The 56,635-nt window shown below is 71.9% G+C and carries 53 protein-coding genes (1 of these 53 cut by a window edge); 37 read left to right on the forward strand and 16 right to left on the reverse strand.

From position 1 onward, the window contains the following. Nucleotides 1–76 precede the first annotated feature (76 nt). From tsf to RQG84_RS13665, 10 genes are all read left to right on the forward strand, one after another. Nucleotides 77–892, forward strand: coding sequence for a translation elongation factor Ts (gene tsf, locus RQG84_RS13620; RefSeq protein ID WP_257727756.1), 816 nt, complete (start codon nucleotides 77–79; stop codon nucleotides 890–892). Between the two features lie 109 nt (nucleotides 893–1,001). Then, nucleotides 1,002–1,781 (forward strand): UMP kinase, encoded by a 780-nt coding sequence (gene pyrH, locus RQG84_RS13625; protein WP_200914549.1) that lies wholly within the window; start codon nucleotides 1,002–1,004, stop codon nucleotides 1,779–1,781. Beyond that, nucleotides 1,781–2,335, forward strand: a complete 555-nt coding sequence (gene frr / locus RQG84_RS13630; RefSeq protein ID WP_200914550.1) for a ribosome recycling factor — start codon at nucleotides 1,781–1,783, stop codon at nucleotides 2,333–2,335. The genes pyrH and frr overlap by 1 nt, the downstream gene beginning before the upstream one ends. Next, nucleotides 2,325–3,206 (forward strand): phosphatidate cytidylyltransferase, encoded by an 882-nt coding sequence (locus RQG84_RS13635; RefSeq protein ID WP_257727755.1) that lies wholly within the window; start codon nucleotides 2,325–2,327, stop codon nucleotides 3,204–3,206. Before frr ends, RQG84_RS13635 begins: the two co-directional genes overlap by 11 nt. A 70-nt stretch (nucleotides 3,207–3,276) precedes the next feature. Further along, nucleotides 3,277–6,639, forward strand: a complete 3,363-nt coding sequence (locus RQG84_RS13640; RefSeq protein ID WP_311210437.1) for a transglutaminase family protein — start codon at nucleotides 3,277–3,279, stop codon at nucleotides 6,637–6,639. Then, a complete protein-coding gene (locus RQG84_RS13645) occupies nucleotides 6,636–9,104 on the forward strand; it encodes a circularly permuted type 2 ATP-grasp protein (RefSeq protein WP_311210438.1) in 2,469 nt (822 codons plus the stop codon). The genes RQG84_RS13640 and RQG84_RS13645 overlap by 4 nt, the downstream gene beginning before the upstream one ends. Beyond that, on the forward strand, nucleotides 9,101–9,973 hold the full coding sequence (locus tag RQG84_RS13650) for a transglutaminase family protein (RefSeq protein ID WP_311210439.1): 873 nt from the start codon (nucleotides 9,101–9,103) through the stop codon (nucleotides 9,971–9,973). Before RQG84_RS13645 ends, RQG84_RS13650 begins: the two co-directional genes overlap by 4 nt. Nucleotides 9,974–10,026: 53 nt before the next feature. Further along, entirely contained in the window at nucleotides 10,027–11,025 is a 999-nt protein-coding gene (locus RQG84_RS13655; protein ID WP_311210440.1) for a putative zinc-binding metallopeptidase, read from the forward strand. Nucleotides 11,026–11,101: 76 nt separating this feature from the next. Next, a complete protein-coding gene (gene rlmN, locus RQG84_RS13660) occupies nucleotides 11,102–12,217 on the forward strand; it encodes a 23S rRNA (adenine(2503)-C(2))-methyltransferase RlmN (protein ID WP_396135331.1) in 1,116 nt (371 codons plus the stop codon). Beyond that, complete coding sequence (locus RQG84_RS13665; protein ID WP_311210442.1) at nucleotides 12,214–12,987, forward strand: HAD family hydrolase; 774 nt, start codon at nucleotides 12,214–12,216, stop codon at nucleotides 12,985–12,987. The genes rlmN and RQG84_RS13665 overlap by 4 nt, the downstream gene beginning before the upstream one ends. 10 nt (nucleotides 12,988–12,997) lie before the next feature. Here the strand turns inward: RQG84_RS13665 and RQG84_RS13670 are convergent, their stop codons facing one another. Then, a complete protein-coding gene (locus RQG84_RS13670) occupies nucleotides 12,998–14,698 on the reverse strand; it encodes a TIGR03767 family metallophosphoesterase (RefSeq protein ID WP_311210443.1) in 1,701 nt (566 codons plus the stop codon). A 104-nt stretch (nucleotides 14,699–14,802) separates the two neighbouring features. On the opposite strand from RQG84_RS13670, the gene RQG84_RS13675 reads away from it, so the two are divergent. After that, nucleotides 14,803–15,537 carry an enoyl-CoA hydratase gene (locus RQG84_RS13675; protein ID WP_055967374.1) on the forward strand — a complete coding sequence of 245 codons (735 nt, stop codon included), beginning with the start codon at nucleotides 14,803–14,805 and terminating at the stop codon, nucleotides 15,535–15,537. Further along, nucleotides 15,537–15,977, forward strand: a complete 441-nt coding sequence (locus RQG84_RS13680) for an AMP-binding protein (protein WP_055967377.1) — start codon at nucleotides 15,537–15,539, stop codon at nucleotides 15,975–15,977. Before RQG84_RS13675 ends, RQG84_RS13680 begins: the two co-directional genes overlap by 1 nt. A gap of 700 nt (nucleotides 15,978–16,677) precedes the next feature. Here the strand turns inward: RQG84_RS13680 and RQG84_RS13685 are convergent. The 3 genes from RQG84_RS13685 to RQG84_RS13695 are packed head-to-tail and all read right to left on the reverse strand — an operon-like array spanning nucleotide 16,678 to nucleotide 19,534. Continuing rightward, nucleotides 16,678–17,658 carry an SDR family NAD(P)-dependent oxidoreductase gene (locus RQG84_RS13685; RefSeq protein ID WP_311210444.1) on the reverse strand — a complete coding sequence of 327 codons (981 nt, stop codon included), beginning with the start codon at nucleotides 17,656–17,658 and terminating at the stop codon, nucleotides 16,678–16,680. 56 nt (nucleotides 17,659–17,714) lie between these two features. After that, nucleotides 17,715–18,365: a response regulator transcription factor gene (locus RQG84_RS13690; protein WP_311210445.1), complete on the reverse strand. Its 651-nt coding sequence runs from the start codon at nucleotides 18,363–18,365 to the stop codon at nucleotides 17,715–17,717. Then, a complete protein-coding gene (locus tag RQG84_RS13695; RefSeq protein ID WP_311210446.1) occupies nucleotides 18,362–19,534 on the reverse strand; it encodes a histidine kinase in 1,173 nt (390 codons plus the stop codon). The genes RQG84_RS13690 and RQG84_RS13695 overlap by 4 nt, the downstream gene beginning before the upstream one ends. A 130-nt stretch (nucleotides 19,535–19,664) precedes the next feature. Between RQG84_RS13695 and RQG84_RS13700 the strand changes: the two genes are divergently transcribed. The 5 genes from RQG84_RS13700 (at nucleotide 19,665) to ispG (ending at nucleotide 25,181) form a co-directional block, all read left to right on the forward strand. Beyond that, nucleotides 19,665–20,591, forward strand: a complete 927-nt coding sequence (locus RQG84_RS13700; RefSeq protein ID WP_055967386.1) for an ATP-binding cassette domain-containing protein — start codon at nucleotides 19,665–19,667, stop codon at nucleotides 20,589–20,591. After that, nucleotides 20,588–21,388, forward strand: coding sequence for an ABC transporter permease subunit (locus RQG84_RS13705; protein WP_055967388.1), 801 nt, complete (start codon nucleotides 20,588–20,590; stop codon nucleotides 21,386–21,388). The genes RQG84_RS13700 and RQG84_RS13705 overlap by 4 nt, the downstream gene beginning before the upstream one ends. A 66-nt stretch (nucleotides 21,389–21,454) precedes the next feature. Next, a complete protein-coding gene (gene dxr, locus RQG84_RS13710; RefSeq protein WP_311210447.1) occupies nucleotides 21,455–22,702 on the forward strand; it encodes a 1-deoxy-D-xylulose-5-phosphate reductoisomerase in 1,248 nt (415 codons plus the stop codon). Beyond that, on the forward strand, nucleotides 22,699–24,027 hold the full coding sequence (locus RQG84_RS13715; RefSeq protein WP_311210448.1) for a site-2 protease family protein: 1,329 nt from the start codon (nucleotides 22,699–22,701) through the stop codon (nucleotides 24,025–24,027). Before dxr ends, RQG84_RS13715 begins: the two co-directional genes overlap by 4 nt. A gap of 2 nt (nucleotides 24,028–24,029) precedes the next feature. Continuing rightward, the gene (gene ispG / locus RQG84_RS13720) at nucleotides 24,030–25,181 is read left to right on the forward strand and encodes a flavodoxin-dependent (E)-4-hydroxy-3-methylbut-2-enyl-diphosphate synthase (RefSeq protein WP_055968544.1); all 1,152 of its coding nucleotides are present in this window, start codon (nucleotides 24,030–24,032) and stop codon (nucleotides 25,179–25,181) included. A gap of 17 nt (nucleotides 25,182–25,198) precedes the next feature. Here the strand turns inward: ispG and RQG84_RS13725 are convergent, their stop codons facing one another. Continuing rightward, nucleotides 25,199–25,687 carry a universal stress protein gene (locus tag RQG84_RS13725; RefSeq protein WP_257727738.1) on the reverse strand — a complete coding sequence of 163 codons (489 nt, stop codon included), beginning with the start codon at nucleotides 25,685–25,687 and terminating at the stop codon, nucleotides 25,199–25,201. A gap of 88 nt (nucleotides 25,688–25,775) precedes the next feature. On the opposite strand from RQG84_RS13725, the gene RQG84_RS13730 reads away from it, so the two are divergent. After that, entirely contained in the window at nucleotides 25,776–26,663 is an 888-nt protein-coding gene (locus tag RQG84_RS13730; protein ID WP_311210449.1) for a GNAT family N-acetyltransferase, read from the forward strand. Nucleotides 26,664–26,674: 11 nt separating this feature from the next. Here the strand turns inward: RQG84_RS13730 and RQG84_RS13735 are convergent, their stop codons facing one another. Next, on the reverse strand, nucleotides 26,675–26,965 hold the full coding sequence (locus tag RQG84_RS13735; RefSeq protein ID WP_311210450.1) for a putative quinol monooxygenase: 291 nt from the start codon (nucleotides 26,963–26,965) through the stop codon (nucleotides 26,675–26,677). Nucleotides 26,966–27,040: 75 nt separating this feature from the next. Here RQG84_RS13735 and RQG84_RS13740 point away from each other — a divergent pair, with 75 nt between their 5' ends. Both RQG84_RS13740 and RQG84_RS13745 read left to right on the forward strand, forming a co-directional pair. Continuing rightward, nucleotides 27,041–27,403, forward strand: coding sequence for a hypothetical protein (locus tag RQG84_RS13740; RefSeq protein ID WP_056576918.1), 363 nt, complete (start codon nucleotides 27,041–27,043; stop codon nucleotides 27,401–27,403). Nucleotides 27,404–27,481: 78 nt separating this feature from the next. After that, nucleotides 27,482–29,227, forward strand: a complete 1,746-nt coding sequence (locus RQG84_RS13745) for a proline--tRNA ligase (protein ID WP_311210577.1) — start codon at nucleotides 27,482–27,484, stop codon at nucleotides 29,225–29,227. A gap of 47 nt (nucleotides 29,228–29,274) precedes the next feature. On the opposite strand, the gene RQG84_RS13750 is transcribed toward RQG84_RS13745, so the two are convergent. Together RQG84_RS13750 and RQG84_RS13755 are read right to left on the reverse strand one after the other, a co-directional pair. Continuing rightward, the gene (locus RQG84_RS13750) at nucleotides 29,275–29,682 is read right to left on the reverse strand and encodes a DUF4439 domain-containing protein (protein WP_311210451.1); all 408 of its coding nucleotides are present in this window, start codon (nucleotides 29,680–29,682) and stop codon (nucleotides 29,275–29,277) included. Nucleotides 29,683–29,692: 10 nt separating this feature from the next. Beyond that, nucleotides 29,693–30,148: a hypothetical protein gene (locus tag RQG84_RS13755; protein WP_311210452.1), complete on the reverse strand. Its 456-nt coding sequence runs from the start codon at nucleotides 30,146–30,148 to the stop codon at nucleotides 29,693–29,695. Between the two features lie 106 nt (nucleotides 30,149–30,254). On the opposite strand from RQG84_RS13755, the gene rimP reads away from it, so the two are divergent. From rimP to RQG84_RS13800, 9 genes are all read left to right on the forward strand, one after another. Continuing rightward, entirely contained in the window at nucleotides 30,255–30,812 is a 558-nt protein-coding gene (rimP, locus tag RQG84_RS13760; RefSeq protein WP_311210453.1) for a ribosome maturation factor RimP, read from the forward strand. Then, complete coding sequence (gene nusA, locus RQG84_RS13765; protein WP_311210454.1) at nucleotides 30,812–31,987, forward strand: transcription termination factor NusA; 1,176 nt, start codon at nucleotides 30,812–30,814, stop codon at nucleotides 31,985–31,987. Before rimP ends, nusA begins: the two co-directional genes overlap by 1 nt. Then, complete coding sequence (locus RQG84_RS13770; RefSeq protein ID WP_257727730.1) at nucleotides 31,984–32,277, forward strand: YlxR family protein; 294 nt, start codon at nucleotides 31,984–31,986, stop codon at nucleotides 32,275–32,277. The genes nusA and RQG84_RS13770 overlap by 4 nt, the downstream gene beginning before the upstream one ends. Before the next feature lie 145 nt (nucleotides 32,278–32,422). Beyond that, complete coding sequence (infB, locus tag RQG84_RS13775; RefSeq protein ID WP_311210455.1) at nucleotides 32,423–35,182, forward strand: translation initiation factor IF-2; 2,760 nt, start codon at nucleotides 32,423–32,425, stop codon at nucleotides 35,180–35,182. Nucleotides 35,183–35,266: 84 nt separating this feature from the next. Continuing rightward, nucleotides 35,267–35,728: a 30S ribosome-binding factor RbfA gene (gene rbfA, locus RQG84_RS13780; RefSeq protein ID WP_055967423.1), complete on the forward strand. Its 462-nt coding sequence runs from the start codon at nucleotides 35,267–35,269 to the stop codon at nucleotides 35,726–35,728. Then, a complete protein-coding gene (gene truB, locus RQG84_RS13785) occupies nucleotides 35,725–36,609 on the forward strand; it encodes a tRNA pseudouridine(55) synthase TruB (RefSeq protein ID WP_311210456.1) in 885 nt (294 codons plus the stop codon). Before rbfA ends, truB begins: the two co-directional genes overlap by 4 nt. Nucleotides 36,610–36,659: 50 nt before the next feature. Next, nucleotides 36,660–37,892, forward strand: coding sequence for a phosphatidylserine/phosphatidylglycerophosphate/cardiolipin synthase family protein (locus RQG84_RS13790; protein WP_055967429.1), 1,233 nt, complete (start codon nucleotides 36,660–36,662; stop codon nucleotides 37,890–37,892). A gap of 110 nt (nucleotides 37,893–38,002) precedes the next feature. Next, the gene (locus RQG84_RS13795; RefSeq protein ID WP_311210457.1) at nucleotides 38,003–38,470 is read left to right on the forward strand and encodes a hypothetical protein; all 468 of its coding nucleotides are present in this window, start codon (nucleotides 38,003–38,005) and stop codon (nucleotides 38,468–38,470) included. Continuing rightward, entirely contained in the window at nucleotides 38,470–39,324 is an 855-nt protein-coding gene (locus tag RQG84_RS13800) for a serine/threonine-protein kinase (protein ID WP_311210458.1), read from the forward strand. The genes RQG84_RS13795 and RQG84_RS13800 overlap by 1 nt, the downstream gene beginning before the upstream one ends. Nucleotides 39,325–40,094: 770 nt before the next feature. Here RQG84_RS13800 and RQG84_RS13805 read toward each other — a convergent pair. From RQG84_RS13805 to RQG84_RS13815, 3 genes are read right to left on the reverse strand one after another with little or no spacing between them, the layout of a single operon-like run. Then, the gene (locus RQG84_RS13805; protein ID WP_055968550.1) at nucleotides 40,095–40,754 is read right to left on the reverse strand and encodes a response regulator transcription factor; all 660 of its coding nucleotides are present in this window, start codon (nucleotides 40,752–40,754) and stop codon (nucleotides 40,095–40,097) included. Next, complete coding sequence (locus RQG84_RS13810) at nucleotides 40,751–42,193, reverse strand: HAMP domain-containing sensor histidine kinase (protein WP_311210459.1); 1,443 nt, start codon at nucleotides 42,191–42,193, stop codon at nucleotides 40,751–40,753. The genes RQG84_RS13805 and RQG84_RS13810 overlap by 4 nt, the downstream gene beginning before the upstream one ends. A gap of 39 nt (nucleotides 42,194–42,232) precedes the next feature. Beyond that, a complete protein-coding gene (locus RQG84_RS13815) occupies nucleotides 42,233–42,532 on the reverse strand; it encodes a hypothetical protein (RefSeq protein ID WP_311210460.1) in 300 nt (99 codons plus the stop codon). A 113-nt stretch (nucleotides 42,533–42,645) separates the two neighbouring features. Here RQG84_RS13815 and RQG84_RS13820 point away from each other — a divergent pair, with 113 nt between their 5' ends. The 6 genes from RQG84_RS13820 to RQG84_RS13845 all read left to right on the forward strand — a co-directional run bounded on the left by RQG84_RS13820 (nucleotide 42,646) and on the right by RQG84_RS13845 (nucleotide 50,398). Continuing rightward, nucleotides 42,646–43,620, forward strand: a complete 975-nt coding sequence (locus tag RQG84_RS13820) for a bifunctional riboflavin kinase/FAD synthetase (RefSeq protein ID WP_311210461.1) — start codon at nucleotides 42,646–42,648, stop codon at nucleotides 43,618–43,620. A gap of 126 nt (nucleotides 43,621–43,746) precedes the next feature. Beyond that, on the forward strand, nucleotides 43,747–44,037 hold the full coding sequence (rpsO, locus tag RQG84_RS13825) for a 30S ribosomal protein S15 (protein WP_055967444.1): 291 nt from the start codon (nucleotides 43,747–43,749) through the stop codon (nucleotides 44,035–44,037). Between the two features lie 266 nt (nucleotides 44,038–44,303). Further along, nucleotides 44,304–46,556, forward strand: a complete 2,253-nt coding sequence (locus RQG84_RS13830) for a polyribonucleotide nucleotidyltransferase (RefSeq protein WP_311210462.1) — start codon at nucleotides 44,304–44,306, stop codon at nucleotides 46,554–46,556. Between the two features lie 114 nt (nucleotides 46,557–46,670). Continuing rightward, the gene (gene kynU / locus RQG84_RS13835) at nucleotides 46,671–47,882 is read left to right on the forward strand and encodes a kynureninase (RefSeq protein WP_311210463.1); all 1,212 of its coding nucleotides are present in this window, start codon (nucleotides 46,671–46,673) and stop codon (nucleotides 47,880–47,882) included. A 9-nt stretch (nucleotides 47,883–47,891) separates the two neighbouring features. Beyond that, complete coding sequence (gene dapB / locus RQG84_RS13840) at nucleotides 47,892–48,635, forward strand: 4-hydroxy-tetrahydrodipicolinate reductase (protein ID WP_311210464.1); 744 nt, start codon at nucleotides 47,892–47,894, stop codon at nucleotides 48,633–48,635. A 56-nt stretch (nucleotides 48,636–48,691) separates the two neighbouring features. Continuing rightward, on the forward strand, nucleotides 48,692–50,398 hold the full coding sequence (locus tag RQG84_RS13845; protein WP_311210465.1) for a glycosyltransferase family A protein: 1,707 nt from the start codon (nucleotides 48,692–48,694) through the stop codon (nucleotides 50,396–50,398). 7 nt (nucleotides 50,399–50,405) lie between these two features. Here RQG84_RS13845 and RQG84_RS13850 read toward each other — a convergent pair whose 3' ends face one another. Genes RQG84_RS13850 through RQG84_RS13865 form a run of 4 tightly spaced genes read right to left on the reverse strand, consistent with a single transcriptional unit; the run spans nucleotide 50,406 to nucleotide 52,418 of the window. Then, complete coding sequence (locus tag RQG84_RS13850; RefSeq protein WP_311210466.1) at nucleotides 50,406–50,705, reverse strand: AzlD domain-containing protein; 300 nt, start codon at nucleotides 50,703–50,705, stop codon at nucleotides 50,406–50,408. Beyond that, nucleotides 50,702–51,409 (reverse strand): AzlC family ABC transporter permease, encoded by a 708-nt coding sequence (locus tag RQG84_RS13855; RefSeq protein ID WP_311210467.1) that lies wholly within the window; start codon nucleotides 51,407–51,409, stop codon nucleotides 50,702–50,704. Before RQG84_RS13855 ends, RQG84_RS13850 begins: the two co-directional genes overlap by 4 nt. Then, nucleotides 51,406–51,924, reverse strand: a complete 519-nt coding sequence (locus tag RQG84_RS13860) for a GNAT family N-acetyltransferase (RefSeq protein ID WP_311210468.1) — start codon at nucleotides 51,922–51,924, stop codon at nucleotides 51,406–51,408. The genes RQG84_RS13855 and RQG84_RS13860 overlap by 4 nt, the downstream gene beginning before the upstream one ends. Continuing rightward, on the reverse strand, nucleotides 51,918–52,418 hold the full coding sequence (locus RQG84_RS13865) for a hypothetical protein (protein ID WP_311210469.1): 501 nt from the start codon (nucleotides 52,416–52,418) through the stop codon (nucleotides 51,918–51,920). The genes RQG84_RS13860 and RQG84_RS13865 overlap by 7 nt, the downstream gene beginning before the upstream one ends. A 51-nt stretch (nucleotides 52,419–52,469) precedes the next feature. Between RQG84_RS13865 and RQG84_RS13870 the strand changes: the two genes are divergently transcribed. Beyond that, nucleotides 52,470–53,282 (forward strand): thymidylate synthase, encoded by an 813-nt coding sequence (locus RQG84_RS13870; protein WP_311210470.1) that lies wholly within the window; start codon nucleotides 52,470–52,472, stop codon nucleotides 53,280–53,282. Between the two features lie 8 nt (nucleotides 53,283–53,290). Then, nucleotides 53,291–53,794, forward strand: a complete 504-nt coding sequence (locus RQG84_RS13875; RefSeq protein WP_056576951.1) for a dihydrofolate reductase — start codon at nucleotides 53,291–53,293, stop codon at nucleotides 53,792–53,794. Nucleotides 53,795–53,819: 25 nt separating this feature from the next. On the opposite strand, the gene RQG84_RS13880 is transcribed toward RQG84_RS13875, so the two are convergent. Next, nucleotides 53,820–56,635, reverse strand: the 3' portion of a protein-coding gene (locus tag RQG84_RS13880; RefSeq protein ID WP_311210471.1) for an EAL domain-containing protein. Its footprint extends 160 nt past the window's final position; the window shows 2,816 of its 2,976 coding nt (coding positions 161–2,976); the start codon falls outside the window, past its right edge; the stop codon is at nucleotides 53,820–53,822.

Below are 56,635 nucleotides of genomic sequence, written 5' to 3' on the forward strand. Positions count from 1 at the left end.
CCCCCCCCCCCCCCCCCCCCCCCCCCCCCCCACCCCACCACCTGCCACCACCACGATCAGGGAAGAGACCACGCACATGGCCATTGCTGCCGCAGACGTGAAGAAGCTCCGCGACGCCACGGGCGCCGGGATGATGGACGCCAAGAAGGCCCTCACCGAGGCCGACGGCGACTTCGACAAGGCCGTCGAGATCCTGCGGATCTCCGGTGCGGCCAAGGCCGCCAAGCGTGGCGCCGAGCGTGAGGCCTCGTCCGGCCTCGTCGCCAACACCGGCACCGCCATCGTCGAGCTCAACTCCGAGACCGACTTCGTCGCCAAGAACGAGCAGTTCATCGAGCTCGCCGAGCGTCTGGCCACCGCGGCCGACGCCAGCAAGCCCGAGAGCGCCGAGGCCTTCGCCAAGACGACCCTCGACGACGGCAAGACCGTCGAGGAGACCGTCAGCGCCCTCGCCGCCGTCATCGGCGAGAAGATCGAGCTCGGCCGCGTGGCCGCGTTCGACGGCCAGGTCGCCGTCTACCTCCACCGTCGTGCCAGCGACCTCCCGCCGGCCGTCGGCGTGCTCGTCGAGTACACGGGCGACGACCTCGACGCCGCCCGCGGCGCCGCCATGCAGATCGCGGCCATGCGCCCGCGCTACCTCACCCGTGAGGACGTGCCGGCCGACATCGTCGCCAAGGAGCGCGAGATCGCCGAGGCCACGGCCCGCGAGGAGGGCAAGCCCGAGCAGGCGATCGAGAAGATCACCGAGGGTCGCGTCAACGGCTTCTTCAAGGACGTCGTGCTGCTCGACCAGCCGTCCGTCACCGACAACAAGAAGACGGTCAAGGCCGTGCTCGACGCCGCCGGCGTGAGCATCACGCGCTTCGCGCACATCGAGATCGGCGCCTGAGCGCAGGAGTCGACCCACGCACGACCACAGGAAGGACCGGAGCATCGTGAGCATCCATCAGACGAACGGTGACCCGGCCGACCCCCGTGGCGTGCACGGCAGCACGGAGCTGTCGACGGCGGACGCCGGGACCCCAGGTCCCGGCGTCCGTCGCGTGCTGCTGAAGCTGTCCGGCGAGGTCTTCGGTGGCGGAAGCATCGGCATCGACCCCGACGTCGTCAACGCCATCGCCCGCCAGGTCGCCGAGGCCGTCCGCGAGGGCGCCCAGGTGGCGATCGTCGTCGGCGGAGGCAACTTCTTCCGCGGCGCCGAGCTCAGCCAGCGCGGCATGGAGCGGTCCCGCGCCGACTACATCGGCATGCTCGGCACCGTCATGAACAGCCTCGCCCTGCAGGACTTCATCGAGAAGCAGGGCATCGACACCCGGGTGCAGTCGGCCATCACCATGGGGCAGGTCGCCGAGCCGTACATCCCCCGGCGCGCCATCCGGCACCTCGAGAAGGGCCGCGTCGTGATCTTCGGCGCCGGTGCGGGCATGCCCTACTTCAGCACCGACACCGTCTCGGCCCAGCGTGCGCTCGAGATCAAGGCCGACGCGGTGCTCATGAGCAAGAGCGGCGTCGACGGGGTCTACTCCGCCGACCCGCGCACCGACGCATCGGCGCGACGCTTCGAGGAGATCACCTTCGCCGAGGCCCTGCGCCTCGGCCTCAAGGTGGTCGACGCGGCCGCGTTCGCGCTGTGCATGGAGAACGACCTGCCCATGATCGTGTTCGGCATGGAGGGCGAGGGCAACATCGCCCGCGTCCTGCGTGGTGAGAGGATCGGGACGCTGGTCCACGGTGGGACCGGACCACTCAACGGGACGACTACAGGAGACGCATCGTGATCGACCAGACCCTGCGCGAGGCCGGCAGCAAGATGGACAAGGCCGTCGAGCACACCCGCGAGGAGTTCGCCGCGATCCGCACCGGTCGTGCGCACCCGGCGATGTTCGCCCAGATCACGGCCGAGTACTACGGCACCCCCACGCCGTTGCAGCAGCTGGCGGGCTTCCAGGTGCCGGAGCCTCGCACGGTCATCATCAGCCCCTACGACCAGGGCGCGAAGAGTGCGATCGAGAAGGCCATCCGCGAGTCCGACCTCGGCGTCAACCCGTCCGACGACGGCAAGGTGCTGCGCGTGACCCTGCCCGAGCTCACCGAGGAGCGGCGCAAGGAGTACATCAAGCTCGCGCGCTCCAAGGCCGAGGAGGGACGGGTGGCCGTGCGCGGTGTCCGCCGGAGCGCCAAGCAGGCCATGGACAAGGCCGAGAAGGACTCCGAGATCAGCCAGGACGACAACACCGGCGCCGAGAAGCGGCTCGACGGGCTGACCAAGCAGCACGTGGACCAGATCGACGAGATGCTCAAGAACAAGGAAGCCGAGCTCCTTGAGGTCTGAGGAGCCCGCCCCCACGGACGGACCCCTGAACGAGACCGACCCCGCGGTGGCGCAGAAGAAGAGCCGCGCAGGGCGCAACCTGCCGGCGGCGATCGCCGTCGGGGCCGCGCTCGGCGGCACGGTCGTGGCGTCGCTGTTCCTCTTCAAGGACCTGTTCGTCGCCGTCGTCGTGCTCGCGCTCGGCGTCGGTCTGTGGGAGCTGGCCAGGGCCCTCGGCAAGGCCGGGATCACCGTCCCGTTCCTGCCCGTGCTCACCGGCGGCACCCTCATGCTGCTCGGTGCCTACTACGGCGGCATGGAGACCGCGGCCGTCGCGATGGCCCTCACCGTCATCGGCACCCTCGTGTGGCGGCTCTCCGACGGCGCCGACGGCTTCGTGCGCGACGCGAGTGCCGGTCTGTTCTGCCTGTCCTACCTGCACCTCATGGGCGTCTTCGTCATGCTCATGCTCGTCGAGGACGACGGACCCTGGCGCATCGTCGCGTTCATCGTGGCCACGGTCGCCTCCGACATCGGCGGCTACATCGCCGGCGTCCTGTTCGGCAAGCACCCCATGGCACCGACCATCAGCCCGAAGAAGTCCTGGGAGGGCTTCACCGGCTCGCTCGTCTTCGGCATCGGTGCGGGCATCGGCACCGTGGTGCTCGGACTGGACGGCGACTGGTGGGTGGGAGTCCTGCTCGGCGTCGCCGGCGTCGTCATGGCCACGCTGGGCGACCTCTCGGAGTCCCTCGTCAAGCGCGACCTCGGCATCAAGGACATGGGCGACCTGCTCCCCGGCCACGGCGGGCTCATGGATCGGCTGGACTCCCTGATCGCCGTCGCCCCCGTCGCGTGGCTGATCCTGCACTACTTGGTCACGCCTGCCTGACCGCCGCCCGGCCGGACAGCCCGGTCGGTGCCGTCACGGCCGTGAAACAGGCATGAGGCAGGCTTGCGCCATGTCGATCAAGGTCTCGCTCCGCCACCGCACGACCTACCGGTTCGACCGCCCCGTCGCCCTGGGCCCGCACGTCGTGCGGCTGCGTCCCGCGCCGCACAGCCGCACGCCCATCGACGCCTACGCGATGAAGGTCTCGCCGGCCGAGCACTTCGTCAACTGGCAGCAGGACCCCTTCGGCAACTGGCAGGCGCGGCTCGTGTTCCCCGAGAAGGTCACCGAGCTCGACATCGACGTCTCGCTCGTCGCCGACCTCATGGTGATCAACCCCTTCGACTTCTTCGTCGAGGAGTACGCCGAGACGTTCCCGTTCACCTACGAGCCGCAGCTGGCGGCCGACCTCGCCCCCTACCTGCGCCCGGTCGGGGAGCGCGAGGCCGACGCCGGTCCCGGACCGGTCGTCTCCCAGTGGCGCGACACCCTCCCTGACCTTCCCGACGACGGCGTGCCAGTCGTGCAGTTCCTCGCCGGGCTCAACGACGCCGTCCACCGCGACGTCGCCTACACCGTGCGCATGGAGCCGGGGGTGCAGACGCCCGACGAGACGCTCACGCGGGCGATCGGCTCGTGCCGTGACAGCGCCTGGCTCCTCGTGTCGCTGCTGCGCCAGTACGGGCTCGCTGCGCGGTTCGTCTCGGGCTACCTCGTGCAGCTGGCCCCGGACCCGCTGGTCGCGGCGCAGGCCCTCGACGGGCCGGCGGGTGCCACCGAGGACTTCACCGACCTGCACGCGTGGGCCGAGGTCTTCGTGCCGGGCGCCGGCTGGGTCGGCCTGGACCCGACGTCGGCGCTGTTCGCGGGGGAGGGCCACATCCCGCTCTCGGCCACGCCCCACCCGTCGTCGGCCGCCCCCATCACGGGTGCGCTGGAGCCGGCGGAGGTGGAGTTCTCGTTCGTCAACGAGGTGACCCGCGTCCACGAGGACCCCCGGGTCACGCTCCCGTACACCGACGCCCAGTGGCAGCGCGTCGACGCGGTGGGGGCCGACGTCGACGCCCGGCTCGACGCCGGCGAGGTGGGCCTCACGATGGGGGGCGAGCCCACCTTCGTGAGCGTCGACGACATGACCTCGGCGCAGTGGAACACCGACGCCGACGGTGACGAGAAGCGCGTCCTCGCCACCGAGCTCGCCGAGCGTCTGCGCCAGGTGTACGCCGCCGGTGGGCTCGTGCACCGCGGGCAGGGCAAGTGGTACCCGGGCGAGCCTCTGCCGCGCTGGCAGATCTCGATGCAGTGGCGCACCGACGGTGAGCCGTTGTGGAGCGCGCCGGACCTGCTGTGCGACCCGTGGGCCGAGAACGAGGCCGTCGAGCACGGCACGGCCGAGCGGCTGGCGCACGAGGTCGCGCGCTCGCTCGGGCTCCCGGCCGAGCAGGTGCTGCCGGCGTGGGAGGACCCGTTCGCCGTGCTCGCGCACGACGTGTCGCGTCCCGACGGACCCCGCCCTGACTCCGTCGGTCCCGACGGGGCGGAGCAGGTCCCCGACGTGGGCCTCGTGGCCGAGCTCGACGCCGCCGTGGAGCGTCCGACCGGCTGGGTGCTGCCGCTGGCCACGGGGGAGACGTGGCGCAGCCCTGCGTGGCGCTTCCGGCGTGGTCGGCTCGTGCTGCTGCCCGGCGACTCCGCCGTCGGCCTGCGCCTGCCGCTGGACTCGATCACGTGGACCGACCCCGAGGCGTCGGGCGATCCGTCCTACCTCGAGGCCGGACCGACCCTCGTGCCCGGCGTGCCCGACGTCGAGGTCGTCGATCCCGACGAGCAGCCCACCACGGCGCTCGCCTTCGAGGTCCGTCCCGGCAGCGAGGACGGGGCCGAGGTCCTGCACGTCTTCCTGCCACCTACCGAGCGGCTGGAGGACTACGCCGACCTGCTGCACGTGGTCGAGGCCGCCGCCGTCGCCGTCGGGACACCGATCGTGGTCGAGGGCTACGGCCCGCCGCCGGATCCTCGCCTGACCCAGCTGAGCGTCACCCCCGACCCGGGTGTCATCGAGGTCAACGTGCAGCCCACTCGTTCGTGGGCGGAGCTGAGCGCGCTGACCGACACGCTGTACGACGCCGCCCGGCGCACCCGCCTCGCGACGGAGAAGTTCGACCTCGACGGCCAGCACACCGGCACCGGCGGCGGCAACCACATCACGCTCGGCGGCACGACCCCGGCGCACTCGCCCCTCCTGCGTCGTCCCGACCTCCTCGTGAGCCTGCTGACCCACTGGCAGCGACACCCCTCGCTGTCCTACCTGTTCTCGGGGCGGTTCATTGGTCCGACGAGCCAGGCGCCGCGCTTCGACGAGGGTCGTCCCGAGGCGGTCTACGAGATGGAGATCGCGATCTCCGAGGTGCACCGCCTGGCCGCCGAGGCGGCGGAGAAGGACGAGCCCGTGCGCCCGTGGCTGGTCGACCGCGCCCTGCGGCACCTGCTCACCGACCTCACCGGCAACACCCACCGCGCAGAGTTCTGCATCGACAAGCTGTACAGCCCCGACTCGTCGCGCGGCCGGCTGGGACTGCTCGAGCTGCGCGGCTTCGAGATGCCTCCGCACCCGCAGATGGCGCTCGTGCAGGCCCTGCTCGTGCGAGCCCTCGTGGCGCGGTTCTGGGAGTCGCCCAGCACCGATCCGCTCGTGCGGTGGGGCTCGGCCCTGCACGAGGACTTCCTGCTGCCCCAGGGAGCGATCCGCGACGTCGACGCCGTGGTGGGCGACCTGCAGGCCCACGGGATCGCGTTCGAGCGGTCCTGGCTCGACCCCTTCGTGGAGTTCCGCTTCCCGCGGATCGGCCTCACCCAGGTGGCCACGCCCGCCGGCCCGGTCGAGCTGGAGCTGCGCAGCGCCATCGAGCCGTGGCACGTGCTGGGCGAGGAGGCCACGGGCGGAGGGACGTCGCGGTACGTGGACTCCTCCCTGGAGCGGCTGCAGGTGACGGTTCGCGGCATCTCGCGGTCGAGCCACCTCGTCACGTGCCAGGGTGTTCCCGTGCCCCTCACCCCGACCGGCGTGCCCGGTGAGTACTACGCGGGCGTCCGGTACCGGGCGTGGCAGCCGTGGTCGGCGCTGCACCCCTCGATCCCGGTGCACTCCCCGTTGCACCTCGAGGTCGTCGACGTGGCGTCCGGCCTCGCGCTCGGCGGCTGCACCTACCACGTGGTGCACCCGGGGGGCCGTGCCTACGACCACCCGCCGGTCAACGCCCAGGAGGCCGAGGCGCGTCGGTCGAGCCGGTTCGTCACCCAGCCGGCCGGCACCGGCCCGGTCGACGTCGGCGCACTCGTCGAGGCGGGTCGTCGCGCCCACAGCGACGAGTACCCCCACACGCTCGACCTGCGCCGGGTGCCCCCGGCGGGGGCGCCGGCACCCCTGCCATGACGGTCCTGCGCGACTACGCGTCGGAGGTCGGCCAGCCGACCCTCGACGCCGCCCCCAGCCGCTACGACGAGGTCGTCGACGCCGACGGCTCCCTGCGGCCGGCGTGGCGCAGCATCGCCGCGAGCGCCCTCGAGATCACCGCACCGCAGCTGCGCCGCGTGCACCGGGACATCGGTCGGTTCCTCGGCGACGACGGCGTGACCTACGGCCGTCCGGGGGAACCGCGGTCCACGTGGCGGCTCGACCCGCTCCCGGTCGTGCTGTCGCCGCAGGACTGGGCCCCGCTCGAGGTGGGGCTGGCCCAGCGTGCCGAGCTGCTGAACGCTCTGCTCGCCGACCTGCACGGCCCGCAGACGGTGCTGGCCGACGGCGTGCTCCCGCCCGAGCTCGTGTACGCCCACCAGGGCTACCTGCGCGTGACCGCCCGCGCCTCCTCCACCGACGCGCGTCCGCTCCTCGTCACGGCCACCGACGTGGCCAGGACGCCCGCGGGCGAGTGGATGGTCGTCGCGGACCGCGCGCAGGCCCCGTCGGGCCTCGGGTACGCGATGGAGAACCGCCACGTCATCTCGCGGGTGCTGCCCGAGATGTACCGCGAGGCCGGGCTGCACCAGATGGGCCCGTTCCTCCAGGCGTTGCGCTCGACCCTCATGCAGGCCGCCCCCGACCACGTGGCGGACCCGCGCGTCGTGGTCCTCACGCCCGGGTCGTCGTCGGAGACGGCGTTCGACCAGGCCCACCTCGCGTCGAGCCTGGGGTTCCCGCTGGTCCAGGGCAACGACCTCGTGGTGCGCTCCGGGGCGGTGTGGATGCGGGTGTTCGGTCGACTCGAGCGGGTCGACGTGATCCTGCGGCGGGTCGACGCGTCCTGGTGCGACCCGCTCGAGCTGCGTGGCGACTCCCAGCTGGGCGTGCCGGGGCTGCTGGAGGCGGTCCGACGCGGGAACGTGCGCATCGTCAACGGCCTCGGTTCCGGTCTGCTCGAGAACCCCGCCCTCCTGCCGTACATGTCGCAGCTGTGCGAGCGGCTCCTCGACGAGCCCCTCCGCCTCGCGTCGGTGCCCACCTACTGGCTGGGGGACCCGTCGTCGCTCGCGTTCGTCCGCAAGCACGTCGACGAGCTGACCGTCCGCTCCATCGACCGCAGCGTCGACGTCGAGCACCTCGGACCCGACGACCTGCTCCGCCAGGTCGAGGCCGCGCCGCACCGGTTCGCCGCGCAGGAGCTGCCGGCCTGGTCCCAGGCGCCCCGGCTCTCCGGCGGGGCGGTGCGGCCCCAGTCGGTGGCGCTGCGGGCGTTCACCCTGCGCTACGGCTCCTCCTACCGACCCCTGCTCGGCGGACTCGCCTCCGTGCTCGAGGGTGGTCGCACGGTCTCGAGCAAGGACGTGTGGGTGCTCAAGGAGAGTGCGGACGACCCCGACCAGCACCTGGCCGAGATCCTGCCCGTCACGTCGTCGAGCAACGTCACGCCGCCGGTACCGCGTGTGCTGGAGGACCTGTTCTGGTTCGGTCGGTACGCCGAGCGCGCCGAGGACACCCTGCGCCTGGTGCTCGTTGCGCACGCGTTGGCCGAGGACTACCGCGGCCGTCCGTACAGCGCCGGCGGCGTCGCCCTGCGGGTGCTCCGGGCGGCGCTGCAGCAGCTGGTGCCGGGGTCCTTCGACCTCGCCGACCCGTCGGCCATCGACGCCGACCTGCGCTCGGTGCTGCTCGACGCGGGACGGCCTGCCTCGGTGGCGCAGTCGTTCGCCGCGCTGCGCTCGGCCGCGCAGGGCGTGCGCGACCAGCTGTCGATCGACGTGTTCCGCGCCTTCGGCGCCACCGAGCGCGCCGCCGGGATGCTGGACGTCAACGACCACAGCCTCCAGGTGACCGAGAGCGCCGAGCGGATGCTCACGGGTCTGCTCGCCCTGCACGGCGCCACGGCGAACATGGTCCACGACGACGGGTGGCAGGTGCTCGAGGCCGGACGCTGCCTCGAGCGGTGCCTGCAGGTGGTCGTGCTGCTGCGTCGCTCGGTCACGGTGCGTCGCGGCATCGACGTCGACCGGCACCTGCACCAGGGGGTGCTCACGGCCACCGAGAGCGCCGTGACCCACCGACGCCGCTACCGCGGGTTCGTGCGGGTCACCACGCTCGTCGAGCTGCTGCTCGCCGACCCGAGCAACCCGCGGTCCCTGCGCTTCAACCTCGAGGCGCTGCGTCGGCACGTGGCGGCGCTGCCCGCCTCGACGGGGTCGACCCGCCCCGAGCGGCTCCTCGACGACCTCGCCGAGGAGCTCGACCGCGTCGACACCCCGTCACTCGTGCCCATCGAGGGTGAGTCGCGGCCCAACCTGGAGCGGCACCTGGACACCGTCACGGTGCACCTGTCGCGGTTCGCCGAGGCGTTCGAGGCCATGCACCTGGCCGCGGCCCCGGCGCCGCGGTCCTTCGGCCTGGCGGGACGGGGGCCCGCATGAGGCTCGACGTCACCCACCGCACCACCTACACCTACGACGACGACGTGACCGGCAGCTACGGCATCGGCTACCTGACCCCCCGCGAGCTGCCGTGGCAGCGCATCGAGCGGCACGAGGTCGTCGTCGACCCCACGCCGCTGGACCTCGCCACGGACGTCGACCACTACGGCAACACCGCCACGTTCTTCCAGCTCGACGAGGCGCATCGCGACCTCGTGGTGGTGGCGCGCAGCGTGGTGGAGGTCGACGTGCCGGTGATGGACCCCGTCGCGCTGGCCGTGCCGTGGGAGCAGGCGCGGCCGACCGAGCGCCGCGACGTGCCGGACGCCTGGCAGGCGATCGACCTCGCGCTCACGTCGCCCTCGATCGACCATCCTGCTGCGGCCCACGCCTACGCGGCGGAGTCGTTGCGACCCGGGCGGCCGCTGGGGGAGGCGGCGCTGGAGCTGATGCACCGGATCTATGCGGACTTCGCGTACGAGAAGGGTGCGACGACCGTGACGACGACGATCTCGGACGTCCTGGAGGCCCGCGCGGGGGTGTGCCAGGACTTCGCGCAGCTGACCCTCGCGTGCCTGCGCTCGCACGGGCTCGCCGCCCGGTACGTGAGCGGCTACCTGGCGACCGAGCCCCCGCCGGGCAAGGAGCGGGTCCTGGGCGCCGACGCCACGCACGCGTGGGCAGCGGTGTGGGTGCCGGGCGGTGGATGGCTCGCCCTCGACCCCACCAACGACCAGGCTGCGAACGAGCGCTACGTGACCGTGGCGTGGGGTCGCGAGTACGCCGACGTCCCGCCGCTGAAGGGCGTCATCTTCACCGAGGCGAAGACGTCGACGCTCAGCGTGGCCGTCGACGTCGTGCCGGTCTGACGTCACACCGGCCCGAGGTGCGCCGGGGGGCCGGGGCCCGGATGATGGGGCCGGTGAAGGCCTTCTCCTGCCGTGTCTGCGGCAACCCCCTGTTCTTCGAGAACTCGTTGTGCGTGTCGTGCGGGACGGCGCTCGGCTACTCCCGCGCCGAGCACGAGATCGTGCCCGTGGACGAGGACGGACGGTACGTCGACGCCGAGGGCCTCGTGTGGCACGTGTGCGTGAACCTCAACCTGTCGGGCTGCACGTGGTTGGCCCGCCACGAGGGTGGTCAGTGCTTCAGCTGCGACCTGACCCGCACCCGCCCGTCCGACGACGACCTCGAGGGCCTGTCTCAGTACCCGGTGGCGGAGTCGGCGAAGCGTCGCCTCGTGGTCGAGCTGGACGCGCGGGGCCTGCCCATCACGACGCGCGACGAGGACCCCGAGCAGGGCCTGTGCTTCGACATGCTGTCCAGCGTCGAGGAGAACGTGGTCATCGGCCACGCCGACGGTGTCATCACGATCGACCTCGCCGAGGGCGACGACGCGCACCGCAAGAAGGTGCAGGCCGAGCTGGCCGAGCCGTACCGCACGATGCTGGGGCACTTGCGGCACGAGGTGGGGCACTACTTCGAGTCGGTGCTGGTCCGTGGCGACGAGCGCATGACCGCGTGCCGCGAGCTGTTCGGCGACGAGTCGAAGGACTACCAGGCCGAGATCGACCGGCACTACGCCGAGGGCCCGCCCGAGGACTGGCAGGAGTCGTACATCAGCACCTACGCGACGATGCACCCGTTCGAGGACTTCGCCGAGACCTTCGCACACTGGATGCACATCAGCGACACCGTCGAGACCGCCCGCGCCTACGGCCTGACGACGGTCGACCCCACGGCGTTCAGCCTGTTCAGCGACCTGGTCAGGGGGGTCTGGGTGCCGTTGTCGACAGCGCTGAACCAGATCAACCGCGCGATGGGCGCCGAGGACCTGTACCCCTTCGTGATCCCGGAGCCGGTGCTCACGAAGCTCGACTTCGTGGCCGATCTCGCCAAGGACCCCGTGCCCGCCGCCTGACCCGCGTCACCGCGCCCCGTCCTACGTTTCGACACGGCTGGGGTCGGCCTGGGAGGATGGGCCGGTGAGCGAGCCCATCAAGACCCTGCCGCTCGTCCTCGAGCCTCCCCGTGGCCGCGGCAAGCCGCCGCGGCACCTCGCCGACTTCTCGGCCGAGGAGCGCAAGGCCGCGGCCGAGGAGCTCGGCCTGCCCGCGTACCGCGTCAAGCAGGTCGCGCACCACTACTTCGCCCGGCTGCAGCGCGATCCGGAGGCGATGACCGACCTGCCCGCCGCGCAGCGTGACGCGATCGCCGAGGCCCTGCTGCCGCCGCTGCTCACCCCGGTGCGCACGCAGGAGGCCGACAAGGGCGCGACCCGCAAGACGCTGTGGCGCCTGTTCGACGGTGCCCTCGTCGAGTCGGTGCTCATGCGGTACAGCGAGCGGGCGACGGTCTGCGTCTCCAGCCAGGCCGGCTGCGGCATGGCCTGCCCGTTCTGCGCCACCGGCCAGGGCGGGCTCCAGCGCAACATGAGCACCGCCGAGATCGTCGACCAGGTCGTCGACGCCGCGGCCGCGATGGCGAACGGGCTCGTGGCGGGCGGCCCCGGCCGTCTCTCCAACGTCGTGTTCATGGGCATGGGGGAGCCGCTCGCCAACTACAAGGCCCTGGTCGGTGCGGTGCGACGCATGACGTCGTCCGCCCCCGACGGCCTCGGCATGTCGGCCCGCAACATCACCGTCAGCACCGTCGGCCTCGCCCCGCGCATGCGCCAGCTGGCCGACGAGGGCGTGCCGGTCACGCTCGCGCTCTCGCTGCACGCCCCCGACGACGAGCTGCGCGACGAGCTGGTGCCGATCAACACGCGGCACAGTGTCGACGACGCGGTCTCGGCGGCGCGCTACTTCTTCGACGTGACCGGACGCCGGGTGTCCATCGAGTACGCCATGATGCGCGACATCAACGACCAGGCGTGGCGCGCGGACAAGCTGGCCGACGTCCTCATCGCCCACGGCGGCCGCGCCTGGGTGCACGTGAACCTGATCCCGCTCAACGAGGTTCCGGGCTCGCAGTTCACCCGCTCCCGTGACGAGGACATGGACGAGTTCGTCCGTCGTCTCGACGCGCGGGGCATCAGCACCACCATCCGTGACACCCGCGGTGACGAGATCGACGCCGCCTGCGGCCAGCTCGCCGCCAGCGACGGGTGAGTCCGCGGCTGCTGGCCACCGACCTCGACGGCACGCTCCTGCGTTCTGACGGGACGGTCTCCGAGCGCACGCGCGAGGCGGTCGCGGCGGCCGAGAGGCGAGGAGTGACGGTCCTCTTCGTCACCGCCAGGCCCCCGCGCTGGGTCGACCACCTCGCCGACGTCGTCGGACCGCACGGGATCGCGCTGTGCGGCAACGGCGCCTTCGTCCACGACGTCGCGGCGCGACGGGTCGTGCGGACGCGGGCCTTCAGCCCGTCGGCCCTGCGCGAGGTGGTGCGCGATCTTCGCGCCGCGCTCCCCGGTGTCACCTTCGCCGTCGAGCCTGCCGACGGCTTCGTCCGCGATGACGCCTTCCTGGACCCCTACGCTCACGAGTACGAGGTCGGGATCGTCGAGGACGTGCTCGAGGTCGGCAAGATCCTGGCCCGGCGTCCGGGGACGAGCAGCCAGCAGTTCCTGGCGCAGGTGCGCGAGGTCGTCGGGGAACGCGCCGAGCTCGGGTTCTCCGGCAGCGACGGGCTGGCCGAGCTGACGGTCGCGGGAGTCACGAAGGCGACCGCGCTCGCCGACTGGTGCGCCGAGCACGGGTTCGACTCCTCGCAGGTGTGGGCCTGCGGCGACATGCCGAACGACCTCCTGATGCTGGCGTGGGCCGGCCGCGGCATCGCCGTCGCCAACGCCCACCCCGAGGTGCTCGCGGCAGCCGACGAGGTCGTGGGGCACCACGACGACGACGCGGTCGCGAGCGTCCTCGACCGCTTGGCCTGAACCGGCCGACTCAGGCCAGCGGGTTCGGCAGGACCAGCTCGGTGTTGCGGTCGGCTGCCTTGCCCTCGTAGCCGGCGGTGCGTTGCTGGGGGTCGTTGGCGGCGAGCTCGCGCGAGAGGGACGCCAGCTCGATGGTGCTCGCGAGCCCGGAGTGCTGCTCGGCTCCTGCGTGGTCGACCATCGTCGTGAAGATCGAGAGCGTGCCGTCACGGTTGTCGACGAGCTCCACGAGCCGCGACTGCTGCGGGAAGTCGACGTGCGAGGCGCAGCTCATCTCGTAGAACCCGCCGGAGCCGTCGGGGCGGGCGTGTGCCGTGATCGCGTTCTTGTGCGTGTGCCCGTTCACCCACGCCACCACGTTCGGGTGCGCCAGCAAGGTCGAGACGACGGCCGGACCGAGCACGCGGACCTGCGCGTCGCCGCCCGTGAGCACGAGCGGGTTGGTCATCGTGGCCGACGTGTGGTGGCTGAAGACCATGACGTACCGGTCGGTCGACGCCGCGAGCACCTGCTCCAGCCAGGCCGCCTGCGCCGCGTCGATGGAGCCGTCGGCGTACCCGTTGGGGTTCACGGTGTCGAGGACGGCGCAACGGAGGGAGCCCTGGTCGAACGTGTAGTACGCCGTGCCCTTCGACCGGTTCTCCGCCGTGAAGCCGTGGCCCACCGGGGCGCCGCTGGTCCGGAAGTGCTCGTCCACGACCTGCTTGCGGGTCAACGAGCGCCGCGCCGGGTCGGCCGAGACCAGGCGTGCCGACAGCAACGAGAGGGCTCCCAGCAGCGGCGTGGCGTTCGCGGTGCGGAGCGCGTCGAGGACGTCGGCCTGGGACAGCCCGGGCGGCAGGCTGGTCGCCTTGAGCGGGCCGGTGCCGACCAGGCCGAGGGGCAGGGTCTGCGGGAAGTTGCCCTGCACGAGGCCGTCGTGGTTGCCGAACACCGAGTACCAGGGCATCGAGAGACCCTCGGGCGTGAACGGCCGGCGTGCGGCGTCGAGCAGGCCGTTCTTCGCCGGGAACCCGTAGCGGGAGCGGTACTGGTCGTTCTTCCCGCCCTCGGGGTGCCAGTAGTGCGTGTCGGACGTGCCGCTGTCGTGCACGCCCTCCCACCGGTTGGGGTTGCCCGAGTCGGGCCGGACCGGCCGGCCGCCGTCGAGGACGTCGATGTTCCAGCGGACCTCGTTGTACTGGCAGTTGTCGGAGTTGTCGCCGGTCTGGATCGCGAACGCCAGCGGGCTGCCGGTGACCGGTCCCGCGGTCACGTCGTTGACGGCGCGGACCATCGCGTCGCTCGTCTGGGCCGTGAGCATCTCCTGGGGCCGGTAGCTCGACGTGAGGAGCCCGCCGAGCGTGGGGTCGCCGGGGGAGTAGGCGTCGTCGAGACGGTCGAGGTACTCCACACGCATCGGGGACTGCGCGTCGATCACGTGCACGTCGGTGAGGTGGACGAACGAGACCACGGCCTGGCGGCCGGTGGCCCGCGCGTCGCCCGGGGTCGCCCCGAGATCGGCCCGGACGACGTGCGGCTCCCCGCCAGCCGTCACCAGACGCGCGTACCCACCGGGACCGGGGGTGCCGCGCACGAGGCGTCCCGCCAGCGTGGTGCCCGCCGACGAGGCCGGCGACACCGCCGCCCGCGAGATCGACGGCAGGCCGACCACGGCCGCCGTGCCGAGCAGGGTTCCGGAGCGCAGCAGGGCGCGACGAGTGACCGTCATGTCCCCACCAACGACGCGATGTGCTCCAGGTCACGTCGGACAGGTCGTGCGGAGCGACGCCGGTGCGGTCGGTAGCGTGGCCGCGAGCCGACCGAAGGAGCACCATGCTGGGAGTCCACCGCGACGGCGACGTCGTCGTCCTGGAGCTGCAGCGCGAAGAGCGTCGCAACGCCCTGAACCTCGACCTGTGCCGCGCGATCGACGAGGCGGCGCGCGACGCCGTCGGCGACGGACCGGCGGCCGGGGGAGCCCGGGCGATCGTCATCACCGGTCAGGGCACCGCGTTCTGCTCCGGCGCCGACCTCGGCGGCGTGTACGGGGACGAGTTCCTGGAGGCGCTGTACGGCATGCTGCACGGCCTGGCGCTGCTGCCGGTCCCCATCGTCGCCGCCGTCAACGGGCCCGCCATCGGCGCGGGGACGCAGCTGGCCATCGCGTGCGACCTGCGGGTGGGTGACGACACCGCGCGGTTCGGAGTGCCGACCGCGCGCAACGGCATGGCGGTGGACGCCTGGACCATCCGCACGCTCGCGGCGCTCTCCGGCACGGGTCCGGCGCGTCGGATGATGCTCGCCGGCGAGCTGATCGACCGCGACGAGGCCCTGTCCCACGGACTGGTCGACCGGGCCGGGACCCTCGACGACGCCCTGGCCTGGGCGCACGAGATCGCCACGCTGGCGCCGCTCACGCTCGCCCACAACAAGCTCGTGCTCAACGGCACCCATCACGACGATGCGGCGATCGAGCAGAGCTTCCGCGACGTGTGGGCCAGCGACGACGTGCGTGAAGCCGCCCAGGCGCGTGCCGAGAAGCGCACGCCCGTGTTCCGGGGACGCTGATGGCCAGCCTCGGCTTCGACCTGCTGGACCGGCACGTCGTCAGCGGCGGTGCGGACGACCCGGCAGCCGGGCGTCTCACCTTCGCCCGACTCCTGGAGCGGTCCGCCTCGCTCGCGTCCGGACTCGGCATGCTCGGGGTGCGCCCCGGTGACGAGGTGGGCGTCCAGGTCGACGACGTCGACCGGGTCCTCGTCGTGTGCGCCTGCATCCGCATCGGGGCCCTGCCCGCTCCCGACGGCGTGGTGGTCGTGGTCCCCTCCGACGACGGACCCGTGGTGCGGGTCGGCGACGACGTGCACCCGCTCGACCTGGTCCGGCAGGCCGGGTCGGGTGATGCCGCCATGGCCCTGGCCGACGACACCGCGGGCTACCGCGACGCGGTCCTGCGGCACGCGGCCGACGTCGTCGAGCCGCTGCTGGAGCGCCGCCCCGTCCTCTGAGCGGGCCGCCGCTTGCTGCTGCGTTGCTTCGGCTGGGCGTTCGCTCACTGCTGCGTCGCTCCTGGTGGGCGTTCGCTCGATGCTGCGTCGCTGTGGCTTCGCGTTCTCCTGCGGCTGCGTCGCTGTGGCTGCGAGTCGACCTGGTCTCCGAGAGGGCCTCGACCGGAGCGGGGGTCTCGGCCCGGGTGGGTCTGCGGGGCGCGGCCACGATTCTCCATCTACGCGTGATTCACGCACGATTCTTCCTTCGCGTGGACCGTCCCTCGCGAAGGAAGCACCGTGGCGACGAAAAAGGCCCCGTACGGGCAGTGATTCTCCCTTTCCGCGGAACGGTCCACGAGAAGGGAGAATCCCTGTCCACCCGACGCGTACCGGCGCCCCGGCGGACGCAGGATTCTGCGTTCGCGTGCAGAAGCCCGAACGATGCTGCGTTGATGACGGGATCCCGTAGCGAACGCAGCATCCTTCGCCCTCTCACGCACGAACGCAGAATCTTGCGTCCCCCCGAGCCACGCTCCGAGAACCCGACCGAGCCCGGAGCCATCTGCCGGTCGAGGCCCTTTCGGGGAGCAGGTCCACTCGCAGCCACAGCGACGCAGCCGCAAGGCACGACCCGGCCACAGCGACGCAGCAGCGCGTGCAGGCCCAGCGGAGGCGACGGATCGTCCACGTCCCATCGAGACGACCGGCAGGGGAGGGCTCAGGAGCCCTCGACATCGAGTCCGGCCCAGGTGGCCACGCGGTCCCACACGCGGCGCCGAAGAGCCGGGTCCTCCTTCGGCCACGGGGCGTAGTGCGGCGAGCGACGTCGGCGGTCGCACCAGAACCCGTCCTGCCCGGTCCGCGACGTGGGCACCGCGGCCAGCCAGACCATGGTGTCGGCGCCCTCGGCGGCCGTGCGGAGCACCGGACCCAGGACCTTGGCGAAGCCGGGCAGGGAGTCGGTGATGCCGGGCGTCTGCGCCCAGCCGGGGTGCATCGAGTGGCTCGGCAGCTGCGGGTGCCGCTGGGCGAGCAGCTCGGCCACGACGACCTGCAGCCGCTTCGTGCGGGCGTAGGCACGCACGCCGTCGTAGGTGCCCTCGCGGTACTGCAGGTCGTCCACGAGTGCCTCGGTGAGCGGGGCGGTGTACATGCCTCCGGACGAGACCCACACGACGCGCCCGTCGTCGGCCGCCTCGAGCAGCGGACGGACGAGCTCGGTGAGCAGGAGCGGGCCGAGCACGTGCGTGGCGAGCGTCAGCTCGTGACCCTGCGCCGACTCCGTGCGCTCGGTCGGCATGACGCCGGCGTCGTGCACGATCGCGTGCAGCGCGCCGAGGTCGGCCCGAAGACGCTCCGCGTAGCGGCGCACGTCGTCGAGGTCGCTGACGTCGCACACCTCCTCGCGGAGCTCGGCCGACGGCAGCGAGCGGCGGATCTCACGGGCGGCGTCGGCCAGGCGGTCGGCCTTGCGTCCCACCAGGTGCACGGTGGCGCCGAGCTCGGCGAGTCCCGCGGCCGCCGCGGCGCCCAGGCCACCGCTCGCTCCCGTCACGACCACGTGGCGCCCACGGAGCGAGTCGGGCTCGGGGTCGGCCGGCCACCAGCGGCGACGCAGCCGCGGTCCGATGCTGGAGTACCCGGGCAGCACCGTCTTGTCGAGGATCGTGTCGGCCAGGTCGGTCAGCGTCGAGGACATGCCTCCACGCTAGAGAGGTGGGTCGCCGCAGGCACCTCCAGACGACGTGCCGTGCGCTACAGGAGGCCCGCGTCGTGCATGGTGATCGCCACCTGCACGCGATTCACGGCGTCCAGCTTGGTGAACAGGTGGGAGATGTGCGCCTTCACGGTCGCAAGGCTGAGGTGCAGCTCCGAGGCGATCTCGGCGTTGGACGCGCCTCTCCCGATCGCCCGGGCCACGTCACGCTCGCGGTCGGTCAGCGAGGCCACCAGCTCGGCGGCGCGCGCCTCGCGACCGTCGCCCGACCCGTCCGTCACCTGCTCGATGAGTCGTCGGGTGATCGCCGGCGACAGCGCCGGCTCGCCGGAGATCACCGTGGCGATGGCCTCGACGATCTGCGCCGGCGGGGTGTCCTTCAGGAGGAACCCGTGCGCCCCTGCGGCCAGGGCCCGCACGACGTAGTCGTCGGCGTCGAAGGTGGTCAGCACCAGGACGCGCGGCGCCGAGGGCAGGGCGACGATCTCGGCGGTCGCGTCGATCCCGTCCATCACCGGCATCCGCAGGTCCATCAGCACCACGTCGACGTCGCCCTCGCGGACCCGGGCGACCGCCTCGCGGCCGTTGGACGCCTCGGCGACGACCTCGAGCTCGTCGGACCCGCCGAGCATGAGGGCCAGACCGGCTCGCACCAGCGCGTCGTCGTCGACGAGGAGCAGCCGGGTCACGTCGGCCACGGTACCCACGCCTCGAGCGTGTGGCGCTGGTCGGGCGTGATGGTCCGGGAGAGGCGACCACCGGCGAGCTCGACGCGTTCGCGCAGGCCGACGAGACCCAGGCCTGCGCCGGGGGGTGGTCCGGACGCCTGCGTGGTGCCCACGCGCAGCGGGTTGCTCACGCGCGCTCGCACCCCTGTGCCGGCCTCGGCCTCGACGCTGACCGAGACGGCGGTGTCCGTGGCGTGCTTGTGGGCATTGGTGAGCCCCTCCTGCACGACGCGGAAGATCGTGCGCCCCTGGGCGTCGGGAACAGCGTCGAGGTCCCCGTCCACCGACAGGTCGACGCGCATCCCGGCACGAGCCCACTCCTCCACGAGGATCCGCAGGTCACCCGCGGACGGCTGGGGCAGCTCGGGGACCGCGTCTCCTGGGCCGTCGCGAAGCACGCCGAGGACACCCCGCAGCTCCGTCATGGCCTGGTGGGCCGTCTCCTGGATCGTGCGCGCGGCCTCGCGCACCTGCTCCGGCGGGAGGTCGTCCCGGTAGGCCAGCGCCCCCGCGTGCATCGTGACGAGGGAGATCCGGTGCGCGAGCACGTCGTGCATCTCCCGGGCGATGCGCGTGCGCTCGGCCCCGCGGGCCTGTGCCACCTTCGCTGCCTGCTCCGCCTCGGCGATCTCGGCCCTGGAGCGGAGCGTGGCCAGCAGCTCGCGCCGGGACCCGACGTAGAGCCCCACCGCCACCTGGAGGCCGACGACGACGACCACGATGCCCGCGTCGACACGTGGATCCGGCCCGGGTACCGGGTTCACGGCCACCACGAAGGGGATCGTCGCGAGGACGACCAGCGTCACCGGCACCAGCTCCCGCCACCGCCGTCGGGTGGCGAGGGACACCAGGGCGAGACTGGCCGCCCCGCTGGAGGTGAAGGACACGGCGCTCACGACGTTGGTGAGCAGCGCGACCGCGACCGGGAAGCGCCGCCGCCAGAGGAGTGCCACGACCGTGACCACCACGCCGGTCGCGAGGTCGGCCGCGAACCAGCTCGGCGCGTTCTCCAGCTGCCAGGGCGCGAGCTCGAACCAGGCCAGGCTCGTGATGGCGATGACGAGCAGGAGCCGCCACACCTGCCCCCACCGGCTCACGGGGTCGGTGCCACGAGGGCGGGAGTCGGTCACCGACGTCACGCTACCGACCGGGAGACGGACGGACCACGCCCGTCGGACCGGGGACGCTCATACTTTCGGCGACGCGATCGTGGCTGCGTGGCGGATGCGCAGCGGCGTCCGGGTCGGGCAGGCTGGAGCCATGATCCAGGTCCAGAACCTCACCAAGACGTACGCCGGCTTCACCGCCGTCGACGACGTCAGCTTCACCTGTCGCCCAGGGGCCGTCACCGGCTTCCTCGGGCCGAACGGTGCCGGCAAGTCGACGACGATGCGCATCATGACCGGCCTCACCCCGGCCTCCGTCGGCCAGGCCCTCATCGACGGCGTCGACTACCGCGACATCCCCAACCCGGGCACGCAGGTCGGCGTGCTCCTCGACGCCTCGGCGCAGCACGCCGGCCGCACCGGCCGCGAGATCCTCACCCTGTCGGCCCTGACGATGGGTCTGCCCAGCAGCCGCGTCGACGAGATGCTCGAGCTCGTCAGCCTGAGCGACACCGAGTCCAAGCGCCGGGTGAAGAACTACTCGCTCGGCATGCGCCAGCGGCTCGGCATCGCCAACGCGCTGCTCGGCGATCCCAAGGTGCTCATCCTCGACGAGCCGGCCAACGGTCTCGACCCGGCCGGCATCCACTGGATGCGCAGCCTGCTGCGCCACTACGCCGACCGCGGCGGCACGGTGCTGCTGAGCTCGCACCTGCTGCACGAGATCGAGATCATCGCCGACGAGATCATCGTCATCGGCCACGGCAAGATCGTCGCCCAGGGCACGAAGGACGAGCTCATGCACCGCGCACGCGGCGGAGCGGACTCCACCTTCGTCCACTCGGTCGACGACGAGCAGCTGCAGAAGGCGCTCGTGGGCGCCGGGCAGCAGCCCACCGCCGTCCAGGGCGGCCTGCAGGTCGCCGTCGGCGCCGAGCAGGTCGGCCAGGCCGCCCTCGCGGCCGGCGTCGCCCTCGTCGAGCTCCGGCCCGCCGGAGGCGCGGGGCTCGAGGACATGTTCCTCGAGCTCACGTCCTCGACCCAGCGCGAGAAGACCACCACCGAAGGAGGCGTGGCATGAGCGCCACCACCGCAAGCCCGCTGCCCGCGTCGGTCTCCACCGACCGTCCCGGCATCCCGTTCGCCCGGCTCGTCCGGGTCGAGCTGCGCAAGATGTTCGACACCCGCGCCGGTCGCTGGCTGATGATCAGCATCGTCGTGCTGTCGCTGATCGCGGCCGTCTCGGTGATCGCGTTCGCTCCCGACAGCGTCATCTCCTACGCCGTCTTCGCGACCGCCTTCGGCGTGCCGCTCGGCATCCTCCTGCCGGTGGTGGCGATCCTGTCCGTCACGGGTGAGTGGAGCCAGCGCAGCGGCCTGACGACGTTCACGCTCGTGCCGCATCGCGGCTCGATCATCAACGCCAAGATCGTCGCCTCGGTGCTCGTGGGCATCATCTCCGTGCTGGTGGCCTTCGCGATCGGCGCTGTCGGCAACCTCGCGGGCGCCGCGATCAACGGGATCGACGCCGACTGGGACGTCACGCTCACCCAGTTCCTCACGATCCTGCTGGCCAACATCCTGGGCCTGCTGCTGGGCTTCACCCTCGGCGCGCTGTTCCGCAACACGCCCGCCGCGATCGTCGGCTACTTCGTGTACGGGTTCGTCCTGCCGACCGTGTTCGGGATCCTGGCCGCGTTCCAGGACTGGTTCAAGGACCTGCAGCCGTGGATCGACTTCAACTTCTCGCAGAGCAAGCTGTTCGAGGGCAACCTCACCGGCGAGGAGTGGGCACAGCTGGGCACGTCCGGGGTCATCTGGTTCGTGATCCCGCTGGCGCTCGGCATCTGGCTGATCCGTCGGTCCGAGGTCAAGTGACCCGACGGCGATGAGACCTCCGGCGCCCGGGCGGGACACCCGGCGCCGGTGAGAGAGAATGGCGACATGCGAAAGCGTGTCGCCATTCTCGGTTCCACCGGCTCCATCGGTACCCAGGCCCTGGAGGTGGTCGAGGCCGCCCCGGAGCGGTTCGACGTGGTGGCGCTCGCAGCCGGCGGCTCGGACCCGGGCCTGCTCGCCGCCCAGGCGATCCGGCACGAGGTGGAGCTGGTCTCGGTGGCCAGGGCCACTGCCGCCCAGGACGTGCAGCTGGCGCTCTACGCCGAGGCCAAGCGACGCGGGTGGTCCGAGGGCGACCACCGCCTCCCGAAGCTGCTCGCCGGACCGGACGCCGCCACCGAGGTGGCCCGGGCCGACGTCGACGTCGTGCTCAACGGCATGACCGGGGCCGTGGGACTCAGGCCGACGCTGGCCGCGCTCGACACCGGGACCACGCTCGCCCTCGCCAACAAGGAGTCCCTCATCGTCGGTGGCGACCTGGTCACCGCTCTCGCGGCACCGGGTCAGATCGTTCCGGTCGACTCCGAGCACTCGGCCATCGCGCAGGCCCTGCGTGGCGAACGCATCGAGGACGTCCAGCGTCTCCTGGTGACGGCCAGCGGTGGACCGTTCCGTGGGCGGACCCGCGACGAGCTGGCCGACGTCACGCCCGAGCAGGCCATGGCGCACCCCACGTGGGACATGGGTCCGGTCATCACGATCAACTCGGCCACGCTCGTCAACAAGGGTCTCGAGGTGATCGAGGCGCACCTGCTGTTCGGCATCGGCTTCGACCGCATCGACGTGGTCGTGCACCCGTCGTCGGTCGTGCACTCCATGGTCGAGTACGTCGACGGGTCCACGATGGTGCAGGCCTCGCCGCCCGACATGCGCCTGCCCATCGCCCTGGGGCTGGCCTGGCCCGAGCGCGTGCCCGGGTCGGCCCGGGCCTGCGACTGGAGCGCCCCGACCGCCTGGGAGTTCTTCCCGCTGGACGAGACCGCGTTCCCCGCCGTCCGGCTGGCGCGCCAGGCGGGGGAGCACGGTCGGACGGCGCCGGCGGTGCTCAACGCGGCCAACGAGGTGTGCGTCGACGCCTTCGTGGCCGGAGAGTTGGACTTCCTTGGCATCGTTGACACCGTGGGAGCGGTCCTGGCCGAGCACCTCGACGACCCCGACGTCGCCCACGCCGACCTGACCCTCGACCTCGTGCTCGAGGCCGACACCCGAGCCCGGGACCGGGCGAGGGCCCTGGTGGAGGAAGCTCCCATGCGATCGAACACCGTGACAGCACCGGGCGGGACCCGCGCGTGACCGGGCTCATCTACGCCCTCGGCGTCGTCGTCTTCGTCCTCGGCGTCATCGCCTCGATCGCCCTGCACGAGCTCGGCCACCTGTACCCGGCGAAGAAGTTCGGCATCAAGGTCACCCAGTACTTCGTCGGGTTCGGCAACACCGTCTGGTCGTTCCGACGCGGCGAGACCGAGTACGGCATCAAGTCGATCCCGCTCGGCGGCTACGTGAAGCTCGTCGGCATGCTCCCGCCGGAGCGGCGCTCGCAGGAGGACGTGCCCGTCGGGGCAGCGGCGGCACCCGAACGCGTCCGCGACACGAACACCGGCCTGTTCACCCAGCTGGTGAGCGACGCCCGCCACGCCGAGTACGAGCTCGTCGACGAGGACGACGCCGACCGGCTGTTCTACAAGAAGCCGTGGTGGCAGAAGCTCATCGTGATGGCCGGCGGCCCCATGGTGAACGTGGCCATCGCGGTCGTGCTGTTCGCCGTCGTCCTCATGGGCTTCGGCGCGCTCACCCCCACCACCACCGTGGCGGCGGTCTCGGACTGTGCCATCACCGACGCCGAGGCCGGTCGCACGTGCACCGACGCCGACCCCGTCACGCCGGCCAAGCAGGCCGGTCTCCAGCCGGGGGACCGGTTCGTCTCCTTCAACGGCGAGCGGATCACCTCGTGGGAGCAGCTCTCGGGGCTCATCCGCGGCAACGGTGGCGACGAGGCGCGGATCGTCGTGGAGCGGGACGGTCGCGAGATCGCCGCGGAGGTGCCCACCACGGTCCTCGCCCGGGCGTCGGTCGACGACCCCGAGCGCACCGAGCGGGTCGGGTTCCTCGGCGTGGAGCCCACCCAGGCCATGCAACGCCAGGGACCCGGCACCGTGGCCGAGGTGATGGGTGAGCAGGTGGTGGCCACGGCCGACGCCATCGCCCACCTCCCGGTGCGGATGGTCGAGGTCACCAAGGCCGCCTTCGGTGCCGAGCGCCCGGCCGACGGACCGATCAGCGTGGTCGGCGCGAGCCGCGTGGCCGGCGAGCTGGTCACCGTCGACGAACCCACGTGGTCCGAGCGGGCGCAGCGGATCCTCGGTCTGCTCGCCTCGCTGAACCTCTTCCTGGCGCTGTTCAACTTCATCCCGCTGCTGCCGCTCGACGGTGGTCACATCGCGGGCGCGCTGTGGGAGGCGATCCGGCGGGGCTGGGCGCGGCTGCGGAGGCGTCCCGACCCCGGATACGTCGACGTGGCGAGGATGCTGCCGGTCGCCTACGTGGTGGGTGGCATCCTGATGGTCATGAGCGTCATCCTGATCTACGCCGACATCGTGAACCCGGTGAGCATCTCGTGAGCATCCCTGTATCGCTCGGCATGCCCGAGGCGCCGCCTCCCGTCCTCACGCCGCGGCGCAAGACCCGCAAGATCAAGGTCGGCTCGATCGACGTCGGCGGCGACGCCCCGGTGTCGGTGCAGTCCATGACCACGACGCTCACCTCCGACGTCAACAGCACCCTGCAGCAGATCGCCGAGCTGACGGCCGCCGGCTGCGACATCGTGCGCGTGGCCTGCCCCAGCCAGGACGACGCCGATGCGCTTCCCGACATCGCGCGCAAGTCGCAGATCCCCGTGATCGCTGACATCCACTTCCAGCCGAAGTACGTGTTCGCGGCCATCGACGCCGGCTGTGCCGCCGTGCGCGTCAACCCGGGCAACATCCGCAAGTTCGACGACCAGGTCGGCGCGATCGCGAAGGCCGCCAAGGATGCCGGGGTCTCGCTGCGCATCGGCGTCAACGCCGGCAGCCTCGACAAGCGCCTGCTCGAGAAGTACGGCAAGGCCACGCCCGAGGCGCTCGTGGAGTCGGCCGTGTGGGAGGCCTCGCTGTTCGAGGAGCACGACTTCCACGACTTCAAGATCTCGGTCAAGCACAACGACCCCGTGATCATGGTGAAGGCCTACGAGCTGCTCTCCGAGCGCGGCGACTGGCCGCTGCACCTCGGCGTCACGGAGGCCGGTCCGGCGTTCCAGGGCACGATCAAGAGCGCCGTGGCCTTCGGGCACCTGCTGGGCAACGGCATCGGCGACACGATCCGGGTCTCCCTGTCGGCACCGCCGGTCGAGGAGGTCAAAGTCGGCATCCAGATCCTGCAGTCGCTCAACCTGCGCCCGCGCAAGCTGGAGATCGTCTCGTGCCCGTCGTGCGGTCGCGCGCAGGTCGACGTCTACACGCTGGCCGAGCAGGTCACGGCCGGGCTCGACGGCCTCGAGGTCCCGCTGCGCGTGGCCGTCATGGGCTGCGTCGTCAACGGACCGGGCGAGGCCCGCGAGGCCGACCTCGGGGTCGCCTCGGGCAACGGCAAGGGTCAGATCTTCGTCAAGGGCGAGGTCATCAAGACCGTGCCGGAGAGCAAGATCGTCGAGACCCTCATCGAGGAGGCCATGCGCATCGCCGAGACGATGGAGCCCGTGGAGGGCGCCACCGCCTCGGTCGACGTGTCGGGCTGAGTCCCGGACGACCGCCGCTAGTCGACCACGCTGTCGATCGGCCGTGACCGCGGCGAGGACGCGTCGTCCTGACCGCGCAGCACCAGCACGGGGCACGACGCGTGTCGGACCAGCCGGTCGCTGACCGAGCCGAGCAGCAGCCCGGCGAAGCCGCCCAGGCCGCGGGGGCCGATCACGACCATGGTGGCGCCGTGCGACGCCTCGAGCAGGGTGTCGTCCGCAGGGCCGTGCACGGCCTCGAGCGTGACCGGCACGTCGGGGTGCGCCGCACGGGCCTCGGCGGTGTCGGCCTCGAGCGCGGCCTGCGTGGCGCGGCCCAGCTCGTCGACGCCCGGGACGAAGCCGGGGCGGGCGTCGGCCGGGCGCGCGGCGGTGGAGATCGACCAGGCGCGCACGACGTGCACGGGCAGACCAGCGGCCTCGGCGTGGTCGAGCGCCCAGGCGAGGGCGGAGTCGGAGAAGCGGGAGCCGTCGTGACCGACGACGAGGGGACCGGGTGACGTCATGACTCATCGTAGGACGGCGTGGGATCACCTCCGGCGCTACGCTGACGAGGACTCGGCACGCCGTGCTGCGGACGGACGGAGGTGCGCGATGACCCAGCTGGTCGACGCGCGTGCCGGCGCCGTGCCTGGGGACCAGGTGGTCCGAGCACTGACCCCCGGTGACGTCCCCGACCTCGTGCGGCTCACCGCCCGCGACGCGCGAGCCAACCTCTTCGTCCGGCACCGCGTCGCGGAGACCGGGCTTCGCGACGTGCTGCTCGGCGGGTCGATCCTCGGCTGCTTCCGGGACGGCGTGCTCGTCGCCGCCTGCCACAGTGGCGCCAACCTCGTCCCGGTGCAGGCCGACGCGGCGGCGATCGACGGCTTCGCCGAGCACCTCCTGGCCGCCGACACGGGCCCCGGCGGACGCCGTAGTGCCTCGCTGGTGGGGCCCCAGGAGGCGGTGCTGCGGCTGTGGTCACGTCTGGAGGGGCTGTGGGGCCCGGCGCGCTCGGTCCGGGCCGACCAGCCGTTCCTCGCCATCGACCACGACCCCGCTCTGCCGGCGGACCCGCGGGTCCGGCACGTCATGATCGACGAGGTCGACGCGCTGTACCCCGCCTCCGTCGCGATGTTCCGCGAGGAGGTCGGGATCGACCCGGAGGCCGGCGGGAGCGTCGGCTACCGGGCTCGGGTCGGGCAGCTCGTCGCGCGTGGCTGGGCGTTCGCGATCATCGAGCGCGGCCAGGTGCTGTTCAAGACCGAGGTCGGGGCCGCGGTCGACGGGGTGTGCCAGCTCCAGGGCGTGTGGGTGCACCCGGACCACCGCGGCCGTGGGATCGCAGCCCCGGCACTGGCAGGGGTCGTGCGTCTGGTGCGACGCGACGTCGCACCAGACGTCACGCTCTACGTCAACGACTTCAACGCCCCGGCTCGCGCCACCTACGACCGCGTCGGGATGCGCCAGGTCGACACCTTCGCCTCGATCCTGCTGTAGGGCGTCCGCAGTCAGCCCGACGTGCTCCACCGGGTGAGCACGGGTGCCGCAGCCAGCAGGGCGGCCAGCGCGGGACGCTGCCCGTCGCCCGCCCGCCAGGTGCGGTAGGCGTCGTCGTGCTCCAGGCTCTCCCAGCGCTCGAGGGCGGTGACGTGCGTGGGGTCCTCGACGTCCGTCAGCACCTCGACCCCGTGGTTGCCGGGGAACGCCCGGGTCTCGGCGAGCACCTCCTCGAGGACGGCCGGCGCGTCGTCCAGCCGGTCGGGCCGCAGCCGGAGCTCGAGGGTGGCGATGACGGTCATGGAGTACTCCTGGGCTGGTCGGGTCGGCAGGGCCGGGACCGATCCTTCCACGCGTCACCTCGCTAGGGTGCGGGCATGGATCGTGACGTGAAGGCGCTCGCCGGACTCCTCGCCGCCGCAGGGGTCGCCCACTTCGTGAAGCCGGCACTCTTCGAGTCGATGGTCCCGAGGCCCCTGCCGTACAAGCGCGAGCTCGTCCTGGGCTCCGGCGCGGTGGAGATCGCGTGCGCGGCCCTGCTCGCCCACCCCCGCACCCGTCGTGCGGGCGGGACGGCTTCGGCGGCGCTGCTCGTCGGGGTGTTCCCGGCGAACCTGCAGATGGCGGCCGACGCGGTGCGCAGCCGGCGCGCGTCGACGGGGTGGAAGGTCGGCACCCTCGCCCGTCTGCCGCTGCAGGCCCCGCTCGTGCGCACCGCGCTCAAGGCGTCCCGCGGCTAGGACACGCCCTGGCCCCACCCCTGGGCCACCTCGCGCGCGAGGTGCCGCCGACACCCTCGATAGGGTCGGTCCATGCGCATGTCCCAGCTGTTCCTGCGAACCCTGCGAGACGACCCCGCCGACGCGGAGGTCCCGAGCCACAAGCTGCTCGTCCGGGCGGGCTACGTGCGTCGCGTGGCGCCCGGGATCTACTCGTGGCTGCCGCTGGGACTCAAGGTGCTCGCCAAGGTCGAGCAGATCGTCCGCGAGGAGATGGACGCCATCGGCTCGCAAGAGGTGCGGTTCCCCGCGCTGCTCCCGCGTGAGCCCTACGAGGCCTCCAACCGCTGGGTCGAGTACGGCCCGAACCTGTTCCGGCTGAAGGACCGTCGCGGGACCGACATGCTGCTCGGCCCCACGCACGAGGAGATGTTCGCCCTCCTGGTCAAGGACCTCTACTCCTCGTACAAGGACCTGCCCCTGAGCCTCTACCAGATCCAGACGAAGTACCGCGACGAGGCGCGTCCCCGTGCCGGCATCCTGCGCGGACGCGAGTTCGTCATGAAGGACTCCTACTCCTTCGACGTCGACGACGCCGGCCTGGAGGCCAGCTACCGGGCCCACCGCGAGGCCTACGTCCGGATCTTCGACCGGCTGGGGCTGGACTACGTCATCGTCCACGCCGACTCCGGGGCCATGGGTGGCTCGGCCAGCGAGGAGTTCCTCGCGGTCGCCGAGGTCGGCGAGGACACCTTCGTGCGTTCCCCCGGGGGCTACGCGGCGAACGTCGAGGCCGTCACCACCGTGGTGCCCGACCCCCTGCCCCTCGACGACGCGCCCGCTGCGCACGCCGAGCAGACCCCCGACACGCCCACCATCGAGACGCTCGTCGCGCACCTGCAGGAGCACTTCCCGCGCGAGGACCGACCCTGGCACGCGGGCGACACGCTCAAGAACGTGCTGGTGGTGCTTCGGCACCCCGACGGCAGCCGCGAGCCGCTCGCCATCGGCGTGCCCGGCGACCGCGAGGTCGACCCCAAGCGCCTGGAGACCCAGGTCTCGCCCGCCGAGGTCGAGCCGTTCACCGAGGACGACTTCGCCGCGCACCCCCTCCTGGTCAAGGGCTACATCGGTCCGGCTGCCCTGGGCGCGGAGTCCGAGAGCGGCATCCGCTACCTCGTCGACCCCCGGGTCGTCGAGGGCAGCCGGTGGGTCACGGGTGCGAACGTCCGCGGGTCCCACGTCGTCGATCTGGTGGCCGGCCGCGACTTCACCCCCGACGGCACGATCGAGGCCGCCGAGGTGCGCGCCGGCGACCCGGCTCCCGACGGCTCCGGGCCGCTCGAGCTGGCCCGCGGCATCGAGATGGGCCACATCTTCCAGCTGGGACGCAAGTACGCCCAGGCACTCGGGCTCCAGGTGCTCGACGAGAACGGCAAGCTCGTGACGGTCACGATGGGCTCCTACGGCGTCGGGATCTCCCGTGCCGTGGCGGCCGTGGTGGAGAGCTCGCACGACGAGCTCGGCATCGTCTGGCCCCGCGAGCTCGCCCCCTACGACGTGCACCTGGTCGTGGCCGGCAAGCAGCCCGAGCAGTTCGAGGCCGCCGACCGGCTGGTCGCCGACCTCGAGGCGGCGGGCGTCACCGTGCTCCACGACGACCGGCCGAAGGTCTCGCCCGGCGTCAAGTTCAAGGACGCCGAGCTGCTCGGGATGCCCACGATCGTGGTGGTCGGCAAGGGTCTGGCCGACGGCGTCGTCGAGGTGAAGGACCGCGCGACGGGATCGCGACGCGACGTGCCGGTCGCGGGCCTCGTCGACGAGCTGCGCGCCGTGTGCCGCTGATCGACCCGACGGACCACGGCCAGCCGGGCCGGGGCAGCCGAGTCCGGTCAGCCGAGTCCGGGGAACGCGGTCGGGGAGGCGCCCCAGTCGATGGACTCCAGCGCGGAGGCACGCAGCGAGGCCAGGGCCTCGCGGCGGTCGCCGGCTCCGCCCAGCGTCACGAGCGGCAGGGTGGCCGTGCACAGCCGGTCGCTGACGTCGGCCAGACGCTGCCGAGCGTCGTCGGCCGTCGCCGGTGCGGTGCCGTAGGACGCCTGCGGGCCCACCGGCGTGGCGCCCGCCGCCGCGACCCGGGCGATCAGGCTGTCCCGCGACCGACGGTGGCGGACGAGGGCGTCGCTCGCGGCCTCGCGCAGGGCCGAGAAGCGGCCGGCCACCAGCGAGGCGAGCCAGACCGCCTCGTGCTCGAGGGCGAGGCGCCGTTGGAGGGCGCCGACCGGGGACGGAGTGCTCATGGTCGCGCCCTCAGCCCCGGCGTCCGAGGGTCCGGGCGACCTGGGCCTGGCCGGCGGCCAACGACGCCAGCACCCGCGCGAGGTCGGGGGAGACCGCCGTCAACGCGTCGGACTCGCGGCGTCGTGCGGCGGCCGCGACGGCACGCGCCACGTCGCCAGCGCCGCCGGTGATGTCCGACGCCGGGGGAGTGGAGCCACCTGGAGGGCCACCCAGCGCCTCCAGCTGCTCGCGCAGCACGTCCACCAGGGTCTCGTCGGCACCGCCGAGCTGCTCGACGGCGCTCACCAGCGAGGCCTGCTCGGAGGCCGCCGTCCGCAGCAGCGCGGTGTCCGACGCGTCCGGGATCGGGCGCGGGCGGGCGCCGAGGGCACGCAGCAGGTCGTCGTCGCGTCCGGCCACGTGCAGGCCCGCCCCGGCCGCGACGACGGCGAGCCCGGACCCCACGACGACGCGACGGCTGACCACCACGGCAGCCTAGTCCGTGACCGCTAGAGTGGTCGCCTGCGGCAGGCCGTCCCCTCGGCTCGCCGCACGTGACGTGTCGACAACAGAACACAGGAGGCTGCTCGAGATGGCGGACCCGCAGGCCGACCGCGTGGAGGACGAGGTCCGAGGCGCGCTGACGCCGCTCGGACTGGACCTGGAGGCGGTGGAGCTGTCCCGCTCGGGGTCCAAGCGCCTCCTGAGGATCGCGGTCGACGCCGACGGTGGCGTCCCGATCGACCTCATCACCGACGCCACGCGCGTCGTCTCCGCCGCTCTCGACGAGGGCAGCGCCATGGGCGAGGAGCCCTACACGCTCGAGGTCACCTCGCGCGGCCTCGACCGCCCTCTGACCGAGCCCCGGCACTGGCGGCGCAACGCCGGCCGGCTGGTGGCGGTGACGCTGCACGACGGTCCCTCCGTCACGGGGCGGGTCGTGGGCAGCGACGAGACGGGCGTCGAGCTCACCGTCAAGGGCCAGTCGCGCCGTCTGGAGTACTCCGAGGTCGCCCGCGCCCTGGTGACGCCGGAGCTGGGTGCCCCCAAGGCCCCCACGACGGGTCGCTCCAAGCAGCCCCGACGACCGGCGCAGGGCCGGCCCGGCACGTCACGCCCCACCGACCGGAACCGCGAGAAGGACTCCTGATGGACATCGACATGAGCGCACTGCGTGCGCTGGAACGCGAGAAGGACATCTCCTTCGAGGTGGTCGTGGAGGCCATCGAGACAGCACTGCTGTCGGCCTACCACAAGACGCCCTACGCCCACTCCCACGCGCGGGTCGTGCTCGACCGCGCGAGCGGCCACGTCACCGTCTGGGCGAAGGAGCGACTCGAGCCCGAGCCGCAGGCCCAGCCCGAGACCGCGCCCGACACCGGGACCTCGGCGGAGACCGGGCAGGAGGGTGCGGCCGAGGACGCAGCGGCTGACACGGACGCGACCGTCGCTGCCCGGCCGGCACCCGCTCCCACCGCCACCCCGGCCCCGCCGCGGTTCTCCGAGGAGTTCGACGACACCCCCGAGGACTTCGGCCGGTTCGCCGCCGCAGTGGCGCGCCAGCTGATCATGCAGCGTCTGCGCGACGCGGAGGACGAGCAGAAGTTCGGCGAGTTCTCCGGCAAGGTCGGCGACATCGTCTCCGGAGTCATCCAGCAGGGCAGCCGGCCCGGTGACGTCATGATCGACCTGGGCCGTGTCGAGGCGTTGCTGCCGGCGTCCGAGCGCGTGGCTGAGGAGAAGTACGCCCACGGCGAGCGCATCAAGGCCTACGTGTACGAGGTCGAGAAGGGCATGCGTGGGCCGCGGGTCAAGGTCTCGCGCACGCACCCGAACCTGGTGCGCCTGCTGTTCGCGCTGGAGGTGCCCGAGATCGCCGACGGTGCGGTCGAGATCATGGGCGTGGCCCGCGAGGCCGGGCATCGCACGAAGATCGCCGTGCGCGCCAAGGCGGCCGGGGTCAACGCGAAGGGCGCCTGCATCGGACCGATGGGCCAGCGCGTCCGCAACGTCATGCACGAGCTGCACGGCGAGAAGATCGACATCGTCGACTACAGCGACGAGCCGGCTGCGTACATCGGTCACGCGCTCTCGCCGTCGCGCGTCAAGCAGGTGACGGTGGTCGACGAGCAGGCTCGCGCGGCGAGGGTGGTCGTTCCCGACTTCCAGCTCTCGCTCGCGATCGGCAAGGAGGGCCAGAACGCCCGCCTCGCCGCGAAGCTCACGGGCTGGCGCATCGACATCCGTTCCGACACCGAGGACCCCTCCGTGGCCGGGGGTCCAGCGCGCCCGTCCGGTGCGTCGAGGCCCGAGAACGGAGCATGAGCGCGGACGGGGTAGACTCGACCCTGGTCACTCGCACGTGCATCGGCTGCCGGTCGCGCGACGCAGTGACCGCTCTGGTGCGACTCGTCGCGGTCCCGGGGGAGACGATCACGGTCGTCACGCCCGATCCACGGCGGTCCATGCCGGGGCGAGGGGCGCACCTGCACCCCGACCCTCGGTGCCTGGAGCTGGCACGTCGCCGCAAGGCGTTCGGCCGGGCCCTCCGCCTGGAGGGACCACTCGACCTGACGCTGCTCGACGCCGTCGCCGACCGCACCACGCACCAGTGACACCGATCCAGGGGGCCACCCGGCCCCACGACCCGAAAACGGAGCAACCGCTCATGAGCTCTCGATGAGAACCAACCGATGAGCCTGCACGTCAACTAGGGTCCGCACCTCCTTCAGGGCGGGCGGACCCCCCTGAAGGAGAACAGTGGCTGTCAGAGTCCACGAGCTCGCACGAGAGCTCGGAGTCCAGAGCAAGGACATCCTGTCCACGTTGAAGGACATGGGTGAGTACGTGAAGTCCGCGTCGTCCACCGTCGAGGCGCCGGTCGTCCGCCGCCTCAAGGAGGAGCACGGCGACACCCTGCGCGACAAGGGTGCGAAGAAGGCTGCCAAGAAGGCGCCTGCGGCCAAGCCGGAGGCACCGGCCCAGGCCGAGACCAAGGCACCCGAGGCGCCCGCGCCCGTCGAGCAGCCCGCAGCGGCCGAGCCCGCCGCCGAGGCTCCTGCCCCGGCGGCGCCCAAGGCCGCGCCGGCACCCGGTCCGCGTCCCGGTCCGCGTCGTCCGGCCGAGCCGGAGGCCCCGGCGGCCGAGGCCGCTCCGGAGGCGCCTGCGGCGCAGCCCGGCCCGAAGCCCGCTCCCGGACCCCGTCCGGGACCGCGCGGTGGCGGTGCCCGTCCGGGCAACAACCCGTTCTCGTCGCGCCAGGGCATGCAGCAGGACCGTCCCCCGCGCCCGCCGGCCGCCCGTGAGGGTGGAGCGGCTCCCGCGCCGGGCGGTCGCCCGGGCATGCCGCGTCCCAACCCGGCCATGATGCCCAAGCAGTCCGGTCTGGCCGGCTCCCGTCCCGGCCCCGGTGGCCGTGGTGGTCCCGGTGGCCGTCCCGGCGGTCCCGGTGGCCGACCCGGTGGTGGCGGCGCTCCCGGCGGTCGTCCCGGCGGTGGCGGTGGCGGCGGCTTCGCCGGTCGCCCCGGCGGCGGTGGCGGCTTCGGTGGCCCCGGTGGTCGTCCCGGCGGCAACCGTCCCGGTGGCCGCGGTGGCACGCAGGGCGCGTTCGGTCGCGCCGGTGGTCCGGTCCGACGTGGACGCAAGAGCAAGCGCGCGAAGCGTCAGGAATTCGACCAGATGCAGGCACCCGCCATCGGCGGCGTGCGTGTGCGCAAGGGCAACGGCGAGACGATCCGTCTCACCCGCGGTTCGTCGCTGAGCGACTTCGCCGACAAGATCGGCGTCGACGCGGCATCGCTCGTCGAGGTGCTGTTCCACCTGGGCGAGGTCGTCACGGCCACCCAGTCGGCCAACGACGAGACGCTGCAGCTGCTCGGTGAGGAGCTCAACTACACGGTCGAGGTCATCTCGCCCGAGGACGAGGACCGCGAGCTGCTCGAGTCGTTCTCGCTGGAGTTCGGCGAGAACGAGGGCGACGACGCGGACCTCATCGCGCGGCCGCCGGTCGTCACGGTCATGGGTCACGTCGACCACGGCAAGACCAAGCTCCTCGACGCGCTGCGCTCCAGCAACGTGGTCGACAAGGAGGCCGGTGGCATCACACAGACCATCGGCGCCTACCAGGTCGCCACCGAGGTCGAGGGCGACGAGCGTCGCATCACCCTGATCGACACCCCCGGTCACGAGGCCTTCACGGCCATGCGTGCCCGTGGTGCCCAGGCGACCGACATCGCGATTCTCGTGGTCGCGGCCGACGACGGCGTCATGCCGCAGACGGTCGAGGCGCTCAACCACGCGAAGGCGGCCGGCGTGCCGATCGTCGTCGCGGTCAACAAGATCGACAAGCCCGACGCCGATCCGACCAAGGCTCGCGGTCAGCTCACCGAGTACGGACTCGTGCCCGAGGAGTACGGCGGCGACACGATGTTCGTCGACGTCTCGGCCAAGGCCGGGACGGGCCTGGAGGACCTGCTCGCCGCCGTCGTGCTGACGGCGGACGCCGAGCTGGACCTGCGCGCCAACCCGACGCAGAACGCCGAGGGCCTGGTCATCGAGGCGCACCTGGACCGCGGTCGCGGCCCGGTCGCCACGGTGCTGGTGCACCGCGGCACCCTGCGCGTGGGCGACTCGCTCGTCGCCGGACCGGCCTTCGGTCGTGTCCGCGCGATGCTCGACGAGCACGGCGAGAACATCGAGGAGGCCACGCCGTCGCGTCCCGCGCTCGTGCTCGGCCTCACCGCCGTTCCCGGCGCCGGCGACAACTTCATGGTCGTCGCCGACGACCGCCTGGCTCGCCAGGTGGCCGAGAAGCGCGAGGCGCGCGAGCGCAACGCACTGCTCGCCAAGCGCAGTGGTCGCCGGACCCTCGAGGACTTCATGTCCTCGATGGAGAAGGGGGAGACCGACGAGCTGCTGCTCATCCTGAAGGGTGACGGCTCCGGCTCGGTCGAGGCGCTCGAGGACGCGCTCGCCAACATCGACGTCGGCGAGGAGGTCGACCTGCGGGTCATCGACCGCGGCGTCGGTGCGATCACCGAGACCGACGTCAACCTGGCTGCCGCGTCGAACGCCGTCATCATCGGCTTCAACGTCCGGCCGCAGGGCAAGGCCACCGAGCTCGCCGACCGCGAGGGCGTCGAGATCAAGTACTACTCGGTGATCTACCAGGCGATCGACGAGATCGAGGCGGCCCTCAAGGGCATGCTCAAGCCCGAGTTCGAAGAGGTCCAGCTGGGCACGGCGCAGATCCGCGAGATCTTCCGCTCGTCCAAGATCGGCAACATCGCCGGCTGCATGGTCACGAGCGGCACGCTGCGGCGCAACGCCAAGGCTCGCCTGCTGCGCGACGGTGCCGTGGTGGCCGACAACCTCGACCTCTCGAGCCTGCGGCGCGAGAAGGACGACGTGTCCGAGGTCCGCGAGGGCTTCGAGTGCGGTCTGGTGCTCCGTGGCTACGGCGACATCAAGATCGACGACGTCGTGGAGATGTTCGAGCTGCGCGAGAAGCCGCGCGCCTGATGTCCGATCCCTCGACAGGCTCGGCCGGCGCCGCCGGCCGAGCCTGTCGAGGGCCTTCACCACTCACGACAACGCGGAGGAATCATGGCCGGACAGCGCACCCAGCAGCTCGCTGACCGCATCAAGGTGATCATCGCCCAGATGCTCGAGCGTCGGGTCAAGGATCCGCGTCTCGGCTTCGTGACCATCACCGACGTCCGGCTCACCGGTGACAACCAGAACGCCTCGGTGTTCTACACCGTCATGGGCGACGAGCGGGCCATCGCCGACACCGGCGCCGCGCTCCGCAGCGCCACCGGGCTCCTGCGGGCCGAGGTCGGCAAGCAGCTCGGGACGCGCCACACGCCGACGCTCGAGTTCTTCCTCGACGCGGTGCCCGAGACGGCACGCCAGATCGAGGACCTGCTGGCCAGGGCGCGCGAGATCGACGAGCGCGTGGCCGCGGAGTCGGCCGGCGCGCAGTACGCCGGCGACCCCGACCCGTACAAGCAGCCCCGCACGGACGAGTCGTCCGACGAGGACGACGAGGACGACGGACGCGCATGAGCCCCGTGGGGCTGGTCGTCGTCGACAAGCCCGCAGGGTGGACGTCGCACGACGTCGTCGCGCGCACCCGACGCCTGGCCGGGACCCGCAAGGTCGGTCACGCCGGGACGCTCGACCCGATGGCCACGGGTGTGCTCGTGCTCGGGGTCGGACGTGCGACGCGGCTGCTCGGCCACCTGCAGCTGGCCGACAAGGAGTACCTCGCCACGATGCGGCTGGGGCAGACCACCGTGACCGACGACGCCGAGGGGGACCTGCTCGAGCAGGTCGACGCCTCCGGCATCGGCGAGGCCGACGTCCGGGCCGCGGTGCTGCCGCTGACCGGCGACATCGAGCAGGTGCCGACCGCGGTCTCGGCCATCAAGGTCGACGGCAAGCGGTCCTACGCGCGGGTCCGGGCCGGCGAGGACGTCCAGCTGGCGGCGCGGCCGGTCACGGTCTCGACCTTCGAGGTCACCGACGTGCGCCACGTCGACGTCGACGGCACCCCCGTGGTCGACGTCGACGTCCGGGTCGTGTGCTCCAGCGGCACCTACGTCCGCGCGCTCGCACGCGACCTCGGCGCCTCGCTCGGGGTGGGCGGCCACCTGACCATGCTGCGGCGCACCCGGGTGGGCGGCTTCGGCCTCGACGTCGCCAGCACGCTCGAGGAGCTCGAGCGTTCGTGGACCCACGTGGATCTCGACGCTGCGGCGCGGGCGGCGTTCGTGTCGATCGACCTCGACGAGTCCGCCGCCCAGGAGGTGAGGTTCGGGCGCGCGCTGACCGGCACGGTCCTCGGTCACGACGGCCCGGTGGCGCTGTTCGCGCCCGACGGGGCCTTCCTCGCGCTCTACGAGCAGCGCGGCCCCGACGCGCGGGCGGTCGCCGTCTTCGTGTGAGCGGCACCGAACGAGGACGCGCCGTTCGCACGATGTCCTAGGGTGACGCCGTGGCTCGCATCTCGACCCGAGGTCTCCTCTGGCGCCCCCTGCAGACCTGGTTCCTCTCCGTCGTCGGGATCGTCTCGGGCCTGATGCTCACGACCAAGGTGCGCAAGATCCTGCGCGCCGGAGGGCAGAAGCCCTTCCCGACCGTCGCGCCGCTGACGCTGCCCGTCGGACAGGAGAACCACGCCACCACGTACACCTACGGCGAGGACCTCTACGCCGACATGCTGGCGGCGATCCGTGGCGCCCGGACCCGTGTGCTCTTCGAGACCTTCATCCTCAAGGCCGACGAGGTCGGTGCCGAGTTCAAGCGGGAGCTCGTGGCCGCTGCCGAGCGAGGCGTCCACGTGCACGTGATCTACGACGGGTTCGCCAACCTCGTCGTGCCGCGGTCCTTCCTGCGCTTCCCGCCGAGCGTGCACGTGCTGCGGTTCCCCGTCCTGAACTCCGGGCTGCAGCCGTTCAACCCCCGCCGGTGGGGCCGTGACCACCGCAAGATCCTGGTCGTCGACGACCAGGTCGGCTTCGTGGGCGGCTACAACGTCGGGTCGCTCTACGCGACGCAGTGGCGCGACACGCACCTGAAGGTCGAGGGCGCGGCGGTGTGGGACCTCGACAACGCGTTCATCGACTTCTGGAACGACCGCCACCCGGTGCGGATCGAGCCACTGGGCGAGGCCAGCTGGGAGCCGACCGTGCGGGCCCACCGCAACGTCCCGCAGCAGCTGGTGTTCCCGATCCGCGGGATGTACCTGGAGGCGATCGACCGTGCGCGGCACCACGTGCACATCACGGCGGCCTACTTCATCCCCGACCACGACATCCTGCGGGCGCTCCTCGACGCGCGGTCACGGGGCGTCGAGGTGACGATCATCGTGCCCGAGATCAGCAACCACGTCGTGGCGGACTGGCTGTCGCGCGGGTTCTACGGCGAGCTGTTGCGGCACGGCGTGCGGATCCAGCTGTACCAGGACGCGATGGTGCACGCGAAGACCATGACGATCGACGGCCACTGGTCGACGGTCGGCACCGCCAACATCGACCGACTGAGCCTCACGGGCAACTACGAGATCAACCTCGAGGTGATCGACCCGAACCTCGCCGAGCACCTCGAGCGGGTCTTCGAGACCGACCTGGAGAACTGCCGCGAGCTCACCCTCGAGCAGTGGCAGTCGCGGCCGTTCGTGGCCCGCGCGTGCGAGCTGCTGCTCACCCCGCTGCGACCCCTGCTCTGAGGTGCGTGACCGGTGCGGACCCGCGCATGAGAGTCCTCTCATCGGGGTCTCACGGAGGGCTCACGGGCGCTGGCGAGAGTGAGGGCATCACATCGACACCAGGAGGAACCATGAAGCTCTCAGTCCGTACCGGAATCGCCGCCGTCGCCGGCACCCTCGCCCTCGGCACCGCCGGGTTCGCCCTGTCGGCGGCCAGCGCCGACGACACCGACCGCGACCCCGCCCTCAAGCGCGAGGACACCAGCACCTCGTGGACGGTGCCGGCCGCCGACGACGATGACGACGACCGCGACGGCCGCGACGACGACCTCAACACGCAGGTGACCGCGCAGACGGCCAACACGGCTCAGACCGCGCAGACCCGGAACACGGCCCCCACGGCCAACACCAAGAACACGGCGCAGACCAAGAACACCGCGCCGACGAAGAACACGGCCAAGACGGTGCAGTCGGCTCCGACCAAGAACACCGCCAAGACGGTCCAGTCGGCGCCCACGAAGAACACCGCCCCCACGAAGAACACGGCCCCGAGCGCCCCGACCAAGAACACCGCCCCGACGAACGACACGAACAGCTGATGTCCGACGACCGCTGGGGCCTGGCCGGGGGCGACGAGATCGCCCCCGGCCTCACGGCCGTGAAGGACCTCGGGGGCGGCACCGTCTACGAGGCGTGGCTCGCCTTCGACGAGCGCCTGCACGCCCCTGTGGTCGTCAAGGTGCTGCGCCCCGGCCACGTGGAGGACCCCGCCTCGCGCGCCGGCTTCGACCGCGAGATCGGGCTGCTGTCGCGTCTGGCCCACCCGGGCATCACGCGGGTCTTCTCCTACGACGACGAGGCCGAGCGGCCGTACTTCGTGCTGGAGCACGTGGACGGTCCCAACCTCTCGCGCCTGATCGGCAAGCACGGTGCCGTCCCCGAGCACCAGCTGCTGCCGCTGGCGCTCGAGCTGGCGTCGGTGCTGCACTACCTGCACGGTGAGGACGTCCTGCACCTCGACATCAAGCCGAGCAACGTCATCATGGGCTCGCCGGCCCAGCTGATCGACCTGTCCGTCGCCCTGGACGCCTCCGAGGCCGCCGCCCTCGACCACGCGGTCGGCAGCGACGAGTACATGGCCCCCGAGCAGTGCCTGCCGGGGGAGCGCGGCACCGTCGGTCCTGCGGCCGACGTCTGGGGCCTCGGCGCCACGCTGTTCCGCGCCGCGGCCGGCTTCCGCGCCTTCGACCGCGACCCGCGCTGGGCCCAGCTGCAGGACGAGCCGAAGCCGCTTCCCGCCCACGTGCACCCGGGCGCCGCCGACCTGATCAGCCGCTGCCTCGACCCCGACCCGGCGGCGCGTCCCACGCCGACGCAGATCGCGCACGACCTCGAGCCGATGATCGCCGGCCTGCCCAGTGCCCGGTTGTCGGGCTTCACGCTGAAGCGCTGAGGCTCTTCGCAGCTGAGTAGCCGTCCGTTCGGGCCTCGACCTGCGGCTGCGTCGTTGTGGCTGGGTCTCGACCTGCGGCTGCGTCGCTGTGGCTGGGCCTGGACCCGCTGCTGCGTCGCTGGGCTGGGGCTTCGTCCTGCTGCTGCGTCGCTGTGGCTCCGAGTGGACCTGCGTTCCGAAAGGGCCTCGACCGGCGGGCGGGTCCGGGCTCGGTCGGGCTCTCGGGGCGTGGCTGGGGGTGACGCAGGATTCTGCGTTCGTGCGTGAGGGGTCGAAGGATGCTGCGTTCGCTACGGGATCCCGTCACCAACGCAGCATCGTTCGGGCTTCCGCACGCGAAGGCAGAATCCTGCGTCCAGCGGGGCTTCGGTACGCGGCGGGTGGGCAGGGATTCTCCCTTTGCGTGGAACGGTCCACGAGAAGGGAGAATCTCTGCCCGTACGGGGGCCTTTTCCTCGCCACGGTGCTTCCTTCGCGTGGCACGGTCCACGCGAAGGAAGCATCGTGCGTGAATTTCTCGCAGATGGAGAATCGTGGCCGCGCCCCGCAGACCCAGCCGGTCCGAGACCCACCGTTCCGGTCGAGGCCCTTTCGGAGACCACGCCCACTCGCAGCCACAGCGACGCAGCAGGACGTGAAGGCCCACGGCAGCGACGCAGCAGCGAGTGGAAGCCCCGCCGAGCGACGCAGCAGCGAGTGGAAGCCCCGCCGAGCCGAAGCAGCAGCGAGCGGAAGCCCGCCGACCGACGCACCCGCAGGCCGGGAGGACCTCAGTCCACCCGGTACCCCAGCCCCCGCACGGTGGTGACGAGCTCGGCACCCAGCTTCCGTCGCAGGTACCCGACGTAGACGTCGACGACGTTGGAGCCGGGGTCGAAGTCGTAGCCCCACACGTGCGAGAGCAGCTGCTCGCGCGACAGGACCTGACCACGGTGGCTCATGAGGACCTCGGCCAGCGAGAGCTCGCGGGCCGAGAGCTCCACCTCGCGCTCGCCGACGTAGGCCCGCCGCCGGCGCAGGTCCAGTCGGACGTCGCCGGCCACGAGCTCGTCGTCCGGAGCGGCCTGGGCGGGGGAGCGGAGCCGCAGCCGTACACGGGCCAGCAGCTCGGCGAAGCGGAACGGCTTGCTCATGTAGTCGGCGGCGCCGCCCTCCAGCGCCTGGACCGTGTCGGTCACTGAGTCGCGAGCGGTCAGCACGATGACCGGCAGCTCGGGGCGCTCGGCCTGCACACGCTCGAGGATGGTGAACCCGTCCAGGCCGGGCAGGCCGATGTCGAGGATCATCAGGTCGAACGGGCCGGTGAGGGCGTAGTCGAGCCCGCTCACGCCGTCCGCGACCACCGTGGGGGTGAACCCCTCGGCCTTGAGGCCCTTGGAGACGAACGAGGCGATGCGGTCCTCGTCCTCGACCACCAGGATCCGGTTCACCACTGTCCTCCTGCCGGGACGACCAGCCGGAACGTCGCGCCGGTGCCACTGGTCGGTCCATGGTCGCTCGTGCCGTGCTCGTCGGCGCTGGGTTCGTCGAGCACCACCTGGCCCTCGTGGGCCTGGGCGATCACCGCGACGATGGAGAGCCCGAGGCCGAAGCCGGCGTGCTCGTCCTCGCCCTGCGAGAAGCGCTCGAAGATCGTCTCACGCAGCGCGGGCGAGACACCGGAGCCCGTGTCGCGGACCCACAGCTCGACGTTCCCCTCGTGCAGGCGCGAGCCGATGCCGATCTCGTCACCGGCGGCCGTGTGGCGGACGGCGTTGTCCGCCAGCTGGAGCAGCGCCTGGGTGATGCGTTGCGGATCGACCTCCACCGTCGTGCGCGCGACGCCGTCGAGCACCCACGCGCGCTCCGCGAGCCCGCGGGCTCGCTCCAGCACGCCGACCGTCAGGGCCTCGACGTCGGTGCGCTCGAGGCGCACGAAGTCGGGACGCTCGGCCTTGGCGAGCAGCAGGAGGTCGTTCACCAGCCGGGTCATCCGGTCGATCTCGTCGAGCAGCAGCACGCGGGTCGTGCGCACGTCGTCGGGGTCGGTGAGGTCGAGGACCTCCAGGTGACCCTGCAGGACGGTGAGAGGGGTGCGCAGCTCGTGCGCGGCGTCGTCGAGGAGTCGACGCTGGCTGGCGAACGCCTCCTCCAGGCGGTCGAGCATGTCGTTGAACGTGCGCTGCAGCTCGCTCAGGTCGTCGTTGCCGCTCACCTCGAGCCGCCCGCTCAGGTCACCTTCGGTGATCCCCTGCGCGGTCTCACGGAGCCGGCGCACGGGGGAGAGGAGACGGCCGGCGAGCCACGACGCGATCGCGGAGATCAGCACCACCGACAGCGCACTGAGCAGGGCGTAGGTGACCATCAGCTCGTGCAGCTGGTTGCGCGACTCGCTCACGTCGTGCGAGACGACGAAGGAGGCGCGCTCGGATCCCTGCTCCACCGGCTGGACCGCCACGCGGTAGTCGCGGTCGGCGACGGTCAGGTCGGCCACGCCGCCTGCGGTCTCGAGCCGCTCGACCAGGGCCGGGAAGCGCGGCGAGGTGCGCAGCGCCCGTTGGCCCTCGCCGACGAACGTGGGCTTGCCGGTGACGGGGAACTGCCAGAGGTTCTCCTCGGCGTCGGGCACGTTGCGGGACAGGAAGAACGCGATCAGGCGGTCGGGATCGGTGAACCGTTCGCCCGTCTCCGGGTCGACTCCCTCGGCCTGGAGGCGACGCAGCTCGCCGACCTCCTGGGCCAGGCTGGTGTCGATCACGCGGTCGATGCGGCGCGACTCGAGCACGAAGAGGGTGGCACCGACGGCGACGAGGGCCGCCGCCGTCAGGAGCGCGACGGCGGCGGTGAGACGTTGGCGGACGGAGTAGCGGGGGCTGCGGCTCACGTCCACGCGTCGCTCCTGCGTCCACGGCGAAGCCGGGGGAGGAGGTCAGTCGTCATCGTCGTCCCGGTCGTCCCTGTCGTCATCGTCGTCGTCATCATCGTCGATGGGGCGCGGCGTCTGGGGGACGCGCTCGTAGTCGTCGTCATCGTCGTCGTCGTCCGCAGACGGGGTCGGCGACGGCGTGGGGGTGGGGGTCGGGGTGGAGCTCGACGTCGTCGGCACCGTCACGGGGGCGAAGTCGCCGGCCGGTGCGTCGTCCTGCGCCACGACGCGCGCCGCCACGATGCCGAGCAGCACGACGGCGACCCCCACGACGAGGGGGACGAGGAGGCGGGAACGCGTCATGCGCACACTGTGCCGCACGGAGCACCTCGCCACGATGAGGTGGCGATGAGAGAACTCTCATCGAACGTCACCGCGCACGCGTGCAGCGAGCGCCGCTGTGGCACAGTTCTGGCGTGGCCACGTGGACAGAGCTGGGCGGGGCGTCGACCGCGCCGATCGCCGAGGACTCCGCCGTCACCATCGGGACGTTCGACGGCGTCCACCGAGGGCACCAGGCACTGCTGCAGCGGACGCGCGAGGTCGCCGACGGTCTGCCGGTCGTGGCCGTGACCTTCGAGCCGCACCCGGTCGCGGTCTTCGCCCCCGAGCGGGTCCCCGCCCGGCTCACGTCGCTCGAGCGCCGCGTGCAGCTGCTGCTCGAGCCGGCGCCCGGCGTGCGCGGGGCCGACCACGTCCGCGTCCTCGACTTCGACCGCGAGATGGCCTCCTGGTCACCTCGCGAGTTCGTCGAGCGCGTGGTGGTCGAGCAGCTGCGGGCCCGCCACGTGGTGGTCGGGGAGAACTTCACGTTCGGCGCCAAGGCCGCCGGCACCACGGAGGTGCTGCGCGAGCTGTGCGCCGAGCACGGCTGCTCGGCCGACGCGCTCACGCTCGTGGGGGACGCCGAGGCGCGGGGCGACGACGGATCCGGCACCTGGTCGTCCACGCGGGTGCGGGGTCTCGTCGCCGAGGCCCGTCTCGCCGAGGCCGCAGCGGTGCTCGGCCGTCCGTACGAGGTGGACGGTGTGGTCACCCCCGGTGACCGCCGTGGCCGAGACCTCGGCTTCCCGACCGCCAACGTCCCGGTCGACGCCGGGTACTGCGTCCCGCCCGACGGGGTCTACGCCGGTCGACTCGTCACCGGGGACGCCGCCTACCCGGCTGCCGTGTCCATCGGCACCAACCCGACCTTCGCCGGCACCGAGCGGCGGGTCGAGTCCTACGTGATGGACCACGGGCACGACCTCGACCTCTACGGACGCGCCGTGCGGGTGGAGCTGGTCGAGCGGCTGCGCTCGATGGTGGCCTACGAGGGTGTCGAGGCCCTCGTCGAGCAGATGCACGCCGACGTCGACGCCGCACGCGCCGTGCTCGCTCGACCGTCCTGACCCGGGCGATTCGCCTGGAGGTGCCGCCCGCTGATAGCCTGGCAGGCGGCGTACCAACGCCCACGGATCATCAGAGCCCCGGTGGACATGCCCGGGAGCGCCGTGCAACGACCTCCCAGGAGAAGAATGTCGAAGAAAACCGCTGCCCCCACCGTCGCCGGCACGCCGCGTGACGAGATCATCAAGCAGTACGCCCGCAGCGAGGGCGACACCGGCTCCCCGGAGGTCCAGGTCGCGCTGCTCACCGAGCGCATCTCGCACCTGACGGAGCACCTGAAGGAGCACAAGCACGACCACCACAGCCGTCGTGGCCTGCTGCTGCTCGTCGGCCAGCGCCGTCGGCTGCTCAACTACCTCCAGGCCAAGGACATCGAGCGCTACCGCTCGCTCATCGAGCGCCTCGGTCTGCGTCGCTGACTTCGATCAGGCGGTCTCCCCAGTCGGGGTGGCCGCCTGATCCGCATCCGGGCCCGCCCAGGTCGTAGGACCTGGACGACCGCCCACCACAACTGAACATCGACACATCCACGGACGAGAGCCGCCACGTCGGGTCCGGTCCTCGGTAGTGGCCCTCGGGACGGCGATCGCCGCGCCGCGGGCCTCGATCGAAGACCGAAGGCCATCATCACGGCAGGTCCGGAGCTCGTCCCACCGCGCGACGACCGTCGCGAGAAGGGACTTCTATGTCCGACTCCATCCACACCACCGAGACCGTCATCGACAATGGTCGTTTCGGTACCCGCACGATCCGTTTCGAGACGGGTCAGCTCGCTCGCCAGGCCGCCGGCTCCGTGTCCGCGTTCCTGGACGACGACACGATGCTGCTCTCGGCCACCACGGCCGGCAAGCACCCCAAGGACCACTTCGACTTCTTCCCCCTCACGGTCGACGTCGAGGAGCGCATGTACGCCGCGGGACGCATCCCCGGCTCGTTCTTCCGTCGTGAGGGCCGCCCGGGCGAGGACGCGATCCTCACCTGCCGCCTGATCGACCGCCCGCTGCGCCCGACCTTCAAGAAGGGTCTGCGCAACGAGGTCCAGGTCGTCATCACGGTCCTGGCCCTGAACCCCGACACCCCGTACGACGTGCTGGCCATCAACGCCGCCTCCGCGTCCACGCAGATCTCGGGCCTGCCGTTCTCCGGTCCGATCGGCGCCACCCGCGTCGCCCTGATCGACGGCCAGTGGGTTGCCTTCCCGACGCACAGCCAGCTCGAGGACGCCGTGTTCGACATGGTCGTCGCGGGCCGCATCGCCACGCAGGCCGACGGCTCCAGCGACGTCGCGATCATGATGGTCGAGGCCGAGTCCACCGAGAACACCTGGGACCTCGTGCAGTCCGGTGTCCAGGCGCCCACCGAGGAGGTCGTGGCCGGTGGCCTCGACGCCGCCAAGGGCTTCATCCGCCAGCTGTGCGAGGCGCAGCAGCAGCTCGCCGAGGCCGCGGCCAAGCCCGTCCAGGACTTCCCGGTCTTCCTCGACTTCCAGGACGACGTCTACGACGCCGTCGCCGCAGCCGCCTCCGGCCCGCTGGCCGAGGCCCTCACGATCTCCTCCAAGGCCGATCGCGAGGACCGCGAGAGCCAGATCAAGGCCGACGTGCTCGACCAGCTCGGCGAGCAGTTCGAGGGTCGCGAGAAGGAGGTCGGTGCCGCGCTGCGTGCGGTCACCAAGAGCCTCGTCCGTCAGCGTGTGCTCCGCGACAAGGTGCGCATCGACGGTCGTGGACTCGCCGACATCCGTGAGCTGTCGGCCGAGGTCGGCGTCATCCCGCGCGTGCACGGCTCGGCCCTGTTCCAGCGTGGCGAGACCCAGATCCTGGGCGTCACCACGCTGAACATGCTCGACCTGGTGCAGAAGCTCGACACGCTGAGCCCCGAGAGCACGCGTCGGTACATGCACAACTACAACTTCCCGCCGTTCTCCACGGGTGAGACGGGCCGCGTCGGTTCGCCGAAGCGGCGCGAGATCGGCCACGGTGCGCTCGCCGGCCGCGCGCTCCTGCCGGTCCTGCCCACCAAGGAGGAGTTCCCCTACGCGATCCGTCAGGTCTCCGAGGCGCTGAGCTCGAACGGCTCCACGTCGATGGGCTCGGTCTGCGCCTCGACGCTCGGTCTGCTCAACGCCGGTGTGCCGCTGCGCGCCCCGGTCGCGGGCATCGCGATGGGCCTCATCTTCGGTGAGGTCGACGGCGCCACCGAGTACGTCACCCTCACCGACATCCTCGGTGCCGAGGACGCGTACGGCGACATGGACTTCAAGGTCGCCGGCACGCCCGAGTTCATCACGGCCCTGCAGCTGGACACCAAGCTCGACGGCATCCCCGCCGACGTGCTCGCCGGTGCCCTCACGCAGGCCAAGGGTGCGCGCCTGACGATCCTCGACGTCATGTCCGAGGCCATCGACGCGCCCGACGAGATGAGCGAGTTCGCCCCGAAGATCATCACGGTGAAGGTGCCGGTCGACAAGATCGGCGAGGTCATCGGCCCGAAGGGCAAGATGATCAACCAGATCCAGGACGACACCGGCGCCAAGATCTCGATCGAGGACGACGGCACCGTCTACATCGCCGGCGAGGCCGGCGGTGCGGCCGACCGTGCGCGCGACGCCATCAACGCGATCGCCAACCCGACGATGCCCGAGGTCGGCGAGCGCTACCTCGGCACCGTCGTCAAGACGGTCGACTTCGGTGCGTTCATCGCGCTCTCGCCGGGCAAGGACGGGCTGCTGCACATCAGCAAGCTGCGCGACCTCAACGGCGGCCAGCGCGTGAACAACGTCGAGGACGTCGTCTCGGTGGGCCAGAAGATCCAGGTCCAGATCGCCGAGCTCGGCGACCGCGGCAAGATCTCGCTGATCCCCGTCCCCGAGGACGCAGCTCCCGAGGACGCCACCGACGAGGCCCCGGCCGACGCCGAGGAGTCCACGGACGCCTGATCGGTCCACGTCACGAGGCCCTCACCCCTTCGGGGGTGGGGGCCTCGTCGCGTTCGGTCCGGGCGGTCGACCGGGAGGTGGGGTCACGGCCCTCGGCGTGAGACGATCCGCGAGATGACCGACTTCCGTGAGCGCGCCGCCGCGCTCGATGCTGCCGACCCGCTGGCCGTGTACCGCCAGCAGTTCGTGCTCGACGCCGACATGGTGGCCTACCTCGACGGCAACTCGTTGGGTCGGCTGCCGCTGCGCACGCGAGAGCGCCTCGCCTCGTTCGTGCGCGACGAGTGGGGCAGCCGTCTGATCCGTGGCTGGTCGGAGGGCTGGACCGAGCTGCCGGTCGAGGTAGGCGACGAGGTGGGCGCCCTCGTGGGTGCCGCACCCGGTCAGACGGTGGTGGCCGACTCGACGTCGATCTGCATCGCGAAGGCCCTGCACGCCGCGGCGTCGATCGTGCCCGGACGCAGCCGGATCGTCGTCGACGCCGGCGACTTCCCGACCGACCGCTACCTGGCGTCGCACGTGGCGGCGGCCCGCGGCATGGAGCTGGTCACGATCGAGCGTGACGCCGAGGGCGACCTGACCGATTCGTTGGACGCCGTGCTCGACGAGCGCACGGCCGTCGTGCTGCTGAGCCACGTCGACTACCGCTCCGGCGCCCTGCTGGACCTGGCCGCGCTCACCGACCGGGTGCACGCGGCCGGCGCCCTGGTCGTGTGGGACCTGTGCCACTCGGTCGGGGTGGTGCCCACCGCGCTCGACGCCGCGGGCGTGGACCTCGCGGTCGGATGCACCTACAAGTACCTCAACGGTGGACCGGGCTCACCGGCGTTCCTGTACGCGGCGGCTCGCCACCTCCCCGTGCTCGAGCAGCCGCTGCCGGGCTGGTGGAGCGCCGACGACCTCTTCGCCATGGCCGACGACTACCGCCCCGCCGTGGACGCACGTCGGTTGCTGTCGGGGACGCCGAACGTCGCCGGCCTGCTGGCGGTGCGCGAGGGTGCGGCCATGGCCGCCGAGGCGGGCGTGGAGGCAGTGCGGGTCAAGTCGGTGCTGCTCACGACCTTCGCGATCGACGCGCTCGACGTGCTGGCCGCCGACGGCAGTCCGGTCGAGGTGGTCACACCGCGTGACGCGGCACGTCGCGGTGGTCACGTGACCGTGCGGGTCCCCGACGCGCGCGCCGTCACGGCAGCGCTGGTGGACCGTGGCGTGGTGCCCGACTTCCGCGAGCCCGACCTGGTGAGACTCGGGCTCGCCCCGCTCACCACGTCGTTCGCGGAGCTGCACGCCGGGCTCGTGGTGCTGCGCGACGTGCTCGCTCGATAGCCTGAGGTCATGACTCGTGTAGCCGTGCTGGGCGCCCGTGGGCGCATGGGTTCGACCTCCGTCGAGGCGCTCGACGCCGCCGACGGGATCGAGGTCGTCGCCCAGGTCGACGTCGGCGACTCCATCGACCTGGTGGGGGAGTCCGGAGCCGAGGTGGCCCTCGTCTTCACCACGCCCGACGTCGCGCTCGACCAGGTCCTGTGGTGCATCGAGCGCGGGGTGCACGTGGTCGTGGGAACCTCCGGCTTCGACGGCGAACGGCTGCGAGCCGTGCGCACGGCGGTCCACGAGCGCACCGGGGTCTCGGTCCTCGTGGTGCCGAACTTCTCGATCGGAGCCGTGCTGCTCATGCGGTTCGCCGCCACGGCCGCGCCCTTCTTCGAGTCCGTCGAGGTGATCGAGATGCACCACCCCGCGAAGGTCGACGCCCCCTCGGGGACGGCCGTCCGCACGGCCGAGCTGATCGCGGCCGCCCGCGCCGAGGCCGGTTCGCCGCCGGTCCCCGACGCCACCACCACCGACCCCGACGGTGCTCGGGGTGCCCAGGTCGACGGGATCACGGTGCACGCCGTGCGCTCGCGCGGCTTCGTCGCGTCCCAGGAGGTGCTCCTGGGCGGCGAGGGGGAGATCCTGAGCCTGCGGCACGACTCGTCCACGCGGGAGTCGTTCATGCCCGGCGTGGTGGCGGCCGTGCGTCACGTGGCCGACCGGTCGGGTGTCACCGTCGGTCTCGACTCCGTCCTGGGCCTGTGACCCGGTCCTGGGCCAGCGTCCGTACCCTCCAGCAGGCCACCCGGTGGCGCGGAGCCGTGCGTGAGGCCCTTCGTCGAGAGGTCGAGGCCGGTGACGTCGACGCCGCATGGATGGTCACGCTCCTCGATCTGTCGATGCCCTCGGTGCCCGAGGACCTCGACCGTGGACGCCGCCGCTTCGCGTCACTGCTCGACCAGCACGGCCCCGAGGACCTTCCGGCGTCGAAGGTGATCCGGGCACGCGTCGTCGGTGCCATGGCCGAGGTCTGGTGGAACGAAGGCCGCTTCGACGAGGTCGCCGACCTGCTCGACCTGTTTCCCGGCGACGGTGACGTGGCGGAGCTCGCCGGTCGCCATCTCAACGAGCGCCATCCGGCGGTCCGCGGCGCGGAGGCGGGGGAGTCGTGGCTCGATGCGGTCAACGATGTCTACTTCCCCGGCGCATGGGCTCTCGTGCTCGACGACCCTGCGAGCCCGCGCATCGACGCGCTCTCCTCGCCCGCCGACTCGTACGACGACGGTCCACTCGTCAGTGTGGTGATGACCAGCTGGGCCACGGATCCCGTCGCGCTGGAGACGGCCGTGCGGTCCGTCCTGCAGCAGTCCCACCGCCACCTCGAGCTCCTCGTGGTCGACGACGCGACACCGTCCGGACCCGTGCGGTTGCCGGCCGCCCTGCGCGACGACCCGCGGGTGCGGACTATCGAGCTGCAGGAGAACGGCGGCACCTACCGGGCGCGCAACGTCGGAGTGGCCCAGGCTCGGGGAGAGCTCGTCGCCTTCGCCGACAGCGATGACTGGAGCCATCCCCGCCGCATCGCCCGCCAGGTCGCACTGATGGCGGAGGACCCGGCCCGCCAAGTGGTGGTCGCGGAGGCAGTGTTCGCACGGGAGGACCTCTCGGTCCGCGACGGGTACGCAGCCCAGAAGGTGGCCGGAGGCCTGTCGATGATCCGCCGGGGGGCGTGGGAGCAACTCGGAGGGTTCGACGAGGTGCGCCGCGCGGCCGATAGCGAGCTTGTCGTCCGGGCGGAGCTGCTCGGAGCTGGAGCCGTCCTGCGTGACGCCGAACAGCCTGTCGGCGTCGTTCGCCGGGGCCGCCCGTCACTCACCGACGGAGACTTCGTGAACGGTTGGCTGCACCCCGATCGTGCAGCATATCGCGAGGGTTGGCGTCATTGGCATGGCGAGATCGCCCACGGTCGGGAGTCCATCCGGCTCGACCCGGGAGGTCCGCGCCGCTTCCCCGCGCCGGCCCGGTTCCTGGCCGAGAGTCTGCCCGCTGCGCGCCTGATGGTGCTGCTGGACCTCGCTCGACCGGACGAGGCGCACGTGGAGCGTCTGCGGGCCGAGGTGACGGCACCGTCCGCAGACGGTGCCGTCGTGGTCGTCTCGACCTTTCCGATGAAGCTGGGGGAGGCGTGGGATTCCGAGGTCGCCGCGCTGGCCTACGACCGTTCGATCCGGGTCGTGCAGCTCGACGACGAGATCGACGTGGCCACGGTGCTCGTCCTCGCGCCGTGGCACCTGCAGGTGGTGCCCGCGGTGCCGTGTCGAGTGCGAGCCCGGAACGTCCGTGTGGAGCCCGGGATCGGACTGCGGCACGACGAGGAGGACGCTTGGCGGTCCATGGTGCTTGAGCCCGGTCAGGTGGTGCACGGCTACGACCTGGCGCGTGCCTCGACGGTGCTTCGTGACCTGTTCGGTGTGGAGCCAGAGGTGGCCACCCCGCACCGGCACCGGTGGTGGTCGGGCTTGCGCTGACGACGGATCAGCGCAGGACGGCCGCGACGAGAGCGGCGCCCAGCACCACGGGCAGGAACGGCACGCGCAGCACCAGCAGGACCGCCGCCACGACGAGGGCGGCCAGCCGCGCGTCGACGGTGACACGCTGTCCGTCGGCCAGCACCTGCACGGCCACCAGGGCACCGAGAAGAGCCACCGGGATCAGGTCGACGGCACGTCGGGTGGCCGGGTGCTCGAGGACCCGCTCCGGCACCGAGAGCCCGGCGAGCTTCAGGGCGTAGCAGCCGACGCACGTGAGCACGATGCCCAGCCAGGTGGCGCTCACGACGCGGGCCGTCCGAGCCGGTCACGCAGCAGCAGACCTGCCACGACGGCCACCGCGCCGCCGGCGATGATCGGCACGCCGGCGGGGGAGAGCGGCACCAGGCCCAGGGCCACCCCGGCGCCGACCAGCGCGACGACCCGGGGGAGTGTTCCGGACAGGCGTGGCCAGAGCAGGGCCAGGAACGCCGCGCCGACCGCGGCGTCGAGCCCGTAGGTGCGGGGGTCGCCGATCGCGGTGCCCGCGAGCGCTCCGGCGAGGGTCGACAGGTTCCACAGCAGGTAGATCGAGGCGCCGGTCCACCAGAACCCGAGCCTGCCGAGGACGTGGTCGCGCTGGGCGACGGCGACGGCCGTCGACTCGTCGATCACGAGGTGCGCGCCCAGGGCCCTCCGCGCCCCGGTGAGACGCAGGATCGAGGCGAGGCTGAGACCGTAGAACAGGTTGCGCGTGCCCAGCAGCACGGACGTGAGGGCACCGGTCAGCGGAGCGCCGCCGGCCGCCACCACGCCGATGAAGGCGAACTGGGAGGCGCCGGTGAAGGCCACGAGGGACAGCACGCACGTCTGGAGGACGCTGAGTCCCGACGCGGTGCCCAGGGCGCCGAACGAGACGCCGTAGAGGCCGGTGGCCACGCCGACCCCCAGGGAGTCGGCCACGACTCGGCGACGTGCGGCACTGGGCGGGTCGGGGGAGCGGTCGCTCACTCCTCGACCAACGAGGTGACGAGTCGCACCTGCTTCACGGTGTGGGCGCCGGTCTCGTCGGCGAGCTCGCGGTGGGCCCCGTCGGCGGCCCACCCGGTGCCGACCACGAAGGCTCGCAGGGCGTCGTCGGTCGTGGGCAACCACCACCGGGCCCGCTCGAAGCCGTCGGCGCGCAACGTGTCCATGGCGGCCTGGAGCAGCCGCGAGCCGTGACCCTCGCCGCGGTGACCGGGGTCGACCAGCAGCTCGCCGACCTCGCCGTCGGCGACCTGGTCGGCGTCGGGGTCGTGGCAGGGGTGCACGAAGGCCACCCCGCGGAGCGTGGCCTGTTCGAGCGCGACGAGCACCCGGGCGCGAGCGTCCGGCGGAGTCGTGAGGAGTGCGTGCCACGCCGGGGCGACGTCGACGGTGGTCATGTCCCCGAAGGCGTCACGCCAGGCGGCCTGCTGGACGGTCGCGATCGCCGCCACGTCGTCGGGCCAGGCGAGCCGGACGCTCACGTCGGCGGTCACCACGACCGGAAGCTCTCGACGAGTCGTGTCTCGGCGCCATCGGCCTCGAGCATCGCGGCGGTCATGGTCAGGTTGCGCAGGCCGGGCCACGTCTCGAAGCCCAGCAGGAACAGGCCCGGGACCCCGGCGAGCAGGATCGGCCAGCCGCCCCAGGTACCCACGAACGAGACGAGGATCGCCAGCAGCACGGATGCCTCGCAGAACATCAGCTTGCGCACCGTCTGCGCGGCGTAGATGCCGATCGCGCGGCGCTCGAGGTCGTCGGGGTCGTCGTCGGGATCGAGCGGGGAGGCCTGCAGCCAGACCCGTTCGGAGAGCACGGCGGCGACCACGACCACCAGCAGCAGCGCCGCCAGCAGCCACCACGGCGGAAGATCGGCGTCGGTGCCGCCGAGGGCCAGGAAGATCAGCGTCATGAAGCCTGCGGTCAGACCGATCTGCAGGAGGGCGAAGCGGCGGACCTCCTGCGGGGAGGCCTCGTACTCGGCGAGGGGCACGACCAGAGTTTCGCACAGGACCTGTCGGCGTCGGCGGGTATCCTCCGGAGCATGCAGGCCTACCTCGACCTCGTCCGCCGGATCCTCGACGAGGGCGTCGAGAAGGGCGACCGCACCGGCACCGGCACGCGCAGCGTGTTCGGGCACCAGATGCGCTTCGACCTCGCCGCCGGATTCCCGCTGGTCACCACCAAGAAGGTGCACCTCAAGTCGGTCGTGGGCGAGCTCCTCTGGTTCGTCTCGGGCGACACCAACACCCGTTGGCTCCGCGAGAACGGCATCACCATCTGGGACGAGTGGGCCGACGAGAACGGCGACCTGGGGCCGGTCTACGGCCACCAGTGGCGCTCGTGGCCGACGCCGGACGGTCAGACGATCGACCAGCTGGTCGGTGTCATCGAGTCGCTCAAGGCCGATCCCGACTCCCGTCGCCACATCGTCAGCGCCTGGAACGTCGCCGACCTGCCCGCCATGGCGCTCGCGCCCTGCCACGCCTTCTTCCAGTTCTACGTCGCACCGGCCGACGACGGGGGCCCGGGCCGCCTGTCGTGCCAGCTGTACCAGCGGTCGGCCGACGTCTTCCTCGGCGTGCCGTTCAACATCGCGTCCTACGCGCTGCTCACGCACATGGTCGCGCAGGTCGCCGGGCTGCGGGTGGGCGACTTCGTCCACACCTTCGGCGACGCGCACCTGTACCTCAACCACCTCGACCAGGCCCGCCTGCAGCTCGAGCGCGAGCCGCGCCCCCTTCCCGAGCTGTGGCTGGACCCGTCGGTCACGAGCATCGATGGGTTCACGCTGGACTCCGTCAAGGTCACCGGGTACGACCCCCACCCGGGCATCAAGGCACCGATCGCCGTCTGAGCACACGCATGACTACTGCCACCACCACGCTCGTCGTCGCGATGGGCGCCAACCGGGTGATCGGGGTCGACGGCGCCCTGCCCTGGCGGCTCCCCGAGGACCTCGCCCACTTCAAGCAGCTCACGCTCGGCCACCCGATGGTGATGGGGCGGGCCACGTACGAGTCCATCGGTCGGCCGCTGCCGGGCCGCACCACCATCGTCGTCACCCGCGACCCGCGGTGGAGCGCCGAGGGTGTCGAGGTGGCGCACTCCCTCGACGAGGCGCTCGACCGTGCCCGATCCCTCGACGACGAGGTGTTCCTGGTCGGTGGGGCCCAGGTCTACGCCGCGGCGCTCGAACGCGACCTGGTCGACGTCCTGGTCGTCACCCGCGTGGCCGCGGCGCCGGACGGTGACACGTACTTCCCGCGGATCGACTGGGAGCGCTGGCACGAGGCGGGCCGGGTCCCGCACGTCGGACCGGAGCCCGAGCGGGTGCCGTTCGACATCGTCACCTACGTGCGCGCCTGACCCGGCGCGCCGTCGGCCCCGGTCCTCAGTCGAGGTAGGTCGCCACGAAGTCGTCGTGGTGGACCGGTCGGCCGATCACGTACCCCTGGGCGAAGTCGACGCCCTCGGCGCGCGCCACGTCGAGGACGGCGCCCTCGGCCACGAACTCCGCGACCGTCTCCTTGCCGAGCGCCTTCGCCATGGCCACCACCGAGCGCAGGATCGTCCGGTCGACGCCGTTGCGGTGCGAGTCGGCCACGAACTCGCCGTCGATCTTGAGCAGGTCGAAGTCGAGGTGCTTGAGGTAGGAGAGGGACCCGAAACCGGCCCCGAAGTCGTCGAGCGCCAACCGGCACCCCGTCGCCGCGACCCGGCGGGCGAAGTCGCGGGCGTTCTCGAGGTCGGCGACGGCCGCGGTCTCGGTGATCTCGAGGACGAGTGACCGCGGAGGGAAGGCACCCGAGGTGGCTGCCGAGACGATCATCCGTTCCAGCTCGGGATCGCCGATCGTCAGCCCGGACACGTTCACCTCGAGCACGAAGCCAGGCCGTGCCCGCTGCAGGTCGGTCAGGATCGGCAGCGCATGGGCCAGGACCCAGCGGTCGACTGCCGCGATGAGACCCGTACGTTCCGCGATGTAGAGGAATCGGCCGGGCATGACGAGCGTGCCGTCGTCGTCCCGCAGACGCAGCAAGACCTCGGCGCCGGTGATCCGTCCCGACGCGACGTGCTGGATCGGCTGGAGGTGGAGCTCGAAGCCGTCGTGCTCGAGCGCGTGCTCCAGGCGTTCGCGCCACCGCAGGCGTGCGCCCAGCCGGGGCACGTCGTGCTGGGTGTCGAGCGTGGCCACGCCGTCGCGACCGGCGTCCTTGGCGTCGTACATCAGCATGTCGACGGTGGCGAGGGCGTCGCCGCCTGACAGGTCGCCGACGTCGACGATCGGCAGGACGCCCACGCTCGCCGTGACGCGGCGCCGCACTCCGTCGAGCGTGGATGCGTGATCGCGGACACGGTCGACGAGCCGGTGCGCAAGAGCGACCGACTCCTCGGGGGTGGCCATGGGTAGAAGCACCCCGAACTCGTCGCCACCGAGCCGCGACACGATGTCCGCGTCTGCGAGCTCGCGGCGCAGCATCGCGGCGACCGAGGTGATCAGCTCGTCACCGGCGCGGTGCCCGAGCGTGTCGTTGATCTCCTTGAAGTGGTCGAGGTCGAGCAGGAGCAGTGCACCGCGTGGTCCGGTGCGACGGCAGGCATCCATGTGAAGGTCGAGGTCGCGGTCGAAGCGGCGACGGTTGACGAGGCCGGTGAGGGCGTCGTGGTCGGCCATGTGGGTGAGCTGCTGCTCGTAGCGGTACCGGTCCGACACGTCGACGACGTTGACGATGATGCCCGCTCCCGTCGCGCCGTCGACCGTCCGGAGCCGGGCGAGCGACAGCGCGAGGTGGACCATGCGCTCGTCCGCCGTCTCGAGGGTCCATGACGTGGTCGCGAGGCGCGCCGGGCTCTCGTCGAGGTCGGCGAGGAGCCGTCGGGTGGCCTCCGGGTCGGGGGAGAGGTCGACCAGACTCTGGCCGATTGGCGAGCGGAGCGGGTCGGGCAGCATCCGCTCGAGTGCGCCGTTCACCTCGCGGACCACACCGTCGGAGTCGAGCACGGCGATGCCGTGAGGCGCGTCCAGGAAGAGGTGCTCGGCTCGGTCGCGGGCCCGGGCGATCTCGCGCTCACGCCGGCGCTCGGCGCTCACGTCGCGGGCCACGATGAGGGCGCGCGGTCCGTCCACCGTGGCCAGCGGCGTGACGACCACGTGGTGCTCGTCCCCGGTGCGTGTCGCCGCGAGGTCCTCCTCCGTCGTGGTGCCTGCGATGGCGAGCGGGACGGTGCGGCTCCAGACCGCCATGTTGGCCGGCCCCGAGACCGCGTCGAGCGGCTCGCCGACCTTGTCCTCGACGCCCTGTCGCATGGCGCCGGCACCCGCGACGAGCTCGATGGTGAGCCCGGCGTCGACGACCACGACGGTGGCCTCCGGCAGCTGGTCCATCACGACGCGCCACCGGGCCTCGGCAGCAGCGAGTCGCCGCTGGTCCGTCACGGCGGCGGTGGCATCGATGGCGACGTGCAGGTAGCCGACCAGCGTGCCGTCGTCCCGTCGGAGCTCGGTGACGGCGAGCCGGACGAAGATCTGCCCGCCGTCGGCGCGGCGATAGCTCCACACGCGGCTGGGGGCGTCCTCGGCGGCGAGCTGGGCGAGGACTCGGTCTGGGGCGGTTCCTCCGGCCGCTGCCGCGGCAGCGAGCTCGGCGGGGTCGTGAAGCGACGAGACGTGCAGGCGGTCCACCACCTCGACGGCGCGGTAGCCAAGGAGGTGCTCGGCCCCCACGCCGAACGAGGTGATCAGTCCGTCGAGGTCGGTCGCGATCATGCTGCTCAGACGTGCTGCCCCCAGCAGGCCGCGGGCCTCGGCCGCCGCCTGCTGGTGCTGTCGTCGCTCGATGCCCAGACGTCGGACGACGTCCTGGATGGCTGGGCCGATGAGCAGGGCGACGCCCGTCCAGATGAGGGCCATCCGCCAGCCGCTCACGGGGTAGCGCGGAGCGCCCACGGTGATCACCGGGACAACGAAGACCAAGATCGTGGCACCGGCGGCGAGCCAGAGGTCCCTGCGACGGCCGAACAGGGCCAACCACAGGACCGGCAGGGCGACGAGCCCACCACCGCCGCCCACGGCGCCGCCGCTGACCTCGCGCGCGGCGGCGATCACCACGAAGAAGAACAGCGGGGCACCGGGATCGGCCCAGGTGCGTACCGGCGACGTGAGGCTGCGAGCGAGGATCGCGAGCGTGACGGCGAACAGGGCCAGGA

Source organism: Aeromicrobium sp. WCS2018Hpa-31 (assembly GCF_031843905.1).
Lineage (GTDB): Bacteria > Actinomycetota > Actinomycetes > Propionibacteriales > Nocardioidaceae > Aeromicrobium.

Excerpts from the sequence above, each read along its gene's own strand:
- RQG84_RS13700 (WP_055967386.1), top strand. The coding sequence starts at position 19,665 with ATGATCCAGGTCCAGAACCTCACCAAGACGTACGCCGGCTTCACCGCC.
- RQG84_RS13650 (WP_311210439.1), top strand. The coding sequence starts at position 9,101 with ATGAGGCTCGACGTCACCCACCGCACCACCTACACCTACGACGACGAC.
- RQG84_RS13680 (WP_055967377.1), top strand. The coding sequence starts at position 15,537 with ATGGCCAGCCTCGGCTTCGACCTGCTGGACCGGCACGTCGTCAGCGGC.
- nusA (WP_311210454.1), top strand. The coding sequence starts at position 30,812 with ATGGACATCGACATGAGCGCACTGCGTGCGCTGGAACGCGAGAAGGAC.
- rimP (WP_311210453.1), top strand. The coding sequence starts at position 30,255 with ATGGCGGACCCGCAGGCCGACCGCGTGGAGGACGAGGTCCGAGGCGCG.
- RQG84_RS13670 (WP_311210443.1), bottom strand. The coding sequence starts at position 14,698 with ATGACGGTCACTCGTCGCGCCCTGCTGCGCTCCGGAACCCTGCTCGGC.
- RQG84_RS13870 (WP_311210470.1), top strand. The coding sequence starts at position 52,470 with ATGCAGGCCTACCTCGACCTCGTCCGCCGGATCCTCGACGAGGGCGTC.
- RQG84_RS13725 (WP_257727738.1), bottom strand. The coding sequence starts at position 25,687 with ATGACGTCACCCGGTCCCCTCGTCGTCGGTCACGACGGCTCCCGCTTC.
- RQG84_RS13815 (WP_311210460.1), bottom strand. The coding sequence starts at position 42,532 with ATGACGCGTTCCCGCCTCCTCGTCCCCCTCGTCGTGGGGGTCGCCGTC.
- RQG84_RS13735 (WP_311210450.1), bottom strand. The coding sequence starts at position 26,965 with ATGACCGTCATCGCCACCCTCGAGCTCCGGCTGCGGCCCGACCGGCTG.
- RQG84_RS13645 (WP_311210438.1), top strand. The coding sequence starts at position 6,636 with ATGACGGTCCTGCGCGACTACGCGTCGGAGGTCGGCCAGCCGACCCTC.
- RQG84_RS13685 (WP_311210444.1), bottom strand. The coding sequence starts at position 17,658 with ATGTCCTCGACGCTGACCGACCTGGCCGACACGATCCTCGACAAGACG.
- rbfA (WP_055967423.1), top strand. The coding sequence starts at position 35,267 with ATGGCCGGACAGCGCACCCAGCAGCTCGCTGACCGCATCAAGGTGATC.
- truB (WP_311210456.1), top strand. The coding sequence starts at position 35,725 with ATGAGCCCCGTGGGGCTGGTCGTCGTCGACAAGCCCGCAGGGTGGACG.
- RQG84_RS13875 (WP_056576951.1), top strand. The coding sequence starts at position 53,291 with ATGACTACTGCCACCACCACGCTCGTCGTCGCGATGGGCGCCAACCGG.
- RQG84_RS13740 (WP_056576918.1), top strand. The coding sequence starts at position 27,041 with ATGGATCGTGACGTGAAGGCGCTCGCCGGACTCCTCGCCGCCGCAGGG.
- RQG84_RS13730 (WP_311210449.1), top strand. The coding sequence starts at position 25,776 with ATGACCCAGCTGGTCGACGCGCGTGCCGGCGCCGTGCCTGGGGACCAG.
- RQG84_RS13800 (WP_311210458.1), top strand. The coding sequence starts at position 38,470 with ATGTCCGACGACCGCTGGGGCCTGGCCGGGGGCGACGAGATCGCCCCC.
- kynU (WP_311210463.1), top strand. The coding sequence starts at position 46,671 with ATGACCGACTTCCGTGAGCGCGCCGCCGCGCTCGATGCTGCCGACCCG.
- dxr (WP_311210447.1), top strand. The coding sequence starts at position 21,455 with ATGCGAAAGCGTGTCGCCATTCTCGGTTCCACCGGCTCCATCGGTACC.
- RQG84_RS13795 (WP_311210457.1), top strand. The coding sequence starts at position 38,003 with ATGAAGCTCTCAGTCCGTACCGGAATCGCCGCCGTCGCCGGCACCCTC.
- tsf (WP_257727756.1), top strand. The coding sequence starts at position 77 with ATGGCCATTGCTGCCGCAGACGTGAAGAAGCTCCGCGACGCCACGGGC.
- RQG84_RS13750 (WP_311210451.1), bottom strand. The coding sequence starts at position 29,682 with ATGAGCACTCCGTCCCCGGTCGGCGCCCTCCAACGGCGCCTCGCCCTC.
- RQG84_RS13770 (WP_257727730.1), top strand. The coding sequence starts at position 31,984 with ATGAGCGCGGACGGGGTAGACTCGACCCTGGTCACTCGCACGTGCATC.
- dapB (WP_311210464.1), top strand. The coding sequence starts at position 47,892 with ATGACTCGTGTAGCCGTGCTGGGCGCCCGTGGGCGCATGGGTTCGACC.
- RQG84_RS13705 (WP_055967388.1), top strand. The coding sequence starts at position 20,588 with ATGAGCGCCACCACCGCAAGCCCGCTGCCCGCGTCGGTCTCCACCGAC.
- rpsO (WP_055967444.1), top strand. The coding sequence starts at position 43,747 with ATGTCGAAGAAAACCGCTGCCCCCACCGTCGCCGGCACGCCGCGTGAC.
- RQG84_RS13745 (WP_311210577.1), top strand. The coding sequence starts at position 27,482 with ATGTCCCAGCTGTTCCTGCGAACCCTGCGAGACGACCCCGCCGACGCG.
- RQG84_RS13675 (WP_055967374.1), top strand. The coding sequence starts at position 14,803 with ATGCTGGGAGTCCACCGCGACGGCGACGTCGTCGTCCTGGAGCTGCAG.
- RQG84_RS13640 (WP_311210437.1), top strand. The coding sequence starts at position 3,277 with ATGTCGATCAAGGTCTCGCTCCGCCACCGCACGACCTACCGGTTCGAC.
- RQG84_RS13830 (WP_311210462.1), top strand. The coding sequence starts at position 44,304 with ATGTCCGACTCCATCCACACCACCGAGACCGTCATCGACAATGGTCGT.